Annotated in this window: 52 protein-coding genes (2 of these 52 only partly in view); 23 read left to right on the top strand and 29 right to left on the bottom strand. The window is 66.5% G+C overall.

All coding sequences use genetic code 11. The features are described from left to right. The 5 genes from O3I_RS41655 to eccCb form a co-directional block, all read left to right on the top strand. On the top strand, positions 1–927 hold the 3' portion of the coding sequence (locus O3I_RS41655) for an SCO2523 family variant P-loop protein (RefSeq protein WP_014989101.1). It extends 3 nt beyond the left edge of the window; only the last 927 of its 930 coding nucleotides appear in the window; its start codon lies beyond the left edge, outside the window; the stop codon is at positions 925–927. After that, the gene (locus tag O3I_RS41650; protein WP_237748217.1) at positions 909–1,958 is read left to right on the top strand and encodes an SCO2522 family protein; all 1,050 of its coding nucleotides are present in this window, start codon (positions 909–911) and stop codon (positions 1,956–1,958) included. Before O3I_RS41655 ends, O3I_RS41650 begins: the two co-directional genes overlap by 19 nt. 16 nt (positions 1,959–1,974) lie before the next feature. Further along, positions 1,975–2,946 (top strand): SCO2521 family protein, encoded by a 972-nt coding sequence (locus O3I_RS41645; protein ID WP_237748216.1) that lies wholly within the window; start codon positions 1,975–1,977, stop codon positions 2,944–2,946. A gap of 139 nt (positions 2,947–3,085) precedes the next feature. Then, positions 3,086–3,454, top strand: a complete 369-nt coding sequence (locus O3I_RS41640) for a hypothetical protein (RefSeq protein ID WP_014989098.1) — start codon at positions 3,086–3,088, stop codon at positions 3,452–3,454. After that, complete coding sequence (gene eccCb / locus O3I_RS41635; RefSeq protein WP_014989097.1) at positions 3,447–7,790, top strand: type VII secretion protein EccCb; 4,344 nt, start codon at positions 3,447–3,449, stop codon at positions 7,788–7,790. Before O3I_RS41640 ends, eccCb begins: the two co-directional genes overlap by 8 nt. A 53-nt stretch (positions 7,791–7,843) precedes the next feature. Here eccCb and O3I_RS41630 read toward each other — a convergent pair whose 3' ends face one another. From O3I_RS41630 to O3I_RS43280, 8 genes are all read right to left on the bottom strand, one after another. Then, entirely contained in the window at positions 7,844–9,187 is a 1,344-nt protein-coding gene (locus O3I_RS41630) for a family 1 glycosylhydrolase (RefSeq protein ID WP_014989096.1), read from the bottom strand. A 92-nt stretch (positions 9,188–9,279) separates the two neighbouring features. After that, entirely contained in the window at positions 9,280–9,810 is a 531-nt protein-coding gene (locus tag O3I_RS41625; protein WP_014989095.1) for a hypothetical protein, read from the bottom strand. A gap of 81 nt (positions 9,811–9,891) precedes the next feature. Then, on the bottom strand, positions 9,892–10,356 hold the full coding sequence (locus O3I_RS41620) for a hypothetical protein (protein WP_063632412.1): 465 nt from the start codon (positions 10,354–10,356) through the stop codon (positions 9,892–9,894). Positions 10,357–10,376: 20 nt separating this feature from the next. Further along, a complete protein-coding gene (locus O3I_RS41615) occupies positions 10,377–11,633 on the bottom strand; it encodes a hypothetical protein (protein ID WP_014989093.1) in 1,257 nt (418 codons plus the stop codon). A gap of 79 nt (positions 11,634–11,712) precedes the next feature. Beyond that, positions 11,713–12,327 carry a DUF3558 domain-containing protein gene (locus O3I_RS41610; RefSeq protein ID WP_014989092.1) on the bottom strand — a complete coding sequence of 205 codons (615 nt, stop codon included), beginning with the start codon at positions 12,325–12,327 and terminating at the stop codon, positions 11,713–11,715. Between the two features lie 278 nt (positions 12,328–12,605). Beyond that, positions 12,606–13,421 carry a class I SAM-dependent methyltransferase gene (locus tag O3I_RS41605; protein WP_014989091.1) on the bottom strand — a complete coding sequence of 272 codons (816 nt, stop codon included), beginning with the start codon at positions 13,419–13,421 and terminating at the stop codon, positions 12,606–12,608. Between the two features lie 10 nt (positions 13,422–13,431). Continuing rightward, positions 13,432–14,004 carry a GNAT family N-acetyltransferase gene (locus O3I_RS41600; RefSeq protein WP_014989090.1) on the bottom strand — a complete coding sequence of 191 codons (573 nt, stop codon included), beginning with the start codon at positions 14,002–14,004 and terminating at the stop codon, positions 13,432–13,434. Further along, positions 14,001–14,801: a helix-turn-helix transcriptional regulator gene (locus tag O3I_RS43280; RefSeq protein ID WP_014989089.1), complete on the bottom strand. Its 801-nt coding sequence runs from the start codon at positions 14,799–14,801 to the stop codon at positions 14,001–14,003. The genes O3I_RS41600 and O3I_RS43280 overlap by 4 nt, the downstream gene beginning before the upstream one ends. 195 nt (positions 14,802–14,996) lie before the next feature. On the opposite strand from O3I_RS43280, the gene O3I_RS41590 reads away from it, so the two are divergent. Continuing rightward, positions 14,997–15,506, top strand: coding sequence for a hypothetical protein (locus tag O3I_RS41590; RefSeq protein WP_014989088.1), 510 nt, complete (start codon positions 14,997–14,999; stop codon positions 15,504–15,506). Between the two features lie 45 nt (positions 15,507–15,551). On the opposite strand, the gene O3I_RS41585 is transcribed toward O3I_RS41590, so the two are convergent. Continuing rightward, positions 15,552–16,415 carry an alpha/beta fold hydrolase gene (locus tag O3I_RS41585; RefSeq protein ID WP_051067101.1) on the bottom strand — a complete coding sequence of 288 codons (864 nt, stop codon included), beginning with the start codon at positions 16,413–16,415 and terminating at the stop codon, positions 15,552–15,554. A gap of 75 nt (positions 16,416–16,490) precedes the next feature. Between O3I_RS41585 and O3I_RS41580 the strand changes: the two genes are divergently transcribed. Continuing rightward, positions 16,491–16,859: a winged helix-turn-helix transcriptional regulator gene (locus O3I_RS41580; protein ID WP_014989086.1), complete on the top strand. Its 369-nt coding sequence runs from the start codon at positions 16,491–16,493 to the stop codon at positions 16,857–16,859. Between the two features lie 116 nt (positions 16,860–16,975). Here the strand turns inward: O3I_RS41580 and O3I_RS41575 are convergent, their stop codons facing one another. Beyond that, on the bottom strand, positions 16,976–17,932 hold the full coding sequence (locus tag O3I_RS41575; RefSeq protein ID WP_041563203.1) for an esterase/lipase family protein: 957 nt from the start codon (positions 17,930–17,932) through the stop codon (positions 16,976–16,978). A gap of 292 nt (positions 17,933–18,224) precedes the next feature. Further along, positions 18,225–19,268 carry a serine/threonine-protein kinase gene (locus tag O3I_RS44395; protein ID WP_014989084.1) on the bottom strand — a complete coding sequence of 348 codons (1,044 nt, stop codon included), beginning with the start codon at positions 19,266–19,268 and terminating at the stop codon, positions 18,225–18,227. A 24-nt stretch (positions 19,269–19,292) separates the two neighbouring features. On the opposite strand from O3I_RS44395, the gene O3I_RS45275 reads away from it, so the two are divergent. Further along, the gene (locus tag O3I_RS45275; protein WP_141691837.1) at positions 19,293–19,745 is read left to right on the top strand and encodes a hypothetical protein; all 453 of its coding nucleotides are present in this window, start codon (positions 19,293–19,295) and stop codon (positions 19,743–19,745) included. 142 nt (positions 19,746–19,887) lie between these two features. Here O3I_RS45275 and O3I_RS43475 read toward each other — a convergent pair whose 3' ends face one another. After that, complete coding sequence (locus tag O3I_RS43475) at positions 19,888–20,658, bottom strand: ESX secretion-associated protein EspG (RefSeq protein ID WP_063632295.1); 771 nt, start codon at positions 20,656–20,658, stop codon at positions 19,888–19,890. A gap of 1,325 nt (positions 20,659–21,983) precedes the next feature. Between O3I_RS43475 and O3I_RS45270 the strand changes: the two genes are divergently transcribed. The 4 genes from O3I_RS45270 (at position 21,984) to O3I_RS41545 (ending at position 26,536) form a co-directional block, all read left to right on the top strand. After that, entirely contained in the window at positions 21,984–22,475 is a 492-nt protein-coding gene (locus tag O3I_RS45270) for a hypothetical protein (RefSeq protein WP_141691838.1), read from the top strand. 196 nt (positions 22,476–22,671) lie between these two features. Further along, complete coding sequence (locus O3I_RS41555; RefSeq protein ID WP_014989081.1) at positions 22,672–22,983, top strand: hypothetical protein; 312 nt, start codon at positions 22,672–22,674, stop codon at positions 22,981–22,983. Further along, complete coding sequence (locus O3I_RS41550; protein ID WP_014989080.1) at positions 22,983–25,451, top strand: hypothetical protein; 2,469 nt, start codon at positions 22,983–22,985, stop codon at positions 25,449–25,451. Before O3I_RS41555 ends, O3I_RS41550 begins: the two co-directional genes overlap by 1 nt. An 83-nt stretch (positions 25,452–25,534) precedes the next feature. Beyond that, on the top strand, positions 25,535–26,536 hold the full coding sequence (locus tag O3I_RS41545; protein WP_014989079.1) for a hypothetical protein: 1,002 nt from the start codon (positions 25,535–25,537) through the stop codon (positions 26,534–26,536). 39 nt (positions 26,537–26,575) lie between these two features. Here the strand turns inward: O3I_RS41545 and O3I_RS43270 are convergent, their stop codons facing one another. From O3I_RS43270 to rpsF, 7 genes are all read right to left on the bottom strand, one after another. Next, a complete protein-coding gene (locus O3I_RS43270) occupies positions 26,576–27,181 on the bottom strand; it encodes a DUF3558 domain-containing protein (protein WP_081594257.1) in 606 nt (201 codons plus the stop codon). After that, positions 27,178–27,558 carry a hypothetical protein gene (locus O3I_RS41535; RefSeq protein WP_014989077.1) on the bottom strand — a complete coding sequence of 127 codons (381 nt, stop codon included), beginning with the start codon at positions 27,556–27,558 and terminating at the stop codon, positions 27,178–27,180. Before O3I_RS41535 ends, O3I_RS43270 begins: the two co-directional genes overlap by 4 nt. A gap of 83 nt (positions 27,559–27,641) precedes the next feature. Then, positions 27,642–30,737, bottom strand: coding sequence for a replicative DNA helicase (locus tag O3I_RS41530; protein WP_014989076.1), 3,096 nt, complete (start codon positions 30,735–30,737; stop codon positions 27,642–27,644). 652 nt (positions 30,738–31,389) lie between these two features. Then, positions 31,390–31,842, bottom strand: coding sequence for a 50S ribosomal protein L9 (rplI, locus tag O3I_RS41525; RefSeq protein WP_014989075.1), 453 nt, complete (start codon positions 31,840–31,842; stop codon positions 31,390–31,392). Between the two features lie 17 nt (positions 31,843–31,859). Beyond that, positions 31,860–32,111: a 30S ribosomal protein S18 gene (rpsR, locus tag O3I_RS41520; RefSeq protein WP_014989074.1), complete on the bottom strand. Its 252-nt coding sequence runs from the start codon at positions 32,109–32,111 to the stop codon at positions 31,860–31,862. 58 nt (positions 32,112–32,169) lie between these two features. Beyond that, positions 32,170–32,715: a single-stranded DNA-binding protein gene (locus O3I_RS41515; protein WP_014989073.1), complete on the bottom strand. Its 546-nt coding sequence runs from the start codon at positions 32,713–32,715 to the stop codon at positions 32,170–32,172. A gap of 89 nt (positions 32,716–32,804) precedes the next feature. Continuing rightward, positions 32,805–33,092 (bottom strand): 30S ribosomal protein S6, encoded by a 288-nt coding sequence (gene rpsF, locus O3I_RS41510; protein ID WP_014989072.1) that lies wholly within the window; start codon positions 33,090–33,092, stop codon positions 32,805–32,807. 170 nt (positions 33,093–33,262) lie between these two features. Between rpsF and O3I_RS41505 the strand changes: the two genes are divergently transcribed. Further along, positions 33,263–34,660, top strand: a complete 1,398-nt coding sequence (locus O3I_RS41505; protein ID WP_051067100.1) for a glycosyltransferase family 87 protein — start codon at positions 33,263–33,265, stop codon at positions 34,658–34,660. Positions 34,661–34,884: 224 nt separating this feature from the next. Beyond that, positions 34,885–38,226, top strand: a complete 3,342-nt coding sequence (locus O3I_RS43265) for a BTAD domain-containing putative transcriptional regulator (RefSeq protein ID WP_237748439.1) — start codon at positions 34,885–34,887, stop codon at positions 38,224–38,226. Between the two features lie 36 nt (positions 38,227–38,262). Here the strand turns inward: O3I_RS43265 and O3I_RS41495 are convergent, their stop codons facing one another. Together O3I_RS41495 and O3I_RS41490 are read right to left on the bottom strand one after the other, a co-directional pair. Further along, the gene (locus tag O3I_RS41495; protein ID WP_014989069.1) at positions 38,263–38,979 is read right to left on the bottom strand and encodes an alpha/beta fold hydrolase; all 717 of its coding nucleotides are present in this window, start codon (positions 38,977–38,979) and stop codon (positions 38,263–38,265) included. Positions 38,980–39,091: 112 nt separating this feature from the next. Further along, on the bottom strand, positions 39,092–39,625 hold the full coding sequence (locus O3I_RS41490) for a CGNR zinc finger domain-containing protein (protein ID WP_014989068.1): 534 nt from the start codon (positions 39,623–39,625) through the stop codon (positions 39,092–39,094). A gap of 83 nt (positions 39,626–39,708) precedes the next feature. Here O3I_RS41490 and O3I_RS41485 point away from each other — a divergent pair, with 83 nt between their 5' ends. After that, complete coding sequence (locus O3I_RS41485) at positions 39,709–40,608, top strand: DMT family transporter (RefSeq protein ID WP_237748215.1); 900 nt, start codon at positions 39,709–39,711, stop codon at positions 40,606–40,608. 1 nt (position 40,609) lies between these two features. Here the strand turns inward: O3I_RS41485 and O3I_RS41480 are convergent, their stop codons facing one another. From O3I_RS41480 to O3I_RS41470, 3 genes are all read right to left on the bottom strand, one after another. Next, positions 40,610–41,233, bottom strand: a complete 624-nt coding sequence (locus O3I_RS41480; RefSeq protein ID WP_014989066.1) for a TerD family protein — start codon at positions 41,231–41,233, stop codon at positions 40,610–40,612. 92 nt (positions 41,234–41,325) lie between these two features. After that, on the bottom strand, positions 41,326–42,426 hold the full coding sequence (locus O3I_RS41475) for a DUF475 domain-containing protein (protein WP_014989065.1): 1,101 nt from the start codon (positions 42,424–42,426) through the stop codon (positions 41,326–41,328). Between the two features lie 209 nt (positions 42,427–42,635). Next, positions 42,636–43,211 carry a TerD family protein gene (locus O3I_RS41470; RefSeq protein ID WP_014989064.1) on the bottom strand — a complete coding sequence of 192 codons (576 nt, stop codon included), beginning with the start codon at positions 43,209–43,211 and terminating at the stop codon, positions 42,636–42,638. A gap of 145 nt (positions 43,212–43,356) precedes the next feature. Here O3I_RS41470 and O3I_RS41465 point away from each other — a divergent pair, with 145 nt between their 5' ends. The 4 genes from O3I_RS41465 to O3I_RS41450 are packed head-to-tail and all read left to right on the top strand — an operon-like array spanning position 43,357 to position 49,178. Then, a complete protein-coding gene (locus O3I_RS41465) occupies positions 43,357–44,574 on the top strand; it encodes a hypothetical protein (protein ID WP_014989063.1) in 1,218 nt (405 codons plus the stop codon). Between the two features lie 13 nt (positions 44,575–44,587). After that, on the top strand, positions 44,588–45,802 hold the full coding sequence (locus tag O3I_RS41460) for an HpcH/HpaI aldolase/citrate lyase family protein (protein ID WP_014989062.1): 1,215 nt from the start codon (positions 44,588–44,590) through the stop codon (positions 45,800–45,802). Continuing rightward, a complete protein-coding gene (locus tag O3I_RS41455) occupies positions 45,799–48,279 on the top strand; it encodes a phosphoribosyltransferase (protein ID WP_014989061.1) in 2,481 nt (826 codons plus the stop codon). The genes O3I_RS41460 and O3I_RS41455 overlap by 4 nt, the downstream gene beginning before the upstream one ends. Positions 48,280–48,329: 50 nt before the next feature. Further along, positions 48,330–49,178 (top strand): hypothetical protein, encoded by an 849-nt coding sequence (locus tag O3I_RS41450; protein WP_014989060.1) that lies wholly within the window; start codon positions 48,330–48,332, stop codon positions 49,176–49,178. Position 49,179: 1 nt separating this feature from the next. On the opposite strand, the gene O3I_RS41445 is transcribed toward O3I_RS41450, so the two are convergent. After that, a complete protein-coding gene (locus O3I_RS41445) occupies positions 49,180–49,632 on the bottom strand; it encodes a MerR family transcriptional regulator (RefSeq protein ID WP_014989059.1) in 453 nt (150 codons plus the stop codon). A gap of 46 nt (positions 49,633–49,678) precedes the next feature. Here O3I_RS41445 and O3I_RS41440 point away from each other — a divergent pair, with 46 nt between their 5' ends. After that, positions 49,679–50,476, top strand: coding sequence for an MBL fold metallo-hydrolase (locus O3I_RS41440; RefSeq protein WP_014989058.1), 798 nt, complete (start codon positions 49,679–49,681; stop codon positions 50,474–50,476). 47 nt (positions 50,477–50,523) lie between these two features. Next, positions 50,524–51,456 carry an NAD-dependent epimerase/dehydratase family protein gene (locus O3I_RS41435; protein ID WP_014989057.1) on the top strand — a complete coding sequence of 311 codons (933 nt, stop codon included), beginning with the start codon at positions 50,524–50,526 and terminating at the stop codon, positions 51,454–51,456. 162 nt (positions 51,457–51,618) lie between these two features. On the opposite strand, the gene O3I_RS46165 is transcribed toward O3I_RS41435, so the two are convergent. From O3I_RS46165 to O3I_RS41415, 4 genes are all read right to left on the bottom strand, one after another. Then, entirely contained in the window at positions 51,619–52,470 is an 852-nt protein-coding gene (locus O3I_RS46165; protein WP_014989056.1) for a hypothetical protein, read from the bottom strand. Between the two features lie 117 nt (positions 52,471–52,587). After that, positions 52,588–53,352, bottom strand: a complete 765-nt coding sequence (locus O3I_RS41425) for an AIM24 family protein (protein ID WP_014989055.1) — start codon at positions 53,350–53,352, stop codon at positions 52,588–52,590. Positions 53,353–53,354: 2 nt separating this feature from the next. Continuing rightward, positions 53,355–54,056, bottom strand: a complete 702-nt coding sequence (locus O3I_RS41420; protein ID WP_014989054.1) for an AIM24 family protein — start codon at positions 54,054–54,056, stop codon at positions 53,355–53,357. Positions 54,057–54,066: 10 nt separating this feature from the next. After that, positions 54,067–54,690 carry an AIM24 family protein gene (locus O3I_RS41415; RefSeq protein WP_014989053.1) on the bottom strand — a complete coding sequence of 208 codons (624 nt, stop codon included), beginning with the start codon at positions 54,688–54,690 and terminating at the stop codon, positions 54,067–54,069. 242 nt (positions 54,691–54,932) lie between these two features. Between O3I_RS41415 and O3I_RS41410 the strand changes: the two genes are divergently transcribed. Next, positions 54,933–56,345 carry a TerD family protein gene (locus tag O3I_RS41410; protein WP_014989052.1) on the top strand — a complete coding sequence of 471 codons (1,413 nt, stop codon included), beginning with the start codon at positions 54,933–54,935 and terminating at the stop codon, positions 56,343–56,345. A gap of 31 nt (positions 56,346–56,376) precedes the next feature. Continuing rightward, positions 56,377–57,671, top strand: the 5' portion of a protein-coding gene (locus O3I_RS41405) for a TerD family protein (protein WP_051066861.1). 334 nt of this gene lie beyond the right edge of the window; only the first 1,295 of its 1,629 coding nucleotides appear in the window; the start codon lies at positions 56,377–56,379; the stop codon falls past the right edge of the window.

Genomic DNA, 57,671 nt, shown 5'->3' with positions numbered 1-57,671 from the left:
AGCGATTCCGTCCTGGTTTTCTCGACCTCCGACAAGGGTGGCACCGGCCGCTCGGTGACCAGCTGTAATCTCGCCTATCGACTGAGCGCGAAGGACTACCGAGTCGCCTATCTCGATTTCGATTTCGGCTCGCCCACCTCGGGCGCGTTGTTCGAAATCGAGAAGATGGATCGCGGCGTGGTCGAGGGAAACGGCCTGCATCAGTATTTTACCGGCGCGGTGAACCCGCCGGTCCGCTACGATATTCGGTCGCAGACCAATCGCGAGAACCTGCGTGCCATAAGGCATCCGTACGAGCTGACGCTGTTCCCCGGCGATCGCGGCGGCGGTGAATTCGCGGCCACCGAGCAGGTAGTGAAGAAATGCATCGAATTGATGGTGATCTGCCAGCAAGAATTCGATGTGATATTCGTCGACCTCAGCTCGGGCCGGTCGGCGGCCCTGGAAATCGTGTTGCGCGCCACGGCGGCCGAGCCGCTGCAGGCGGTCGAGTCGCGCTGGCTGGTTTTCCACCGGTGGACGCGCCAGCATATTCTGGCCGCGAACGGGCTGGTGCACGGCCCGAACGGCCTGTTGGAGACGGGTACGAGTTGCGGGCACGACGCGGGCCGGCTGCTGGACTCGGTCCGTTACGTCCGCACCGCGGTGCCGGACACGAACGAGGGTGAAGGCGACAAGGACCGCGGGCCCCAGTGGGCCTGGTTACGCGAACAGAACAGGGCGCTGGAATATCTGGCGCAAAGAAATCAGCTCGGCGAGAGCGTCACGCTGGGTACCACCCCGGTGGAACCTATGCTCCAGTGGCGCGAGCAGCTGATCCTCGATTCCGACGTCGACCGTAATATCGCGAACAAAGGCACGGTCGAGGCTTTCGAGGAGCTGGCCGACGGCCTCATGAACGTCGCGACGTGGGAGAGGCTCTACTGACGATGAACGGTGTCACCGTCTACAGCGAGGCGACCGAGCAGGTTCCGGTGGCCGGCGTGAACTTCGCGCACCTCTCCATCGAAACCGGGCATTTCTATATGAAGAGCCTGGTGAACGGCGAGGACAAGATCCGCGCCCATTTCCGGCAGGTGGCCCGGCTGGTCGATCTGTACACCAGGGACGCCAAGGCCGAATACGGCGAATCCGCCCGGGTGAGTACGTGTTTCCTGATCGACGACTACTTCGGCGCGAATACCAAACCGAGTGAGATCCTGCCCAAGGTGCTCGGTATCGCCGCCGAATGCGACCTGCGCATCGACTATCTCGCGCGCGAGGCGGGTTGCTGGGAAACGCCGTTGTATGTCAACGGCCGCATGACCGGGCAGCAGATCGAGCTGGCCGAGATGATCGCGTCCTGGGTCGTCGCCGAGCCGTTGAAGCAGACGACGGGACGGCGCCCGCCGGATGTGGAATCCGGCTGGTTGTGCAACGGACGGCGTTCCTCCGACCACGATTCGGGGCAGGCGATGCAGGTGGCGGAATACCGCACGCCGGAGGAGTTCGCGTCCCGCGAGCACACCATCTTCCTGGACATCGAGCTGTGGAACACCCAGATCAACAAGGACGGGGAAGAGCACACCCGGTGGTCGTGCCCGTTCCTGGCCGCGGTCTGGCAACTCCTGCGTCTGGGCATGGTGCGTTACGAGGGCAAAGCGGTGGTCGAACCGCAGCCGCACGACGGGCCGTGGCCGGACCGCTGGTGGGAAATGCCCTCGGTGGTCAAGTTGAACCCGCAGGCGGCGGCGTTCGAGGCCTACCGCGCGCTGTCCATTCTGCCGCGGGAGTATGTGCGGATCGAGCACGCGGTGCAGACGATTCTGGACCACATCGTCATCGACCAGGAAGTCCTGGCGAAGGCCGTCGAACGCGCTGCGGGCGAACGGATCACGATTCCGCGCGAGGTCACCGGCCGGTTGTCCCACATGTTCGTCGACGAGGTCGCCAAGCTCCCGCGCGCGGTCGGAGCGTGAGGTGAACGAGGCCGTCGTGGCATCCGAGGATCCGCCGCTGGTCGTGCTCGGCGAGATCCACACCTGCCTGCTGCCGTCCCGGAACGTGCTGGACACGACCGCCGGGGTCGAGCTGCTGAGCGCGGTGCAACCCGGCATCGCGGTGACCGCGCGGGCGCGGCCGATGCCCCTGGTGGTGTCGCCGAACCGTTTCGAAGGTGTGGACTGCGATCTGATCCCCATGTCGGGCAAGCACATTCACGTGATCGGCACCGTCGCCTCGCGCACGGTGGTGATCGGCGGCCGGGTGTTGCAGGGCTCGTCGCACACCAGGGTGATGCGGGCGCAGGACCGGCAACCGTGGTCGTACTACCTGAGCAGGCCGGGCACCGTCGACGCGGTGAGCGCGCTCGGCGCACGACCGGCCGGCCGGATCGCGGACGGCCACCTGCACGCGCAGGACGCCGAGCAACTGGATCTGACCTCGGTCAGCCAGCGCATGTCCACCTTCACCCGGGTCGACCCGCGACTCGACCAGAAGGTGCCGTTCCGCGCGGGCAGCACGCGACTGCGCTGGTCCGTCGAGGTGTCGCCGGAGCCGGACTGCCTGCCCCGCTTCGCGTTTCATTTGGCGAGCGATTCGCTACGCACCGTGCGACTCACCCTGGGACCGCAGGATGCCGCTGTGGCACAGCGCTTCTGCGAGGATCTCGCTATTCACGACTGGCTGCTCACCACCATCGGCCAGGTAGCCGACCGCGGCGCCAGGGCCGACCACGAAACCGAGATGGTGCTGGAACAACTCGTGCCCCTGCTGGAACAGCTTGTGCCGCTCTGGATGCCGGGCGCGCACACGGCACCGCAGCTGCGGCGACTGTGGGAGGGCCTGGAAGCCGATCCCGGCTTCACCCGGCAGTGGACCGCGCGGGTCGGGCAGCTGCGCGACCGCATGACCACCGCGACGCTGCGCGCACTGCGTAATTCGAAGATCATCAGCCACGACTGGTGAGCACGCACGGCCGAACCACCGCCGCACCGGCGGCCCGGTTGTTATCCCATAGGTGCAAGACCGCAGCTCGTTTGCCGTCCCACGCACTAGAATGACGGTGTGCCGTGGGATGCGGCAGTCGAAAAGGGGAGGCATATCGATGGCCGACGTGTTGTTCATCGTCACCGTCGATCCGCGGGAGGAACAGCGGCTCGATCGGCTGGCCGACGAGCTGGCCGAGGAGCTGCGCGAGATCTCGGGCGTGGCGGTCGAGCCGGTGACCAAGGCCGGCAGTTCCGGCACGAAGTCCGGTACCGCGGTCGAGCTCGGTCAGTTGCTCGTGTCCGGAGGTGCGCTCAGCGCCGCGTCCTGGGCCGTTCGCGATATCGTCATCCGGTTTCTCGCGCGGAACCGGGCCGAATCCGTCACGGTCCGTAAGGGCAACCGTGGCGTCACGATCGTCCGGCCGACCGATGGGCAGGTCGACGGCGTCGTCGATCAGTTACGGAGTCTGTTAGGCGATGACTAGCCCCCGGGGCCGCCGGATCGCGCTGTTCGTCGCCAACGACACCTTTCATTCGACGGCGATCTCGCAGCTCTACGCACCGGTCTCGGACGCGCGCGAGCTGCGAAACCTCCTGCACGATCCCAGTATCGGCGCATTCCAGCCCGCGGAAATCCTGGTCAACGAGTCGAAAACCGAGATCGAGCGCAGCATCGAACGGTTGTTCCGCACGGCGCGCTCGGAAGATCTCGTGCTGTTCTACTACTCCGGCCACGGCTTTCGCACGAGTCGCAATCTGTATCTGGCCGCCTGCAACACGGATCCGACGCTGCCGAGCAGTTCCGCGGTGTCGTCGTCGTTCATCAAGGAGCTGATCCGCGAGTCGAGCGCCACGGCCAAGGTCATCCTCCTGGACTGCTGTTACAGCGGAGCCTTCCTCGGCAGCGATGTGATCAAGGCGGCCGGCGGCATCGATGACGGGGTCGGCCAGCATCTCGTCGCGGGCGACGGCATCTGCGTGATGACCGCCTGCACCGGCGTGCAGATCGCCGAGGACGGAATCCATTCCGCCACCGAGGATTCCGTGCCGCTGTCGATGTTCACCTCGGCCATCGTCAGCGGCATCACCACCGCGGGATTGGCGGGCAACGGCACCGGTCAGATCAGCACGCATGACCTGTGGACCTATGTCAGCGAGGAGGTGCGCCGCCGCACCGATCGCCAAACACCTAGTCACTACGGCTTCCTCAACGACGAGGTGTTCATCGCCCGCACCCGGCGCCGGACCCCCGGGGCCAGCGACAGCGGCGACCGGGTGCTGCTCGGCAGTCTGCTCGGCCGCCTGGAGCAGGTGGACGAGGACGCCGGGCTGCGCGCGGAGAACTGGTGGGGCACTTCGCGATTGGCCGTGCCGATCGGCAGGCAGCGCCGGCCCGACGGCACGGCGGGCGATATCGTGCAACTGGAGTTCGCCGGTGCGGACGACGGCCTGCTCATCGTCGGCCGGGCGGGTTCGGGCAAGAGCACGCTGCTGCGCACCCTGGTCGCCGCACTGGTGCTGACCCACTCCGCGGACGAAGCGCGGATCCATGTCCTGGAATCGAGTAATCGCCTGGGCTCCATGCGCGACCTGCCGCATGTCGCGGACGTGGTCGGTGACGACGAGCCCGAACAGGTGGACGCGTTGTTGCGGCGCATGCTCGAGCAGATCGGCAGCCGAAAGCGGCTGTACCGCAAGCACACCATCGACTCGCCCGCTAACCTGCGGGCGGTTCGCGCCGGCCTGACCGAGGGGCCGGTACCGGACCTGTTCCTGATCCTGGACCGCTGGGACGATTTCGCGGAGCTGCCTCGCGTGCCGGAGATGGTGCGGCGGATCGCCGATGCCGGCCCGGAGTTCGGCGTGCACGTGATCGCCACCGTCCGGGACTGGAACGACGTGCCGGACTGGATGGCCCGGCTACTGACCGTGCAGATCGAGCTGCGCCTGCACCGGCCCGGCGACTCCCGGATCGATCCGGAGCGCGCGCTGCGCCTGCCCGAGGGTCCGGGGTGGGCCCTGCACCAGCAGCAGCCTTTCCGGATCGCGGTGCCCGATATTCGCGAGCCACCCGCCGATCCCACGCTGGTCGACGACATGACCGATGGCGCAGCGGATCTGGTGGCCAGGCTGCGCGCCCGGCACACCGCGGCCGGTGCCGGGACCGGGCAGGCCGGCGCCGATATCGACGTCGATTTCGCCGCGCTGCACGGCATCGGGGACGTCACGGTGCCCGATCTCACCCGCTGGTGGCAGGATCGGCAGCCGCGGGAGATGTTGCGGATCCCGATCGGCGCGACGCGTCCCGGTGCGCCGGTGTTCATCGATCTGAAGCAGGTCGGCGACGGCGGCATGGGACCGCACGGGCTGGTGGTCGGCGCGACCGGCGCGGGCAAGTCCGAACTGCTGCGCACCATAGTGCTCGGATTGGCCCTGCATCATCCTCCGGACCGGGTGAACTTCCTGCTCGTCGATTTCAAGGGCGGCGCGACCTTCCAACCGCTGACCTGCCTGCCGCACTTGGCCGGTCATGTCCGCGATGTGGAACAGGATCTCTACCTGCGGGAACGGCTGCAGCAGGTGCTCGCGGGCGAGATCGAGCGACGCCAGCAGTTGCTGCAGGACGCCGGGCCGTACGCCACGATCGGCGAATACGAGCAAGCCCGCGCCACCGGCAAGGCGCTGCCGCCGCTGCCCGAACTCGTCATCGTGATCGAGGAGTTCGTGGAATTGCTCTCCGGGACTTCGACTTTCGTCGACGTCCTGGTGCGGATCGGCAGGCTGGGCCGTTCGCTCGGCATGCATCTGCTGCTCGGCACGCAACGCCCGGACGAGTGGCGGCTGCGTGCGCTGGACAGCTATCTGTCGTATCGCATTGCGCTGCGCACCTTTTCACCCGCCGAGTCGCGACTGGTGCTCGGCACCACCGATGCCTATCACCTGCCGCGGATCCCCGGATTCGGCTACCTGCGGATCGGTGCGGGTACCGTCACCCGTTTCCGGGCCGCGTACGCGTCCGGCCCGGGCCCGGCCACCGTGGGCGGCGGCGTCGACCGGCCGGTAGCGGAATCGCTGGCCGTCGCTCTCGGCCGCGACGGCCCGGTGGCGCATCAGATCTGGCCCGAGCCGCTGAGCGATTCGACGACGGTGGGCATGCTGCTGCGGCAGTGGAATACCACTCTGTCCGCTGATCTGCCCGGCGCGCTGCGGCTGCCGATCGGGGTCGTCGATGTACCGCGCAAACACCGCCGGGACGTGCTGGTCGCCGATCTGTCCAGTAGTTCGGGCCAGATGGCGATCGTCGGCGGGCCGCGCTCCGGCAAGTCGACGGCGCTGCGAACCCTGATCGTGGCCGCCGCGGCCACGCACACCCCGGAGCAGGTGCAGTTCTACTGCTTGGATCTGGGCGGCGTGCTGGCCGGGCTCGCCGACATCCCGCACGTGGGATCGGTTGCCGGACGCCGTGATTCGGACCGCGTCCGGCGCACCGTCGCCGAGATCGCGGCACTGGTCGGGCGCCGAGAACAGCGGTTCCGCGAGCTCGGGCTCACCTCGATGCACGAATTCCGTTCGCACAAAGCGCGCTTGGCCGAATTGCCGGCGGGCAAGCGCGCCGCGGATCCACTGTCCGCGGACGAGTACGGCGATGTCTTCCTGATCGTCGACGGACTCGATATCCTGCAGCAGGACTACCCGGCCCTGGAGCAGACGCTGGTCACCGTGGCGACGCAGGGACCGCCCTGCGGCATCCACCTCGTGGTCACGTTGCCGCCGTGGACCCGCTCCCGGCTCGCCATGCCGGAAACCATCGGCACCCTGATCGAGTTGCGGCTCGGTGATCCCGCCGACTCCCAGCTGGACCGGCAGGCCGCGGGCACGGTGCCGCCCGATCGCCCCGGGCGCGGGCTCTCGCCGGACAAGTTGCACATGCTCATCGCGCTGCCGCGGCTGGACGCGGATACCGATCCGCAGCACCTGCCGGGCGGTATCGCCGCGGCCGCCCGGCAATTGCGCACGATCTACGGTGCGCGCCGCGCGCCGGAGGTGCGCCTGCTGCCGCTCGATATCCCGCGCACCTACGTGCTGCGCTCGGCGCTGCACACCGGTATCGCACAGGATGCGACACACGTGGTGATCGGCCTCGGCGAACAGGAATTGTCGCCGCTCGCACTGGATTTCGAGGCGCAGCCGCACTTCATGGCCTTCGCCGACCAGGGCTACGGGAAAACCACCCTGCTGCACAACATTCTGCGCGGCATCGTGGAGAATTCCACGCCGGAGCAGGCACAGATCCTGCTGATCGACTACCGGCGGACGCTGCTGCGCGCGGTGGACGAGAATCGGCTGAGCGCCTATTGCGGCACTGCCGCAACGGTTCCGGACGCCGTCGACAAGCTGTGCCACCTCCTGGCGACCCGCATCCCGGGACCCGATATCGGTCCGCACCAATTGCACGATCGCACCTGGTGGACCGGCCCCGAATGCTATGTCGTCGTGGACGACCACGACCTGGTCGTCACCGACGGCGGCGACCCGCTGGAGCCGCTGCTGGAGTTCCTGTCGACCGCCTACGACGTCGGCCTGCACGTGGTGCTCACCCGCCGGGCGACCGGCCTGGCCCGTGCCCTGCACGGCAGCCTGCTCGGCCGGCTCCGTGAGGTGTCCGCCGCCACTTTGCTGATGAGCGCACCGGCCGACGAGGGAAACCTGTTCGGCGGCAACGTCCGCGCCGCCTGCCTGCCCCCGGGCCGCGGCATGCTCGTCACGAGATCCCGGGAACCCGAACCGATCCAGATCGCCCACCTGCCGCCACCGCGGTGAACCGGATCACTCGCCGGACAAACTCGCACGCAGCGTCTGCACGCACCGGGCGGTTACGGTGCCGCGACGGGTGTCAGGCAGCTGGCCGGCGGATCGACCAGAACACAGAGCGCCGGTGCGCGCGTCGGGCGGTAGTCACCGGGGACGCCGCCCGCGGCGACGATCTGGGTGTAGGTGCCGACCGCGTCGGTGGGGCGGCGGGTCAGGCCGGGATCGGTGCGCACGTCGACCGTGTAGAGGCCGAATCGTGGTGTGTAGCTGCCCCACTCGTAGTTGTCGGTGAGGCTCCAGTAGTTGTAGCCCATGACGTTCATGCCGTCGGCCTTCGCGCGCTGGATCCAGTACACGGTGTCGCGCAGGTGATCGCTGCGGGAGTAGCCGTCGGGCCGGGGGCCGCCGTTCTCGGTCGGCATGCCGTTCTCCACGATGTACAGCGGTTTACCCGGGAAGCGCTGCGAATAGTGGCGCAGCGCATAGTAGATCCCCTCGGTGCGCAGCGGCAGATCCCAGATGTTCATGCCCGGCGGGTTCGGCACGGCCGAGCCGAGCGCCCTGGTGACCGAACCCAGCACCGACTGCACCGGATCGAACCCGAAGTAGTAGTCGACGCCGACATAATCGAGCCGCGCCGCGACGCGGTCGATGAACGACCCGTTCACCTCGGCCTCCGAGCCCGCGACATAGCCGACGTTGCTGGTGACCTGGGCGCCGGGCTGCACCTGATGGATGTGGTCGTAGATGGCGTTGTGCGCCTGCGCGAGCCGATCCAGCATCTCGCCGGGATCGGCCTTGCCCCGGCGCACCTCGTGCGAGACATAGGCCGCCGGCTCGTTCACCGTGACCCACAGCGGATCACGATCGGCATAACGATCGACCACCGCGCGCATGTTCGCCAGCCAGTCCCCCACCATCCCGGGATTGCGCCAACCGCCGCGATCGACCGCCCACCCCGGATACACCCAGTGGTCGAGCGTGATCATCGGCCGCATGCCTGCCTGCGCGATCTTCGCGAGCACGGCGTCGTAGAAACGGAACGCGCCCTCGTCCCACACCCCTGGTGCCGGTTGCAGCCGGGCCCATTCGATTCCGATGCGGAACACCCGCACACCGAGATTCGCCGCCAGATCGATGTCGGACGCGTAGCGGTCGTAGAAGTCGACCGAATCGTTCAGCGCGTCGTAATCCGGATGGGACGGAATGTAGCGCGTCCAATTGCTGTCGGGCGCATGCCCTTCGGACTGGAACCCGGAACTTGCCACACCCCAGAGGAAATCACTGCCGAGCGGCGCCGCGACCGGCTGGATCGGCGGTGCCGCCGCGGCATTCGTACACAGCAGCATCGTCGATGCGGCGGCAGCGAGTACGGCCAGGACATACCTTCGAACCCGGAATCGCATCACCTCAGGGTAACTGGATGTGCACCGAGGTCCGCTGGATCAGGCGAATCCACAGGTGGACGAGGGTTGTTCGGGCGTGGCGGATCCGCCGCTCACCAGATGTCGGTCCACGCCGGACGTTTGGGGACGTCGAACAGGGCGTAGTTCTTGCGGACCAGCAGAGGCGCGGTAGAGCCGACGCTCAACCGCTCGGCCAGGGCGCGTGCCTTTGCCTCGCGGAATTGCGGGTAGAGGAACTGTTTTCGGACGCGGAGATCCCGTCCGGAATCCGGGTGGGTGAGCCGGGCTTCGACCTGCACCCGCCACAGATCCCAGTTGAGCGTGCCCGAACGGTACTTACGGCGTACCTCCGACTCGACCACCACCGCCGCGATCTCAACCCCTGCGCGCCGCAAATAGTTGCGGCGCAACCGCCATGCGGCGGACAGTACGAGCATCCATGCGCCGATGCCCGCGAACACGCTCACCGGCAGATACAGTGCCATGGCGAGTTGCGAATCGGTCCACCGGACTATCGCGGCACCCAGTTGCAACGCGCCCCCCATGAATGCCACGGCCGCGACGACGACGCCCAGCGTCCACACCAGCGACATCGGGCCGATCAACCTGTCGGACCGGCTCACATCACTCTCCTCGTACGACTCGGCGGTGCGTCGCCGACTGTAATGGCACCCCCGTGGTGCGCGGTCACGATATGCGCCGGCTCAGCTCCACGGCCGCCGCTCATCGGGATAGTCGTCGAAGTCGTCCGGCCAGTCGCTGGGACCGACCACGTTGTCGTCCGGGCGCGGCCGGCGGGTCGGCGTCCAGGTGGTAGCCGCGGGCGGGGCCGGTTCGGGCGGGGGCTCCGGGGACCACCGCCAGATGAACTCCGGCGAGCCCTTCATCTCGGCGACCTCCGGCGGCACCGGCCGGGCGAGGGTTTCGATATCGCTCCAACGACATTCACCACTCGCGACTCGTGCGGCGTACGCCTGCAGCGCCGCGGACGCGGTGTCCATCCCGGCGACCATCGAGATGAACTCCTCGGTCACCTCGGTGGCGCGCTCGAAAAGCTCGGCGGGGTCGATGCTGTCGAGGCGGATGGTGGCGGTGCGCAGGTTGTCGACCGCGTCCATGACCTGGCGGGCCAGCGCCTCTGCCATGGGGTCGAGATCGGGCTCGCGCATGCTGCCCCACTGCGGCCGGGTCACTGGGCGTTCGCCCACGGTGTAGCGCCGGTGTCGTAGGCCTGCGTCGGTCGGTTCGTGGTGTCGCCGTAGTTGGCTATCTGCCCGATATCTTTGGCGAGGGCCGCTTTACGGGTCGCGTCGTCGATCTTGTTGGTGACCGGTGCGATCGCCTCGTCCAGCTTCTGCTTCGCCTTGTCCTGCAATCGGCCCACCGGATCCTTGATGAAGTCGAGGAGCGTCTTGAAGGCGTCGGCCAGCTCCTTGATCTTGGTGACCACGTCTATCGCGGCTTTGACGAGAAACCCGATGTCGGCGACCAGCTTGGCGATCCGTGCGGCGCCGAGACCCGGGACCGCCGTGGACAAGATATTGGCGACCGATTTGAGCGCGCCCTTGATGTCGTCGAAATCGCAGTACTTGTTGAGCATCCCCCACATTTTCTCGAGGATGGATTTGATGCCGTCCCGGATCATGTCGGACACCGCGCCCGCGCAATCGCTGACGATCCGGCCGACCGGCCCTTCCCACTTCATCGCCGCGATCTGTTTGGTCGCCCAGGCGCTGAAGGCCACCGAGGCGGCGCCGTCCCAATTCGGTTTGTTGTCGGTGCTGCCATCGATCCGCTTCACACCGGATTCGAGATTCTTGCCGCAGGCCTCCAAGCCGTTACCCGCCGCCTTGTACACCTCACCGAGCCTGCGGATTTCGGACCAGTTTCCGGGAATCGGCGCCAAACAGGTGACCAGCGGGTCGTATTCGGTGCCCGCCGCCCGGGTGATGCTCTTGATGGACTCGTTCACATTGCCGAGCACCGGGAAGACTTCGGCGATGAGCCCGGCGAGTTCTTCTTTGTTCGCGGCGGGCGCTTCGTATTTGACGGACTCGGGCTTCGAATAGCTGGCCGCACCGGCGTATTGCGCGGTCACGCCGGTCTCTTCGGTGTTGTCGCCCACCGGAAGATTCGATTCGGTATTCGCGTTCAGCGCGGCGTAGTTCTGCTGATCCTGGCTGTGATACATCCAGGCGGCCTTGTTGAGCTCGGTGCCGGTGCCGAGGGTGGTGTTCGCGAGCACCGCGTGGCGCTGCGACATCCAGTCCGCGGCATCGTTGATCGGGGCGATCAGCGTGTCGATGATCGGCCCGTGCAGCCAATCGGCCGCCTTCCCTTCCTTCGCCACGAAACTGGACGCCAGCAGGGCGTCCCCCGCTATCGACGTGACGAGATTGCCCAGACCGGCAATCTCGCTGGGGTTCGCCGCGAATGTCTCGGCCATCCGTATTACTCCCTGACTGTGTACTTCACTCACATCGGCGGGTGAGGTGCGCTTCGGCACGGCCCGCCGAAAAGCGGCACTACTCGGTGTCGAGTGCTTCGCTGAAGGTTTCGGCGATCTGGCGGATCTGGTCACAGGGCGGCGGCACGGCGACCGGGCCCGGGGTGACGATCAGCCCGGCCGTGAAGGTCCCGTCAGCCGATTCGATCGACGCCCAGCAACCGTTGCCGACCTGCGGCGTCCGGTACAGCACTGCCGCCCGTCCGCGGATCGGATCCGCGTTGAATATCTCGTGCTCCGAGCTCGTCCGGATGTTGTCGAGGGTGAGGTCGCTGGACGTCACGGACAACCCGCCGGTGGGATACTTCTCGCCATCGACGAGTGCCTCTCGCCAGAATTGGCAGCCGATCGTGGTGAGCAGCGAGGACACGCCTTCGCTCACCGCGCGCTCGCGAGTCGCCGGGTCGAACCCGGCCCGGCTCACCAGATCGTCGCCCACGCGGGTACACGGGTCGAACCGCACCTGTTTCGCGCCGGTCTGCGTCGGTGCCGGCGGGAGACTCACCTGCACGGCAGGGGGTGCCGCACTCGACGTCGCGGTATGTCCCTCGTGCTCGGTGGCACCACCGGCGCAGGCGGACAGCACCGTAGCGCTCACCACCAGACAACCGGCGGCGCAGCTCTTGCTCATCATCGAAAGCCCTCCCCGGGTCAGCAACCCCTTGGCGATCAACGACGATACGATGCCGCCGCACCCTGGTCAAACGGCACTGCCAGGCCTGTTCCGCCCTGGCGTCCCGACTGCCAAATGCGGAAATCCAGGTTTAGATCATTGCTCGACGGGCAAGTGCACCGGGCAGCGACCACCGGGCTTCCGGGTGCCGCTGCTGTTGTGCCGATCAGAGCTGATCGGAATTCCCGTCAGCGTTGGTGACGTACTGCTGGGTGGCTGGTCCTGGCCGCGAGACGCAGTCAGAAGCGGAAGCGCACGATCCGAGTGGACCGGCGCATGCCCGGCAGCCGGTTCAGGAGTCGGTACAACCGGCGAATGTCCTTGGGCGCCTTGGTCATCAGCACCGTGGCGTCGTTCATCGGTGCCTCGTCGACGAATTCGAGTCGTGTTTGCCAGTCGGCGATCGCGGCCGGATCATCGAAACCGCAACGGAATTGGGTACCGTACTTGCGCAGCACCGGATGCCACCTCGAGGTGCGCCACGCCCACACCGCCACCGTGTCGAACTGGATCCCGCCGGCCGGGAAGGCGGCGACCACGGCGCCGAGCAGCTCGCGCAGTTCGGCTTCGGTGAGGTAGGGGACCAGTCCCTCGGCGATCAGCAGCACCGGGCGGCCGCGCGGGATCCGGTCCAGCCAGGCCAGGTCCGTCACGCTGGAGCCGATCAAGGTGTAGTGCTCGCGCGGCGGCAGCAGTCGTTGCCGCAGTGCGATGATCGCCGGATAGTCCAGGTCGTACCAGTCGACCGTGGCCGGCGGGTCGACCCGGTACACCCGGGCGTCGAGGCCGCACCCCAAGTGCAGCACCACCGCGTCGGGGTGCTCGGCGAGGAAAGCCCGAGCCCAATCGTCGTGGGTCTTCGCGCGCACCACCGCACTGAGCCCGATCTGACTCTTGCCGAATCGACCCTTGTCGTAATCGGGTTCGAGCCGCCGCATCACCTGCTCGGCATACGTGTCGCCGAGTATCGGATCCGGCAACAGATTGTCCAGGGCCTTGGCCCGCAGCACAGGGCTGAGGGTCTTCTGCACTCCGACCAGTTCGGTGTCCGGCACCTCACCAACGCTACTCCCGCCGCGAGCCCGCAAAAGCGTGCAGCGCCGCGCCGGCGAGCGTCTGCTGTGCGCCGAACGCCTCGAAAGTACTGACGGGCCGAAAGCCCAAGCGAGCAGCGAGTTTCAGCGAACGCTCGTTGGCGGTCTGGGTGACGATCAGGACCGGTTGGTCGGGCAGCTCGGCCGCGGCAGCACGCAATGCGCAGGTCGCTGCCTCGAATGCGTAGCCCGACCCCCACGCTTCGCGCCGCAGCAGGTAACCCAGTTCGAGTTCCTCGCCGTCCTCGGTGAGATGTCCGGGTTCCTCGGCAGACCGGCGAGTCAACTGCAGTGTGCCGAGCAGCAGATCCGTTTCCCGGTCCGCGATGATGTAAACGCCCGCAGCCGCAGCAACATTCGCGATCCCCACCGCGTCCAGGTACTGCTCCACATCGGCGCGCGGCCGGGGCCCGCCGAGGTAGGCCCGCACCGGCGGATCGGTTTGCAACTCGATGAGCCCCGCCCGGTCACCCTCGCGCGCTTTGCGCAACACGACACGCTCCGCGGTGATCTCCGAAACGGACAGTGTGGGCAGCTGGCTCATGCAAGCCATTCTGGCTCAGACGCCGACGCCGGTCTGCTCGGCAAAACGGGGACCAGGCCGAGGCGCTGGGCCGCGCGTAGGGCGGCGATGCGATCGTGTACGCCGATTTTCCGGTAGAGGTTCTCGGTATGTTTGGTAGCGGTCGCGGGGGCGATGCCGAGTCTGCTCGCGATCGCGCGGGTGGTCAGGCCCTCGCAGAGCAGACCCAGCACCGCCAGTTCCCGCGGGGTCAGCCGGTAATCCGCGGGGTCTGCTGGTCCGCGATGCCCGAAGGCCGCCGTCTCGTGGGCTTGCACCGCATCGAGCAATGACCGTGCGAGCGCGGCGTATTCGAGGTCGCGGTCGCTGAATCCGTGGCTGCTGCGACTCATGATGACGCCGCGGATTCGGCTGCGCCCCGCGGCCAGCGGCAGCGCCAGCTGCCGGTCGATACCGATCGCGTCCTTGCCCGCCCGGTACGCTTCGCCCTTCCACCAGCGGTCGTCGGCGACTTCGTCCATGGTCAACGGCGTCGTGTCGCCGGTCCGGGCGTAGTGCTGCAGCAGCGGATGAGATCGCATGTGCGCGTGGATGAGTGCGTCGAGTGGTGCTTCGTGCAGCCAGTCCGGCGCACCGGTGAGGGCGTGTCCGGTGCCTGCGTTCCAGTCGAGATCGATCAGTACCGCGAGATCGCACGGGAGGTCGGCGGTGAGCCGCTCCATGAGCAGCGGCCACACCTGCACCGGATCGCGTTCGGTGATGATCGCCAAGGCGAGATCGTGGATTTTCCGTGCGGTCGAGTCGGTCCCCCTCGTCACCGCTTCAGTATCTCCCGGACACGTTCCGCGAACAGGCCGAAGCGGAGAACACCATACGAAGTTGTTCGTATGGTCGGCGCGGCGCCCGGGATCCTACGGTTGTCGTGCGCGAAATATGCTGCCGGGTAATCACTTTCGATCATGAGAAGGCGCGGCGGTGGCGACGCGCCCAGGCATGTCGAAAGGAAGAAAGTAATGTCGAGCCGAATCTCCCACCGCACCGCACGCTGGGCCACCCTGCTCATGGCCGCGACCGCCGCGCTCGGTCTCACGGCAGCGGCCCCCGCCCAGGCCGGCAACCTCCCGATGATCTACCCGGGTTACGCCCAATTCTGGGAGACCCCAAGCTTCGACAACGACGGTGTCACATTGGGTCTCGGCGCGCACGAACTGTTGCGCGTCACCAGGGACTGCGTGTTCTTCTGCTGGAACGACTGGAACAACGTGCCGTCATCCCTGAACGTCGGGCCGAATACTTGGCTGACAGTGTGGGACGGTGAAGGCCGCACCGGCGATTGCATTGCCTTCTGGGGCGGCGAACCGGTCGAGTACGGCGCAGGCCGCGCCTGGGACGATCTCACTCGAATCAACGCGGGCCCCGCATCGGGCGACTGGTCCAAACGGATCAGTTACATCACGGTGATCACGGTGTCGGCCTACGAAGACGACCGTATGACGAATTGCCCAGAAGCCGTGTGGCGGTAGGGCGTTGAGTGCCGCCGTCGCGGGTCGGCGCGATGGTTTTCGATCCTAGCGTGCCAGAAAGTCGGTGAGCAGCGGGAGCAGTGCGGGAAGCCCGTCCACTGGAATGATGTGGCCGCAGTCGGGGATCACTGCCTCGGTCAGATCGTCGGTGCGGGACCGCAACTGCCGGGCGAGCGCGTCACCGACCGGATGCGCCCCGACGGCCAGCGTCGGCATCCGCAATCGGGTTGTGGCGGTGGATGTTTCGATCTGACGGCCGCTCTCGGCCAAGGCCCGGTAGTGCGCGAAGGCGGCGCGCAACGCGTCCGACCCGGTGTAGGCGGTGACGAATGCGGTGCGCAGGGGCGCGGGCACACCACGGCCGCGCGTGCCCGCGCTCAGAAACCAGTCGATATAGGAGCCCTCGTGCCCGATGAGCACCGACTCGGCCAGGTCCGGGACGGCGTGGAAGCCGAACCACCAGGGCGGTCCGTCGCGCAGGAAATCCTCGGCCCCGGGTAACCGGCCGAGTATCGCCTCCATGAGCACCAGGCGCCGGACCCGATCCGGGTGATGCATCGCGGTCAGGAACGCCGGGGCGGCACCGAGATCGAAACCGACTACATCCGCGCGGGTTTCGCCCAGGGCGTCCAGCACGGCAAGCGCATCCATGACCAGATTCCCGGCGTCGTAACCGGTGTCCGGCCGGGTCGTCGCACCCAAGCCGCGCAGGTCGGGCGCGATCACCCGATGCGTCCCCGCGAGTCCGTCCAGCACGCCCCGCCACACCTGCCAGGTGTGCGGAAACCCGTGCAGCAGCAGGACCGCGGGACCCGCTCCGGCGACCGCGACATTCATCGTGATCCCGTTCGCCGCGACCCTGTGCAACGCGATATCTGCGCTCATCTCCACCTCAAAGCTGGTAACCATCAGTGACCACATCACGGTAGGTAACCTGGTCGGATCGGCCAAGACGGCACTTTCGACTCAGGTGGTGAGCTTCAGGTGACTACCCGGCGCGGAGATCTGTTCGATCCCGCCTGTCCGACCCGGCAGCTGCTGGACCGGATCGGCTCCAAATGGGTCTCCATGGTCATCAAAATCCTCGCGGCCGCAGACCCGCCCGAGGTGCGCTTCGCCGAGCTGCGCCGCCGCATCCCCGGCATCTCCCAGAAAATGCTCTCGGTAACCCTCGCCCAACTGGTCCGCGACAACCTCGTCGCCCGCCGCGTAGACCCCACCGTCCCACCCCAGGTCCACTACCGCCTCACCGAACTGGGCATGTCCCTGGAAGTCCCCCTCGCAGCCCTCCGCGAATGGGCCGAACTAAACATGTCCGCCATCGACGAGGCTGGCGGGTCTCAGAATTCGTGACACCGCACGACGCTGTGACCTGCGGCTTCAAGATCAGCCATCAAGTGGCCGACAGGCAGAGTTGTGCCGACGTGATCGGCGAAACCGGCACGGCGGACGAACGCAGGGCGGTGCCATCAGAGGGGGACCGGTATGAATTCACACGGCACCGCCCGGGTATTCGCCGGATCGAGTGCGTTCAAGACATAGGCGGCGACGCGGCGGGTGCTCGCCAGCATGCCGTGCCCGGAATAGTCCTGCGAACATCCCTGCTGCACAACAATATTGGTCGCGTTGGTGGCCGGGACCAGACCTGATGTATAAGGAACCGCGAGTTGATCGTGCTCGGTCGCGATGTTGGTGTAGGTGATAGCCGGGCTGTACACACCGTCGGAGTTCAGCTCCCGCAGGAAGTCGGCGTTCCGGTACAACTGATTGCACTGCTTGCACGTCGCGTCCATGAGTGCATCGCGTGCAGCACCAGCGCCCATAGCTTGGACGAACGCGGCGATGTCGGCCCAACCGAGCCAGTTCGTGCCGAGCCAGAACGGTGCGAGCGAGACGATTTTGTCCACCTTCACTGCCCCGCCGAGGCGTTTTGCGTAGTAGTTGCTGACGATGGCCCCCGCCGAGTGACTGACAATGTCTACCCGCGCGGCACCGGTCGCCTCGAGCACCCGGTCGACAAACGCAGCGATGTCCGCACCGCTTTCCTCGACCGACCGTAGACCTCCGGTCGACGAAAACGGCCACGGCATATCTTTGTACGCGCCATAGGTCAGCGCATACACGCAGTACCCTTCGTTGGCCAGCAATGGGACGTAGACACCCCAATTGGACTGTGCGTTAAGAGCGTAACCGTGCACGAGCACTACCGGATTCGGATGTTCCGCGCTGGGACGACACGACCAATTGTTGGATCCGGGCAGCGAACCACCGGGGTTCGCCAACTCATATGGGACACCGGGGAAGGAGTTGTACTCGACCGGATACTGCTGGATCGGATCCTGTCGAGCCAACGCCGACCCAGTTGCTGTCACCCACAGGGCGACCAGCACGGCGATGATGACGAGGGAACGTGGAACACTTCGCATGAGACCCCCCCAATAGCGAACTGTCCCAAGAACCTACCTCGGGCGGTTCACCACAGCAGACAGAATCGACAAACCCACGGCGAAGCGTTCTTCTGGTCCGCCTCCTCGTACATCTGGCCTGCTCGCAGAGCCGAGACAGCCACAACGGCTGTAGGGTCTCAAACTCGGCTCCACCTAGTAGCGCTGTCACCAGCGCATCTTGATGTTGTCTCACACCGATTGCACTGCTTGCCGTCTCACGGAGCGTTGCACTTCCTAGGGCCGGTTCCGGATAACGAGTGCCTCAGTGGTTTCAGGATCGACGTCCATTTAAGCGAAGGTTGTTGAAGACCGCTCGAAGGCGTTTGGGCAGATCGGCCTCGGTGCTGCCGAAGCAGTGCTGTGTCACTCTGTTACCTGAGCCTTCGTATCGCGTCTCCACCGATACGCACGCCGACCCTGTACCTGCGATGATGCAGACGCGGAGGGCACTCGTCGGGCCTGCCACTGCCCAGCAGCGAAGGTGTCCGTCATGCGGTGGTTTAGGGATGAAGCGCCGGGACTGCGATGGCAACGCGAGGGCGCTGTCGAAGGACGCTGCAGTGGGGAAACGCTCAGCCGGATCTAACGCCATACCACGCTTGATCTTGTCTGCGAGGGCACTGCTTACATGTGGAGCCCTGTCACGAACAGGAATGTAACTTCCCTGGGCGATTGCGGCTTCGAGGTCTATCTGCTGACGGATACCGTCGAAAGGTAGTCCTCCGGCCACGAGGGCATAGAGTGTGCAGGCGGCCGAGTACACGTCGGATCTTATCGATGCTCGGCCGCCAGTGAATAGTTCGGGCGCCCAGACCCGCAGGTCTCCATGCGCTTCTGCCGTTCCTGCTTCATCCATGTGCGCTGCAACACCAAAATCGCCGAGCTTCGCATCTCCATTCAAAGCCAGAAATATATTCTGCGGCTTGACATCGCGATGCAGGAGCCCTCGTTTGTGACACAAGTCCAAGCCGCGAAGTGCCCGCCTCATCCAGTCCACGGCCAGTCCTGGCTCTACTCCTAGAGGTTGGGCCCGTTGATCTGTCGAGCAGGCCGCCAAGGCTGTGTCTAGATAAGTGATTCCTTGAAACACGTCTGCATTGTTGACCTCGAGAATGTGCTCGCTTCGCAGTGCAGTGAGGAGGCTGGCTTCATGCCAGGTGGCTCCGGGGTCGCCGTTGCGAATGAGCTTCAACGCGACCACCTGATTCAGATGGCTGTCCCTGGCCTTCCAGACCTGGCCGAAGCCGCCAGAGCCAAGCGGCTTCAGTAGCAGGTATCGGTTTGCTATCGAGTCGCCGGGTGTGCCTAGTATCACATGAAGAAGTGTAGATTTTGGAGGATGTTAGTACTCGGAATGCAGGTAACAACTCGGAATAAGAGAAGAAACGTTTTGGGGGTGATCCTCAACTCGGCCGATGACTCGGTAGTAGCAAAGATTGAGCACGTATCGGCACCTAGTCACAAGGAGGCGATGGAAGCCCGCGAAGCGCGAGATTCCATCGCAAGCGCGCTGCGTGCCCACGCGGTGTCCGCGGCAGTGCTCTTCGAGGCCGATTACCATCCACAGTTGAAGGTTACCGATGGGACCAAGAGTCGATTGAGGCTTGAAGGTGCATGCCTTGCTGCATGCCGCGAGGTGATCACTGTGGTCGAAGTGATGAACGGCCCAGAACTCGGTAAGGCGTGTGGTGGCAAGAAAGAAGATGCTCTCCATGCCGCGAAAAGCCTTGGAGTCGAAGTAAAGCTCGTGGAGGCTGCCGCAGCGGCGTTGGCCGCAAAGTCATTGATTTAAGAGTAGGGAACCGTCGTGCTCGTTTGACTTCGTGCCTGATCGGCCCTTTTCGATTCATGTGCGCGTTTCGTGTACTCGTTGCCGCCGTTACAGATTGCGCCAGCGGCCTGGGCAACCACAGTTGTTGTCTGCTCCGTCCCTGTTACGCCGATGCACAACTGGTGCCGAGTCCGGCCCGACTGTAGAGCTCGCTGGCTACGACCTCTGCGGACGCCGGAATGACGGTGGTATCCGACCCTACGTCGATCAGGTAGCGGCCGGCGGCCGGGTGGTTATCTGCGATGTCGATCCAGTTGAGGTAGACCGGGGGGTGCGGGCGTCGGCTGTGTCGGCGCTGTTCGATGCAGAGGTGGCCTTCAGCTGTGCGAGGTGCGCGGAGCAGGGCGCGGATGCGTTCTTCTGGCGGTAGGTCGCCGTCGTGGGACACGAACCACGTGGTGGGTGGTTGTTCGCCACGGACACGTGGGGTGTAGCCGGCCATCGGTCCTGCCCGCCCTGTGGTCGCGGTGTGCATGGTTGCGGCGATGTGTTTGCCCAGGTTCTGGGGTCGTGTGGCCACAAGGCGGAGTGCGCCGCCGAATTCTGCGGTGGCACCGTGCTTTTGGAACAGCACGGCGCCAGTGGTCCCGGTTGCCACAGCTAGAGAGCGGAGCTTTTTCGTTGAATCGTGGATCTTGCCCGTGCAGATGATGCGTAGATCTGGGTCGGCCAGGAGGTGAAGCGCCGCAGTCAGATCAGGGTCCGCGTTGCGGGGGTATCGGGAGCTGATTCCGTTGCGTAGTCGCGCGTATTCGTCTGCTGTGGAGGGGGTTTCGATGATGCTAATCGGGTAGGGGTATTCATCCCGTTCGGCTTCAGCCCATACCCATGCGAATTCGTCCGGAGTGAAGTCCCAGCGAGCTTGGGTTTTCACCGTGGGTTGCCTGAGTCTGGGGCGGGCGGGTTGTCCCAAGTGTCCATGATCGGTCCGGTCAGGGTGAAGCTGCGCGTTCTGGACTCGCCACGGCACTCTCGGTCATCTGGATCGGGCTGTAGTTGGGGCTGACCGCTCTCGGATACGGGATCGCTTGAGGGCGTATCGGATTGAGCGTCTATGCTTGTGGCCACCTCACCACCGGTCGCTGCACTCCCGCCGCCCGGTGCACCAGCCTCATCCGATGTCGTCGCACGATCAGCGGGCGCAGGCGGCGACGATGCGCTCGCCGACTGGAGTGGGTGATTGTGCTCAGGTAGGGAAAGCGAGCTTTCCGCGTGGGCGTTGGTGCTGACTGCGCCGGGCGCGCCTGCATTCTCGGCCGCGGTCGTCACCTGGTTGATCTGATACGGATAGTCGATCGCATCGCGGTCGGCAAATGAGTATTCGGAACCGATCGTTCCTGGTGGGGCTGGTGGAAGATCCGCCAGTTCGGACTGCTGACGTATTAGATAGTCAGGTATCCGACGGGTGTGGTCACCATCCTCTTGGCGACGTGCACCAACGCCTGGTCCAGGCCCCATCACGCCAGTGGGGCGGGCAGTTGATCCGGCGGAGCGCCCTCCCGCAGCTAGGGGCGAGGCGGCACCTGGCATGCCGGGTGCGCTGGGTCCTCCGGTTCTCGATTCGGTGTTCGGGCCTGGGCCCGGCCCCAGACCCGAACGGTCGGGTGTGGATCTGGGGCGATTCGATGGCACGGGTCCAGTCGTACTCGGAGAAGCCGCCGTTGTGCTGGCGGGCGTTGTGTTGGTCATGCCGGGCCCGGTTGGAGCGGGCGCGGAACCGTCTGGCTTGCCGAGCCCTGCTGGATTTGTTGACGCCGGTGCCGTTTGATTCGAGTTCGTCAGCTGCGTGCTAGCTGGTTGGGTCTGTTCTTGGGGTGTGTCCGCTGAGACGGCTGGGCCGTCCGGTGTCCCAGCTTCTTGGTTGGCGCGCGAAGGGCTCGCTGGGTTGCTTTTCGGGACAACAGGATTCGTGTCGTCGTTGGCGGCGGGCGGTGGGTTGAATGCGGGTACGTTCTCGCCTGATGGAGGGAAGACCGGCAGGTAAATGTTCTTGACCGCCGCGACCGCCTGATTGCGAGCTTGGGCCGCAGCTTCGCTGTCTGCTCGATCCTTCTCACCGCTGATCAGTCCGGGCAGGACCGACTCCGCAGGATTGTCTGGATCTGGGCTTGTAGCAACTGTAGGGGGTGGCACCGCGGCGGCCAGCGCTTGCGCCGAGTAGAACAAGGCGTCCAATCGCATTCCGACCGACTGTGCGACGTGACCCATGTCCTCGCCGGCCTTGGCGAACTTGTGGGACGCTGCGCGGGCGGCATCTGCGCCTGCGCTCTCCCATTTGCCTTGCATCGCGTGGTCGACGCCGAGCTTATTGAACTGGAACAGGTTCGTTACCCGCGTCGAGGACTGTGCCCACCCAGTGACCAAGTTCCACAACGCCTGCTGATCGAGCGCCTGGGCGGCATCCCAAATCTGTTGGTGTGTCATCGTTTCCGGTGGCGGGTCCGGAGTGGTCACGTACGAAGGGTCGACCTCAGTGCGGCCGAGCTGCTCATCGTTTTTACGGACCTGATGCTGGGAGTTGGCGGCCTTCTGCTGCGCCAGTTCGCCCGGCACTCCGAGCAGATCTTCAATGAACGCGTTACCGACCTTCGGGGGCGGCTGATTCTCGCCGCTCAACGTGGAACCCCGAGGCCGAGCATGCTGAGATTGGTCCGCAACGTCGTCCCCCTTCGTTCGCTGCTCGGAGCTTAACATTTCGAGGCAGCCGACATGGCCTGTCGCAGGGGTGGTCATTGTCCGGGAAGCTGGCATCTACGCAGGTAAGGGCGTTTTATGGTGGCTAGCTGTAGTCGCGGAGACGTTGTGCTGTTGGCGCAGATCCGAGGCGCCGGTTTAAGGTTCTGAGGCAGGACCGGCCGAGGAAACGCTCGAATCCAGGGGGATCCACGTGGGATTGTTGAAGGCTGACATCGACCAGATGAACTCATTGGCGACAGTCCTTGGCGACGTAGGTCAGAAGATCGACGACATCGAGATCCGCGCTGCTGTCGGCGACATCAAGGCCGCGCTTCCGGGCTGCCCGATCCCTGATGCCTGCGCAAAGGCTGGTGAATCAACCGAGTACGCCTGGCTCAAGGTCGCTGACCGCATCCGTTCGGTCGCGACCGCGGTCCAGAACACCGCCGCCGACATCAATGCCACGGATGAGTCGTTCAAGCGGCGGCTCGAGGCGATGTCGTTCCACGACAAGGACCGCTGATGCCGACCCGCAAAGAGGTAGAGGCATGGCGTACCTGGGCGCTATCGGACTGGGCGGGCCGCATCGAATCCGGCGACCAGGCGTATACGGCACAGCTCGAGCGGGCCATCAACCATTTCAAGAACCTCAACGGAGCGTGGGCGGGGAAGGCCTACGACGCTGCCTACGACCGCATCGGGGAAGACCAGGACGAGGGACGCAAACTGTCCTTCGAAGTACGCGAGTTCATCACCGCCCTTCGCAGTGCTGACGGCAGGCTGTCCGACGAACGCCGCGTCCTGCTCGGAAAGGTCGCCGAGGCAGAACAAGACCACACCGAAGGTGCCTCTTTCACGGTCTTGGATCAGTGGGCGATTCAAGTCCAGTACCCCGATCCCATGCCCGAGGACAAGCTGACAACGATCCAGAGTCGTGCCCGTGCGCTGCAAGACGCCATCAACACGGCTTACTACAGCTTGAGCAGTGCGATCTCCGACGTCATGACAGCGATCAACACCAACGGGGAAGAAGTCCGCACCCGCGGGGACCAACTCGGCAGCGGGGTCTTCGCCAAAGGCCCGGCGGACTGGACAACTCAGCGCGAGCTATCCGGAGAACTCGGCCGCGAAGACGGCGAGAACATCTCCGATGGCAAACTGTCCGACGCCGAAGCCGCTCGTATTGCTGCTCGCCTGGCACAGGCCAATCTCACTCCCGAGCAACTCCAGGCGTTGGCCAACGGCCAGGACATCACCGTCCCAGCCTCCACGATGGACTACCTATCCGGCTTATATGACAAATCCGGGCGTGACGGCCTCCTTGCGGTATCGGAGCAGCTGCGCGCCAACGGATCCCCGGAATCACAGCAACTACGCCAGTACCTCGCCAATGGCATGATGACCGTCTCCAACGAACACGTCGTGGCGAAGAACGCTCAAGGTGTCGCGACCGACCGTGGCAGTTGGAACAAACTCAACCCGGAAGTCCGCGAAATCATCGGCACCCGACCGAGATTCAGCACCGACGCACCGGACGCGAACACCCGCGACGTGCCGGACGACTATCGCGCGGACTGGACTTCCTCGCACGGCCGCAACGGCACCCTGGAGGAGTACCTCCCTGACATGGCGAACTTCGCCGACTTCGTCAACAGCGCCGACGAGGGATACCAGCCCGGTCAACGACTCGGAGTCGAACTCACTCGCCAATCTGCCCATCAGGCATGGCTTTTGGAGAACGGCGCCTACACCCACTACGAAGGTCGTTCCGAGGACACCGCCAAGTTCTACAGACTGACCGAGAACAGCGCCCAGGACCTGCTTGACGCCGGAAGCCGCAGCAAGGAAGCCAATCACGCCATTCTCACCGGCCAAGGTGGTGACGAGCTTTTCGGTAAGGGGGTGCCGGGACAGAGCTTCGACGGCTACCCACGCGACGATGTGATGAAGTCGCTCATGAAACACGACTGGCCCGACGACGGAAAGGTCGCTAGCCAACTGGTCTCCTGGATCGGCGACGACGCCACGTCGTCGAACCAGGATGTTTCAACCAGAGCGGGGCAAGCTGCTTCCGGCCTTGCGCAGTTCGTGTCGAGCCAATCCAAAGATCTGATGAACCTCGACGGCGCGGGCACGGCATCCGTTGGCGAAGTCAACCCGCGTGCCGTACAAGGTATTTCGACGGCGCTGAGTCCATACATAGCCAACTTGGCCGGCGTGCAGGAGCAGTATCTTCCGACGCACGGATTCACTCCGCCTGATTCAGAGGGCAGCCTGTCTCGGGATGCTGCCCAGAAGATTTTCGCGGTAGTCGACACTGACAAGCAGGCCGCAATCCAGTTCAACGGTGCCGCCCTCAGTACCTCGGGTGACCTCCAATCGGCATGGACACGATCTGTCCTCGAGGATCCCGCCAATCCGGTCCACGATTTGGCGGTGCGATCGGGCATCATCAACGGCCTGGTCGACCGCGGCTTGGATCTCGAAACTGCCGACCGGACCAAGGACGGCGTCATCCAGAAGGCGCACACTTTCGCCGACAAGGGTGAGGCTTACGACTCGTTCAAAACAGGGATATCGACTGGCATCAAGTACGTGCCGGTCGTCGGTACCTACGCCGGACCGCTGATAGACGCGACCAACACCGAGTTCAAGAACAACCTGATCGGAATCGCCACACCACCCGACCCAGCTACCCCGAACCTCGATACGCACAACAGCCTGGCCGGGGCCCGCCAGTACTACCAGGTAGCACAGGTGCTCCAGGCTCAGGACAGCGTGCTGGCCCACGACCCCCGCTACAACTACCTGTTCGACAACGACGGCAAGCTCAAGGACTACGACGTCGTCGTTCGTGAACGACACGGTGATCAGGTGGGGGTCTACACAGCGTTGACCAACATCCTGAACAACTACCAAGGCGGCGTGCTACAAGATCCCCTGCAGGTGATGCAGCAAAGAGTTACGGAAGGCAGGAACCTCGTCCGGTGACGCGCATTCGATTCCTTCTTCTCCCTGTACTCCTGGCAGCTGTCGTGTCCGGGTGTGGCAACTCGGAACGTGGTTCAGCTGCGTTGACCGCGGCCGAACGGCTGGTCGACCAATCATCGACCAATGGAGCGGTCGACAAGGGCACGGTCCAAGACGCATTGAAAGGGGTCGGTCTGCCGCAAGGGGTGACGTCCGACGACTTGCTGGACCAGCTGATGAGTCATCGCTGGAACGACAAAGATTCGACAGTCGGCGGACTGTTTGCCTGGATCGGCTCGGACGCCGCCTCGTCCGACGTCGCGACTTCGACCCGCGCGGGCGAATCCGCAACGATGCTTGCCCGATACGTTGCCGATCACACTTCAAAATTGCTTAATGTCGACGGTTCCCGAACCAATGCGGTAGGCGACGCCAATCCTGAGCTCGTACAGGGTCTCGCGGTGGCTTTTGCTCCTTACCTGCGTGACCTTGCTGGTGCCAGCCCGGAATTCGTCACTTCGAGAGGGTTCACCGCGCCCGATCCTCTCGGGAACGTCCAGCGACCCAAGGCGCAGAACATCTTTGCTGTAATCGACTCTGGTGCGACATCAGCACTCGACCTGAACAGGCAAGCAGTCGAGACCATAGCTGAGCTGCAATCCGACTGGACCCGATCGTGGCTGGCGGATCCACAGAACCCAGAACTCCAACTTGCGTTTTACGCAGGAACCCTCAAAGGGCTCGTGACTCGAGGACTCGATACCGAAGCTGCGGACCGAGCCAACGACCAGTCGAAGGATCCGAAGGAAGTCGCCCTCCGAGTAGCGGTCAGCAACGATCTCGACCCTGCCCACACCATCTACGAGATCGCACGTACGGTGCAAGACGCCGACGGCCCGCTAGCGCATGACCCTCGATACGACAGCCTTTTCAAGCCGGACGGACACCTCGAGGACTACCGCGCGCTGGTTGATTCGAGGAGTACGAGCACTCTGTATAGCGATCTACTCAACATCGTGAACACCTACCGCGGCGGTGCGATGAAGAACGCCGTCCAGGACCTCGAGGCATACATGCGTCAAGCCGCCGAGGCTGTACTGCGCTGAGACGACCCGGCAGCGAGTTGGGGATTGCCAAAGTGATGCTTATACGCGCGGCAAGCTCGGCTCGATGGACTCAGCCGTACTCCGGATCAAATCGCAGGGCCGGTCCGCAGCCCGCGCCTTGTTGACGTCGAGTTGCAATTGGAGCACTCCGTCAGTGGCCTTCATGGCCAAGAAGCACGTTGTATTGGTTGAGTCGCCCGGGAGCTGATATGTCACAGCCTCGCGGCTGGCTACCGACGTAGTTGTTGCGGAGCTCGCGTATCGATTTTTGTACTCGTCTAGCGTCAGGTTCGACGACGACGTGACCAAAGATCCCATCAGCAGTCCCTGCTCTTTGCGAGTGAACTCGCATCCAAGTGCGGAGTAGCCATCTGCGATGAAATCCTTGCGCTTACGAGTCCGCGGATCGTATCCAGCTCGCTCGATCGTCACATCATCGAGCTTGAAGCAGGGATCGAAGGTCACATCCTGACGGCCCTGGTTTCGCTGGGCAGGAGCAGGCGGCACCGAAACGGCAAGCTTCAGCTGAGTTGGTGACGGCGCGGCGGAGCTTTCCGCTGGACCGCCCTCCGACGTTCCGCCATCACACGCCGCGACCAGCAGGGCAGCGATGCCGCAGCATACGGCGGCAACAGCACGCTTCATGCCGTCAGTCCATCGGACTCGCCGACGAACCGCAACGCGGCAGCGTTCTTCTGGTCCGCTTCCTCGTACATCTGTCCTGCACGCAGGTACGCCTCCTGCAGTCGAATCGCTCCTTCGATGAACTGCGTCAGCACATCGAACAGCTGATTGGCCTTGTTCGAGAACCCGGTTGCAAGCTGCTGGGCTGAACCGAAGCCTCCGAAACCAGCGAGGTTGAGGATGCTCTTGATGTTTTGCTGCTCAGCCACCAGCCCGTCGATGAGAAGGTCGTAGGCCCGAACCACTTCGCGAACGGCTTCTTTGTCGAACTCCAGTTCTCCGGCCCCCGCCGCCTGGTTGAACGCTTGGATCTCCGCCCTGCCATAGTCGACCTGCATTCTGAACCCCCTCTCGAGCGACTTTCTGCAGGCTAACAGCTTTCCTCGGTGTACCGCAGAGCCGAGACAGCCACAACGGCGATCTAGCCGCGGGCCATGTCCACGAAGCGGCTGAGGTGCAGTTGGTGGGCGACGGTGATGGTGGCGGTCGGGCCGTTTCGGTGTTTGCCGAGGATGAGGTCGGCTTCGCCGCCGCGCGGGTCGTCGCGCTCGAACGCGTCGGGGCGGTGCAGGAGAATAACCATGTCGGCGTCCTGCTCGAGGCTGTTGTGGACCGAAATGCCTTGGGCCACAAAGTTATGGGTGCCGGGTACGGTGCCGTCGTAGACGTCTTGTTCGCCGAGACTGGTGATCTCGACGATTTTGTCCCAGAAGACATCGTTGGTGGCGAGCATTTCGATATCGGCGTCGTCGAGGACGACGGCGACCCGGGCCAGCCGAGAACGACTCGGGGACCGCTTCCACATCGTGGATCCGCAGAACCGGGATCCCATGGCCGCCGAGAATTCTCGATGGGTCATCTGTTTGGTGGCGAGCAGGCTACGAACCTGGTTCCAGACTTCCTTGGGCACGGTGTCGACATTCGTATTGCGTGCCAAGGGCGCCAAATGGACCAACGCCGCCTCGGCCGACTGCCCGCGGACGCCGTGGACACCGACATCGCGCAGGAAGACGGTCTGGTTGTCGGATCCGTCGATGGTCAGATGCCAGCAGTCCCGATAGCCGGCTTTGCGGATCTGCTTGATCCGGCCGTGGACACCGACTCGAAGCAACAGTTGCGCGACGTCGTCGATCAAACGGCGGCTGGTCGACGAATAGTAGACACGGGCCTGTCGGCCGGTGTCGTCCCAGCGCACCGAACCGTCGGTCGCCCACAGATGGCGCAGGAACAAGGCCACCTGATCGTTGGGGAGCTCGAAAACCGGCTTGGGGATGAACTTTTCGTAGCTGCGCAGGCCGAAAAGGCCGAGCTCGTCGAGCCATGCGGCAATCGGGTTCCGTTTGCCGTGGGTGAGGCGTTCGGGAGCGCGCAGGCGCAGCGTGGACACGCGCGCGGCCGGATACTCGTCACGCACTGCGGTGACGCCGAAGTGCGTGGCGGCCGCGGTGACCGCGTCGAGGTTCGCTTCGTCGATGCTGGCGTAGCGAAGCGGCTGGCGCTTGACGCACGAACCATCACCGATCATGTGCGCCAGCAGAATGATCTCGGCGTCCGGCATCCGTGTGGTGTGCACCGGCTCCGGTACGTGACGTGGGGTGGCAAGGCGGTCGCCGACGGCGAGCTTCTCCAGAGCGATCCAGCCGTCGACGGTCAGGAAGGGATGGTTACCGGTCGCGTCGACCACCCGCCCCGAGGCGAGGCGCAGCCGGAACACTTCCTTGCGTCCGCTGGGGAAGACTTTCACCATCGGACGCGCCACCATGCGCATCCGCTCGTCCAGGGACCACACCAGCGGCTGCTCACCGCTGGCCAGCAGTTCCCCGAGTGTGCTTTCGGTTCCGTTGTCCGCGCGCAGAATGCGGGTGGATGCGGGCAGGCAGCCGGACTCGCGGAGATCGGACACCATGGGGCGTTTGTCGGTGCGCTGTTCGGGACCGCGGTTCAGCTGACTGATCGCGACCACGGGGACTTCGAGTTCTTTGGCGAGCAGCTTCAGGTTTCGCGAGAAGTCCGAGACTTCCTGCTGGCGGGATTCGACCTTTTTACCGGAGGTCATCAGCTGGAGGTAGTCCACCACCACGAGTTTCAGGTCGTGGCGTTGTTTGAGCCGCCGCGCCTTGGCCCGGATCTCCATCATGGTCAGGTTCGGTGAATCGTCGACGAACAGCGGCGCTTCGCTGATCTCGCTCATCCGCCGCGCGAGTTTGGTCCAGTCGTCGTCACTCATCCGCCCCGCGCGCATATCACCGAGCTTGATCTTCGCCTCCGCCGACAGCAGACGCATCACGATCTCGGTCCGGCTCATCTCCAGCGAGAAAATAACGCTCGGCAACCCATGCTTGATCGAGCAACTCCGCATGAAATCCATGCCGAGGGTGGAATTGTGCGTCGGCACCATGGTCTGCCCGGCGAGGTAGAGATGGTCCACGTTGTCGACCTCGACGCACCGAACCGGGACGGTGTCGATCTTGCGGACATCGACGATGTGCCGAGCCTCGGCACGCGCAGTGCCCGGCACCATGTGGTTCACATCATTGTTCGCCGTGCGGATGCTGTGGACGATATCTGCGGTCGTTCGAACAGCGGGCTGCGGTCCGTGCGTGCGGGCCACCGTGAGCCACTGATGCTCCTCATCTGCGACGAGGACTGTCCCGTCGGAGAATTCGACCTCGTAGCACGGGCGGTCGGTGAGGATGTCGGTGGCGGCTACTACGCGGGTGGGGTGGCCTGCGGCGTCGAGGAGTTCGTCGCCGACGCGGACCTCGCCCATGGTGGTCCAGCCGGTGGGGGTCGGGAGCGGGGTGTCGAGGGCGAGGGCTTTGCCCACGCCCGGGCGGGCGGCGACGATGATCATCTGGCCGGGGTGCAGGCCGTTGGTGAGTTCGTCCAGTTCGGTGAAGCCGGTGGGGACGCCGAGGGAGATGCCGCCGCGGCTGGCGATGGAGTCGATCTCGTCCATCGTGGGCTGCAGGAGTTCTTCGAGCGGGAGGAAGTCTTCGGTGGTGCGGCGTTCGGTGACCTCGTAGACCTCGGCCTGGGCGCGGTCGACGACCTCGGCGATGTCCTGGCCGTCGGCGCCGGCGTAGCCGTACTGGACGATGCGGGTGCCTGCCTCGACGAGGCGGCGCAGGATGGCCTTCTCGGCGACGATCTCGGCGTAGAAGCTGGCGTTGGCGGCGGTGGGCACGGTCTGGGTGAGCGTGACCAGGTAGGGCGGGCCGCCGATGCGCTTGAGTTCGCCGCGGCGGTCCAGGCCGGCCGCGACGGTCACCGGGTCGGCGGGTTCACCGCGACCGTACAGGTCGAGGATGGTGTCGTAGACGGCTTGATGCGCGGGACGGTAGAAGTCGCCGGGCCGCATGACCTCGATGACGTCGGCGATGGCGTCCTTGCTCAGCAGCATCCCGCCGAGCACGGACTGTTCGGCCGCCATGTCGTGCGGTGGTTGCCTGCCGAAGTCCTCGCCGGGGGGTTCGGGCGGGAAGTCCGCGTGTCCGCGGTCGTCGACGACTGCCATCCGGCTCGACCGTCCTTTCTCCACCTGGGCTCACCATATTGATGATTCGGTCCACTGTCCGGCTCCCACGCGGAGGTGGCAGCGCAGCGGGCCGGCGCCGCTGCGTCGGCGAATGCCGCCGCGGGTGCCAGCTACCGTCTTGATATCCACTGATTCCGGACATGGGGGACTGTTTGTACGGGCTGTAGCGACGAACCTAGGCGTCCAACAAGCGGCCATCAAACCAGAATGTGCACACACCTGTGGATAAGTTGGGGACTGTTCACCCAACGATGTGTACCCCCTGTGGACAACTTGGGGAAAACCCAGGTCATCGCGGGGGAAGCCGCAGATAGACCCGGATTTCCCGGCTTATCCACGTGTGGATGAACAAAGTCGCGGCGTGTCGGGGAAGTTGAACGGCCGGGCGTGTTGAGGTAACGGCCAGGGTGGCCGATATGAGCTGAATCACATTGCCACCGGTCGGTTTCTCCGGTCATCCACAGGGGATCTGCTCGGCACCGCGATGACCAGCGATGATCGGCCGAGAATGTTCCGTCTGGCAGGACTGCGAGGAGAGCTAATAATTAGCTACCGCTAGAAGTGGCCGACGTCGCACAGCGAAGACCACCCCCGCGCCGAACGCGGGAGTGGTCTTCGGGACTTGCTCGAATCAGCTGGCAGCGACCTGCAGGTCGAACTTGGCCACCACGTCGGGGTGCAGGTGCACCACGACGACGTGCTTGCCGACCGTCTTGATGTGCGACTTCGGCAGCTCGATGCTGCGCTTGTCGACCACGGGACCGCCGGCCGACTTGATGGCCGAGGCGACGTCGGACTGGGTCACCGAGCCGAACAGCTTGCCGGTGCCGGCCGTCTTCACCGACAGCGAGACCGACTCCAGGCCCTCGATGGCCTGCTTCAGCTCGTTGGCGTGATCGAGGTCGCGCACCCGGCGGGCATCCTGCGCCCGGCGAATGCCCGCGACCTGCTTCTCGGCGCCACGGCTGGCCACGATGGCCAGGCCGCGGGGCAGCAGGAAATTGCGGCCGTAGCCGTCCTTGACCTCAACGGTGTCGCCGGGCGCACCGAGGTTGTCCACGTCTGCAGTCAGAATCAACTTCATTTGCGTGCCTCCCTTACTCAGCGAGCCGTCGACACGTAAGGCAGCAGAGCGACCTCACGCGAGTTCTTGACGGCAACCGCGATATCACGCTGGTGCTGCACGCAGTTGCCGGTGACGCGGCGGGCGCGGATCTTGCCGCGATCGCTGACGTACTTACGCAGCAGCGCCGTGTCCTTGTAGTCGATGTTGACGATTCCGGACTTGGCTTCTTTGCAGAACGCGCAAGCCTTCTTCTTGAGCACCTTTTCGCGCGCGGGCGCTTTAGGCATGGTCTTTTACTCCGTTATCAGTGATGGTCCACGCGGGGTGGACCTATGAAAGCCGTTGTCAGAACGGCGGTTCGTCATCCATGCGGCCGCCCCCGAAGGAGCCTGCCGCGGGCGCACTGCCCCAAGGGTCGTCCTCGGCACCGCCGGAACGCCCACCGCCACCACCTGAGTTGGCCGGCGCGAAGTTGCCTCCGCCGCCGGAACCACTGCCGCCGCCGAAGCCGCCGCCACCGCCGCCGCGGCTGGTCTTGTTGACCTTCGCGGTGGCGTAGCGCAGCGAGGGACCGACCTCGTCGACCTCGAGCTCGACGACCGTGCGCTTCTCACCCTCGCGGGTTTCGTAGGAGCGCTGCTTGAGCCGGCCGCTCACGATGACTCGGGAACCGCGGGTCAGGCTTTCGGCGACATTTTCGGCAGCTTCGCGCCAGATGTTGCAGCGCAGGAAGAGCGCCTCGCCGTCTTTCCATTCGTTCGAATTACGGTCGAACACGCGGGGTGTCGACGCGACGGTGAAGTTCGCCACCGCCGCTCCCGCGGGCGTGAATCGAAGCTCGGGGTCGGCCGTCAAGTTTCCGATGACGGTGATGACCGTGTCGCCTGCCATGTGGTTCCTCCTGCTCGGGTACGCAGTCCGCGTCTCGCTGTTGCGCTAGAGCCTAGAGACAGGCCCCGACGCAATCGAGGGTTGCGGGCCTACTTGTCGTGGCGCAGAACCTTGGTGCGCAGCACCGACTCGTTCAGGCCGAGCTGGCGGTCGAGTTCGCTCACGGTCGCGGGCTCCGCGGTCAGATCGACCACCGCGTAGATGCCCTCGGCCTGCTTGGCGATCTCGTAGGCGAGCCGGCGCCGGCCCCAGATATCGACCTTGTCGACCTTGCCGCCCTCGGTACGAACCACGTTGAGCATCGTCTCGAGAGACGGACCAACGGTGCGCTCGTCCAGACTGGGATCGAGGATAACCATCACTTCGTAATGACGCACGGACCAATCACCTCCTGTGGACTAGGAAACGGCCACGGGCTCTCCGTGGCAGGAGGGTCGTTGCGTCAGCAACCCGACAAGGCTACATGAACAGCCCTTTCGCACTGAAATCGATCTCGTCGGCGAGGGAACGCGGGCACAGCGGTATCGATCCACTTAGGGTGGTGCTCATGCCGACCGGACTCGCCGTCAGCGACCTGATCGCGCGCCGGGTGCGCCGGCGCGCGGTGTTGGCGGCGTTCGTGCTCGTGCTGTGCGGGCTCACGCTGGCGCTCGCGTACGCGAACAAGGCGCGGTGCGCGGGCGCGCCGTTCCAGGCGGACGGGCGCAGTGCGGTCTTCGAGACCCGCAAGGATGCCGAGGTCTGTTATTCGGACATCCAGTTCCTCTGGCTCGGCCGCGATATCAACGAGCACGTCTTTCCCTATATCAACGGCGGTATCACCGGCGACGGCGCCCTGGTCGGCGGCGCGGTGGAATATCCGGTGCTCAGCGGCACCGTGATCTGGCTCGGTGCGATCGGCGCGCACAACGATGCCGACTTCCTGCGGCATTCGGCGCTGCTGCTCGCGCCGTTCGCGTTGCTGACCGCGTGGATGCTGGCCCGGCTCGCCGGGCGGGCGGCACTGCTCTGGGCGGCCGGACCGCCGCTGGTGCTCTATGCCTTCCACAACTGGGAACTGCCGGTGGTCTGCACCGCGGTCGCCGCGGTCTACGTGATGGCGACGCTGACCCGGTACTCGTTGCGCACCAGGGGAATTCTGGCCGCGATCCTGCTCGGACTCGGCTTCTGTTTCAAGCTCTATCCGGGGATTTTCGTGCTGCCGCTGATGGCGTACGTGCTGACCGGCGGGGTCGAACGAGCCCGCGACGATCCGGGCATGCGAACGCGCGGTCTGGACGTGCGCGGTGCGCTGCTGACCGCCGCCGCGGCTGTCGCCACCGTGGTCGTGGTGAACCTGCCGTTCGCCGTCGCCGGATACGAGGGCTGGCGGGCGTCGATCACCTTCCAGCAGTTGCGGCAGGCCGACATCACCACGAATTCCATTTGGTACTGGGGACTTCGGCCGTTGTTCGAGCACGACACCGCCGGCGAGGCGGTGTTCCAGGAGGTCGTGTCGTTCGCGTCGCCGACGCTGGTGCTCGCGGCGTTCGCGCTGGCGATGTGGCTGGGCTGGAAGCGGTATCTCGGGACGGGCATGTTCCCGTGGGTCGCGGTGAGCGGCGCGATGCTGTGCGCGTTCCTGCTGTTCCACAAGGTGCATTCGCCGCAGTACACACTGTGGCTGGTGCCGTTCCTGGTGCTGCTCGAGGTGCCGTGGTCGCTGATCGGGGCGTACCTGGTGGCCGACGCGGCCGTCGGCGTCGGCGTGTTCCGATACTTCTATGCGCTGGGTTCCGGTCGTCCCTACGAGACGATGGAGAAGGTCGTCCAGTTCGGGGTGTGGGGCCGGGCCGTACTGCTGGTCGCGTTGTTCTTCCTTTTCCTGCGCGCGGTGCCTCGGGGCTTCCGTCCGGTTCAGCCGCCGGTGCCGCGGTTCGCGCCCGGTGAATTGATCCCGGCCTGAGCGTTCGGGCGCGGTCGGCGGGTTGCACTGCGAAGTGCGTCACCGGTCGGCTTGCTGCACAACGCGGCGTTGACCACCTGTCGATTGCCTGCAGCTTGCCAAATACCCAGCTCGGACGATGCACGCCTGCTCCATGACGGTCGCGGCCCGGTAGCGCGGGCGCTGCGCACCCGCGGACCACCACCAAGTGAAACGGTGCTGGCCCGCTTACTCTGGTCGGGTTGGTGGTGGAGCGGGACGGTGAAGTACGGATGGACCAGGTGGACACGGGCGCGCACCCGCCATCCGTCGTTCGATTGACGCTGCTCAACGGAGTCGAAGCGCACCGCGGGGACCAAGTCCTGCCGCTGGGCCCGCCGCAGCGCCGGGCGGTGTTGAGTGTGCTGGCTTTCCGGCGCCGGCAATGGGTTTCGGCGGACAGCCTGCTCGCGGCGCTGTACGACGGTGTACCGCCGGCCAGCGGCGTCGGCGTGATCCAGACCTATGTGTCCGCGCTGCGTCGCGTGCTCGAGCCCGATCGTCCGCCGCGCACCCCGCCGACTGTGCTGCTGTCCGGCCACGGTGGCTACCAGCTGCGGATCGATGACGAACAGCTCGACCTCGGCGTTTTCGACCGACTGGTCGGGGAGGCGAGCCGGGCGCGCGAAGCGGGCGACCTGGTAGGCGCCGAAGATCGCTACACGCGCGCACTCGCGCTCTACGCCGGTGAACCGCTGACCGGGCTGCCCGGCCCCTTCGCGCAGCGGCAGCGGGTGGCGCTCGCCGAGCGGCGGCTCGCCGTGGTGGAGGACAGCCTGGATATCGCTGTGGCACTGGGGCGTTCGGACGAGGTGATCGATCGGCTGCGCGTGCTCACCGCCGAACATCCGTTGCGCGAGCGCCCGCGCGCCGTGCTGATGCGGGCACTGTATGCGCGCGGCAGCCAGTCCGAAGCACTGGATGTCTACCGGGAAACCCGCAACCTGCTGGTGGATCAACTCGGCGTCGAACCGGGCCCGGAACTACGCCAGCTGCACGAGCAAATCCTTTCCGGCACAAGAACATCCGAATTCTCTCGGCCACCGGGGGCGGTCGAGTCCAACTCGCCGCGCACCGGCACGGCAGAGCACTTCGGCATCGTCGCCACCCTGTGGCCGGCACCCGCGGCACCCGTGGTGTTCGAGCGGGCGAGGGAGTTGGCGCAGATCGGGGCGTGGGTCGAGCGGGCGGCGGCGGGCAGCGGTGGGCTGCTGGTGATTTCGGGGCTGCCCGGGTTCGGGAAGTCGCAGTTGCTCGACGAGGTGGCGCGGCGATTCGCCGGGGTGCGGCGGATCGATCTGACGCCGCCGTGGGATGTCGCGCCGCCGTTGGGGTTGATCGCCGAGCTGGCGGAGACCGCGCTCGAGCCCGCCGTGACCGACGCTCATGCGGCAGAAGTGCTGTGCGCCAGTCTGGTCGAAGCTTCCGGTGCGGTGACACCGCTGGTCGTCGCGGTGGACGGCGCCGACCTGATGGACGAGCGGTCCGCGCGCGTGCTGGCCGCGGCGGCACCCCGGTTGCGCCGCATGCCGGTGCTGTTGGTTCTCGCACTGGACGAACGTGCCTGGGAACCCGCGGTGCTCGCGCTGCACGGGCGGCTGGAACCGCCGGCTGTCGCGATTCTGCGACTGAGTGGGTTGAGCGTCCCCGCGATCGAGGGCCTGTACGAACAGCGCACCGGCATGCTCTGCCCACCGGGGCTGGCCGCCGATATCCAGCGGGCGACGGCGGGCATTCCGCTGCTGGCGGGCGCGCTGATCGCGGATCTGCTGGCCATGCGCGACCCCGGCCGGATCCCGGAATTCCTGCCCGAAGGCTGTTATTCGCGCTCGATCAGCCGACTGCTCGGTCGTTACGCGCCGCGCGGTGTGGTCATGCTGCGTGCGCTCGCCGTGTTGCAGGAGGTCGGGCCGAGCCTCGAGATCCTCGCCGCCGCGTGCGCCGAACCGGTGAGCGAGGTGCGGCATCGCTGCGAATTACTCGCCGCCACCGGCGTTCTCGCGGCGGTATCGCCGCCGGTATTCCAGCATCCGTTGATCGGCAACACGATTCGCTGGCTGTGCCGGCGCGAGGACGCCGACCGGTTCCGGATCGCCGCGGCCGAACAGGCGCGCAGCGCCGGGTATTCGGCCAGGCAGGTCGCCGCCATCCTGCACGATCTGGTCGGCGCGAAGTACGCGCGCTGGACCGTGGTGCTGCTCGACGCCGCGGAGGAATGCCTGCGCCAGGGGCTGATTCCGGACGCGGTACGGCAATTGGCGGCCGCGTTGCGGATCACCGCGCCCGCCGGGCGCGACGACATCCTGGTGCGCCTCGGCCAGTTGGAGCTGTGGACCAATCCGGCGGCGGCGCGCGCACACCTGGAGGAGGCGTTGCACAGCCAGCGCGAACGCGGCGTCGCGCCGAGCGCGCTCATCCCGCTGACCTGGACCATGTCGACCCGCTGGCATGCGGCGGCCGCGATGACGTTGCTCGACGAGGTGCTGGCGGAGACCGAACAGCGAGACCCTGTGGCGGCACAGGATATTCGCGCCGCCGCCTGGGCGGTCGCCGGGTTGACCGCCGCGAGCTGGCGGGGATTCGTCGCGGGGCTGCGCGCGGCGGGAGCGGCCGATCAGATCAGTACGGCGGTGCTCACCTGGGATGACGCTTTCGGTGTCCGGTACTCCGCGCGCGAAACGCTGGCCCGGTTCCCCGCCGAGGCGGATCCGGCCCGGGGCTGGGCGGCGTTGCCGCAGCAACTGGTCGGGCTGCTCGCGCACCTGTCGATGTGGTCGGGCGATCTGGCGCTGGCGAAACAGCTCAGCGCGCAACCCCGGGAGCACCACTTCGGCACCATCGATGTCTATCGCCTGATCCTGCACTCGGAGGTACTGCTGCGCTGCGGCGAGTACCGCCCGGCGCTGCGGGTACTCGCGCCGACCGTCGGGGTGCTCGACGACGAATCCATCCGTCCGCCACTGGCGTTGGTCGCCCAATACGCGCACGCGCTGCTGGGTCTCGGCCGGCTCGACGAGGCGCAGCGCTGGCTAGACAGCGTCGCCGAGCAGGCGAATCCGGAGACCTGGGAGTGGACGGTCGTCCTCCACGTCAAGGGCATGCTCTGTGCGGCACAAGGGGATTCGCGCCAAGCGGTGGCGCACTACCTGGATTGCGGCCGCCGGGTCGGCGCGGTGGGCATCAGTAATCCGGCGCATATTCCGTGGCGCAGTTCCGCTGCACTGGAACTGGTCGGGCTCGGCGAGCAGGCCCGGGCCGCGGAGCTCGCGGCCGCGGAGTACGAACTCGCGCAACGGTGGAACACTCCCGGGACGCTCGGCCGGGCGCTGCGCGCGATGGCCGCGGCGGCCCCCGGTGGCGTCGACGCGGACCTGCTGAGCCGGGCGGTCGAGCAGCTGCGCCGCTACGACTCACCGGTCGAGTTGGTCCCGGCGCTGCTCGAACTCGCCGCGACCCGGCCCGAAGCTGCTACCGAACTGTATCGGGAGGCGCGGGCTCTGGCTGAAAGCATGGGCACGACAAGGTATCTCGCCTTGATCGACACCTGAGCCCGCGTCCGCCGCCGACTGACCGGCGGGTCCGGCTCACCCGGCGGCGGCCCGCACGATGAGATCGGCGATCGCGTCCGGTTGGGTGATCATCGAGGCGTGGCTGGTCGCCAGCGACACGATGTGATCCTCGGTGGCCACCTGATAGGCCATCTTGGTCTCGAGGTCGGGGTGGATCATCTGGTCCAGCTCGGAGATCTGGTACCAGGTGTTGTGCCGCAGCGTCTGCCACGCGGGTGTCGCGGTGCCCGAACCGGCAAGGGACAGAACCGAAGTCGGCTTCTGGGTGGCGGCGAGCACGGCGGCCTCGCGCGGGTCGGCGTCGGCCGCGAAGTCGGCGTGGTAGCGGTCGCGGGCGATGATCAGGTCCGGCGTCTCGGCCGATCCGATGTTCACCAGGTCGGCGCCGCTGGCCAGGTCCTGGCCGAATTCCTGGTTGAGCTGGAACGCGGACTGCCCGGCGTCCGGGGTGAAGGCGGCGATGAACACCAGCCCGCTGACATCCGAGCGACCCGCACCCGCTTGGCTGATCACGGCGCCGCCGTAGGAATGGCCGACCAGCAGCGTCGGCCCGGTCAGGGTGTCCAGGTCACGGGTGACCGTGGCGACGTCCGCGGCGAAGCCGCGCAGCGGCAGCTGGCTGGCGAGCACGGTGCGCAGACCCCGGTCGTGCAGGCGCTCGATCACCTTGCTCCAGGCGGAGCCGTCGGCCCAGGCGCCGTGCACGAGCAGCACGTTCGGGGTGGTGGTCATTCGGTTTCCTCCAGTTCACATCGGATCGCCGCGCCCGGCAGGCGCGACGGCTCCAGCATCCAGAGCCGAATCAACGTGAGCTGAACACTTACCGAATGCGCTGCTCAGGGCTTCATTCCGGGGCCTGCCGCGCACGGAAGGCGGCGCTCTTGGCGCGGTTGCCGCAAATGGTCATATCGCACCAGCGGCGGGTGCCGCCGCGGGAGGCGTCCACGTAGAGGCGGGTGCACGCGTCGCGGCCGCATTCCTTCACCGTGGCCGGGCTACCGAGCAGCTCGATCGCGGCACGGGCGATCGCGGCGAGTGCGGTCGCGGGCGGGCCGGACCGGCGCAGTGTGCCGTCGGGTCGCAGGCTGAGCATGGGGATTTCGCCTTTGGCGAGCTCGTTGACGAGCCGGCGGTCCGGGTCGGCGAAGGTTTCGCCGTGCGCTTTGGCCACGGCCATCCGGTACGCGGCCTCGCGCAACCGCACGGCCTGCTCGAAGGTGGCGGCGTCGCAGTCGGATACCCGGTCGAGCAGTTCGGCGGCGCGGAACCAGTCGGCAAGGTCGGCCGGGGTACGGAGGCTGTCGTCGAATGTGGTGCTGCGGGCCTTGACCGTGCCCGCGAAGTCCAGGGCGAGGTTGCCGCTGACGAAGGTGAACACCCTCTCATGGTAACCACCTTGACAGGTTATTCAGCGAGCTGTCACGGTAGTAACCATCCAAGGTGGTTAGCTCGGGAGGGTACGTGCGAACTCGATTCCTGTCGGTGGCGGTGCAACCGTTGTTCGTCGTGCTGTGGAGCAGCGCCTTCATCGCCGGAATCATCGGGGTCGGCGCGGCGCCGCCGATGACGGTGCTGTTCGCTCGCTTCGCTGTCGCGGGCCTGCTGCTCGCGGCGTATGCCGTTGCGGTACATGCCACCTGGCCGCGCGGCAGGCAATTGCGCCACGTCGCCGTCGCCGGGCTGCTCATGCAGGCGGTGCAGTTCGGCGCCTTCTACACCGCGATGAACGAGCACGTGCCCGCCGCGGTCATCGCGCTGGTCCAGGGGTTGAATCCGGTGGTCATCGCGCTGTTCGCCGGGGTGCTCGGCGAAAGTGTCTCGGCGCGGCAATGGTTCGGCTTCGGGATCGGCGGGGCCGGCGTCGGGCTGGCCGTCTTCGACCAATCGAGCTTCTCGCTGATCGGCCTGCTGCTGTGCGTGCTCGGCCTGCTCGGCCTGAGCATCGGCACGGTGTATCAGAAGCGATTCGTCCCCGAGGTCGATCCGCGGGCGTCGACGGCGGTGCACGTGCTCGTGAGCGCGCCGATCGCCGGTGTGCTGGCCATGCTGACCGGTCAGCTCGAGGTGTGGGATGTGCCCGCCTTCGCCGGAGCGCTCACCTGGATGGTGCTGGTCAACTCGATGGCCGCGTTCCTGCTGCTGAACGCGATGCTGCGGTACTGGGACGCCACCAGGGTCGGCCGGTTGTTCTTCGCCACGCCCGCGGTCACCGCGGTGCTCGCCTGGGTACTGATCGATCAGCCGGTGCGGCCGTTGACCTTTGCCGGCCTGGGCGTCGGGCTGCTCGGCTTGGTGTTCGCGTCGCGCAAACCCGCCGCGGCGCGGTCACCGGTGCCGCGCCCCGTGCTCGTGGCGCGCTGAGCTACTTGCTGGCTCGATGCCAGTTCATGCCCCAGCGGTAGGCCTCGTCGATCTGCTGCTGGGCGCCGTTGATGTAGTGCACCTCGCGATGCACGGTGATGCCGTTGCCCTGGTTCTGCAGCAGGGCGATCGCGCACGAGCGGGCGCCGTCGACGGGGGAGTCGAGCCGGACCTCGATCTGCGGACCGGAGGTCGGGTACAGGGTCACCACGCCGTCGGCGGCCGCCCAATTCGGTACGCCCTCGTAGATGAACGCGAAGATCAGGATGCGCCGAAACAGTTCGGGACGAGCGAGATTGATGTGCATGTTCTCGCCGCCGGCGGCGGTGCCGCTGCGGTCGTCACCGTCGAGCTGGATGTAGGGCTCGGCGTCGAGCGAGCCGAAGTTGCCGCCGACCGCCTGCACCACGCCCTTGTTGCCATTGGCCAATTCGTAGAGGCAGCCGAGGTCGAGGTCGACGGGCTTGGACCGGCGGAAGAAACCCTTCGAGCCGGCCGACCAGTTCAGGTTCACCCGCATGGCGCCTTGCTGCTCACCGGGTTTGGTGAGGTTGATGCTGGGTGTGGCCTTGGACAGGGTCACCTTGGACAGGTTGACCCCACCGGCGTTGCTGTCGGTCGCCATGGCGCGATCCCCCTCGGAAGAAATGGGAACGGCAGCGGTCCTCCCACAGGAGGGGCCGCTGCCGCACGAGTCTTTCGGCTGCCTGCCGAAAATCAGCCTACCGGGGTCGGCTCTCGTTCGCTGTCGACTTCTTTGTCGTTCTCCCGCCGGTTGCGCAGCACGCTGCTGACGAATGCCGCACCGATGAACGCGATACCGACCATGCCGGTGATGAGTTCGTTGATGTGCACACCGATGGAGACGAACAGGATGACCGCCAGCGCGCCGATCGCCCAGTGCGCACCGTGCTCCAGGTACACGTACTCGGCCAGCGTGCCCTTGCGCACCAGGTAGACGGTGATCGAGCGGACGAACATGGCGCCGATCAGGCCGAGGCCGAGCGCGATGATGATCGGATCGGAGGTGATGGCGAACGCGCCGATCACGCCGTCGAAGGAGAACGACGCGTCGAGCACCTCGAGGTAGAGGAACAGGAAGAACCCGGCCTTACCGGTGGCCTTGACCAGCTCCGACGGTCCGTCGCCGGTGTGCTCCTCGGTGTGGAACATCGAGCCGAGCCCGTCCACCACGATGTAGGTGACCATGCCGAGCAGGCCGGCGAGCAGCACCGTGGACCGGTCGTCCTCGGCCGCGACCAGTTCCGCGGTGAGGATCAGGCCGATGCTCGCGACGACCACCGAGAGCATGTCGAGCTTGCCGAGCTGGGCGAGCGGGCGCTCCAGCCAGGACAGCCAGGTGACGTCGCGCTTCTCGAAGATGAAGTTCAGGAACAGCAGCAGCAGGAACATGCCACCGAACGAGGCGATCTGCGGATGCGCGTCGGTGAGCAGGGTTTCGTAGCTGGGATCGCCGTTCGGGAAGTAGGCCGCGTCGCCCGCGGGCGGGTTCAGCGCCAGATCCAGGGCCTTCACCGGATCCAGGCCCGCGGTGATCCACACGATCGCCAGCGGGAAGACCAGGCGCATGCCGAACACGGCGATCAGCACGCCGATGGTGAGGAAGATCCGTTGCCAGAACGCGCTCATCCGCTCGAGCACTGTCGCGTTGATGACAGCGTTGTCGAAGGAGAGCGACACTTCGAGGATGCCGAGGATGGCGGCGAGTGCCAGGGCCGTGGGTCCGCCGTACAGGAACGCCACGACGAGCGACAGCACCGTCACGATGATGGACATGCCGAAAATTCGCAGGACCACGCGGGGACCTTTCGTTTGCGTCGGCCGGACGTCTGCCGTCCGATCGCTTTATCTGATGTAGCCGAGATGGCGCCGCCGGTACCAGCGTGGCCGGAGAACCCTCGCTTGTCCAACGGTGCTGCGCCCGTCAGCGTTCCCGACAAATCGGACAAGCCTGAGCGCACGACGAGGGGGCCCGTCGCCGGGCCCCCTGCAACCGCGGATTATTCCTAGACGTTCACGCCGTAATCACGGGCGATGCCCGCGAGGCCGGAGGCGTAGCCCTGGCCGATGGCGCGGAACTTCCACTCCGCCCCGTTACGGTACAGCTCGCCGAACACCATGGCGGTCTCGGTCGAGGCGTCCTCGGTGAGGTCGTAGCGGGCGAGTTCGTTGTTGTTGCTGCGGTCGACGACGCGGATGTACGCGTTGCGGACCTGACCGAACGACTGCTGCCGGGTCTCGGCGTCGTAGATCGAGACCGGGAAGAAGATGCTTTCGATGGTCGGCGGGGTGTTCGCCAGGTCGACGTTGATGACCTCGTCGTCGCCCTCGCCCTCACCGGTGGTGTTGTCACCGGCGTGCTCGATCGCGCCCTCGGGGGACTTCAGGTTGTTGAAGAACACGAAGTGCTGGTCGGAGAGCACCTTCTTGTCCGCGCCGGTCGCGATCGCGCTCGCGTCCAGGTCGAAGTCGGTACCGGTGGTGGTCCGCACATCCCACCCTAGGCCGACTGCGACGGCGGTGAGGTTAGGCGCCGCCTTGGTCAGCGAGACATTGCCGCCCTTGGACAAACTGACACCCATGCGGGATTCCCTTTCAATAGTCCGTCATTGGTTCCCAGCATGTCCGAATCGCCGGGTACGCCTTACGACAGTAGTAGGTTTCCGCGAACTTGCGTAGGAACCCGCAGAACCCCCGGTGAACAGAGGAGATCTCTAAGATCGGGGCGTGGTAGGCCGTAGGCGCGGATGGTTCCGCTCAGCCGGGAACAGCGAATGGATCGAGCAGGCGCGGCAGTCGCTGGCGTCGGCGTTCCTCGACATGGACAGACGGCAGAGCGCGGCCGAGGCGGCGGTGCACGCGTCCGAGCAGGTGTTCCCGGAGCGGCGCCTGGCCGCGCGCTGGGAGCCGGTGCGCAGCCGCTGCTACGACGCGTCGGGCGCGTATCTGGCCCTGACCGAGCAGCTCGAGCAGGTCGAACGCGATGCGACCCCGATGCCACAGGGGCAGGCGCAGGCCGACACCGTGACCAGGCAGCTGGTCGAGGCGGCCCGTGCGGTCGACGAGTTCTATCGCGCCAACCAGGCCCAGCTCGAGCAGGCGGTCGCGGTGCTCGGCACGGTGCCGCAGCTGGCCCAGCAGGTGAAGATCAGCGCGGCGGGCGTGCGCGGGCAGGCGGCCGAATCCGAGTTCGCGAACTATCCCTCGGTACGGCAACGCGCCCAAGCCGTGGATGAGGCCCTTGTCACACTCGAAGCCGCAGGTCCGGGGGCTCCGGCGGGCACGGTGCGGGATGCCGCGAACCGGCTGGAGGCGACCACCAAGGCATTGGCAGAAGCGTTGGCGCAGGCCCCCTCTCGGGCCGCCGCGGCGAAAACCGCGGTCGCCTCGGTGACCACCCGGCTGGCCGCCGCCCGGACCAGGGCCGAGGGGCTCGGCCCGGCCTATTCGGCCCTGCTGCGCGAATTCAATGCTGCGAGTTCGGCAGACTTGGCTGACAATGAGCGGGAAAGCCAGCGAGCCATCGAGGCCGCGGACGATGCCCTGGCCCGGGCGCGTGCGGCAGCGGCGGAGAACAACCCGGAGATTGCACTTGATCTGACCACGTCCGCCCGCGGGTATCTCACGGAGGCCGAGCAGCAGGTCGACGCCGTCACGAAACGGCTGACTTTGCTGCGGGAAGTCCGGTCCGACCCGCAAGAGAAGGCCAAGGCCGTACGATTTCGGCTGCGGGACGCGCAAATGCTCGCGGTGAGTCGCGAGCTCGTCCCGGAATGGGGTTCTGTGCTCGACGCGCAGGCCGTACGGATCGATCGAATCAGCGAGAGCCTGTCGGGGCGGCACCCCGATTACTGGGCGTATGTGACGGAGCTGGATACCGTCATGGATTTCATAGCCGGGGTGGTAGATCGAATGAGAAAACAAGCAGGACCACGACGAGAATGAGGATGGACCAACGATGACCGCAGGCATCGCCGTCCAGCGGGAAGTTTCCCTGCGGAAGCGAATGCCGCTGCGCCACTTTCGGCAGCTGCACGGTCCGGACGCACGGAGTCTTTTCCACCGGGAGCCCGAGCCGTTCGGCGACGACCACACCGATCGGGAATTACTGGCGGTCGCGCTCGGCGCGACCCTCTACGCGCCGGCGACCCGGCCGGACCTCGCGCTGACCATCAGCAAACGCGCCGAACGCGGTGTGTGCTCGATGGTGATCGATCTCGAGGACGCGGTCGCCGATCACGAGGTCGAACTGGCCAAGTCGCAGACGGTTCGCACCCTGGATGCGCTGGCGCACAACGGGGATTCGAATCCGCTGCTGTTCGTCCGGGTGCGCGACGCGGACACCATCACCGAGATCGTCGAGCAGCTGGACGCCGGCGCCTCGGTGCTGACCGGATTCGTCTTCCCGAAGTTCGACAGCACGACGGGTCCGCGTTATCTGGAGGCGTTGAGCGCCGCGGTGCGGCGACTGGATCGGCCGATCTACGGGATGCCGGTGCTCGAATCGGCGGGCCTGGTGCACCGGCAGACCCGGGATCAGGAGCTGACCCGGATCGCGGAACTGCTCGGCGCGCATCGCGATCGGGTGCTGGCCGTGCGGGTCGGCGCCACCGATATGTGCTCGACCTTCGGCATCCGGCGTGACCGCGACCTGACCATCTACGACGTGCGGGTGGTCGCCGACGTCATCGGCGACATCGTGAACTATCTGGGCCGCGCGGACGGCACCGGCTTCGTCATCACCGGCCCGGTCTGGGAGTACTTCGCCGACCACGAGCGCATGTTCCGGCCGCTGCTGCGCACCGCGCCGTTCGAGGAATCCGACGCGGTGCCGTTCCGGCAGTACCTGGTCAGCCGGGACCTGGACGGCCTGCTGCGGGAGATCACGCTGGACCGGGCCAACGGCATCCAGGGCAAGACGGTGATCCATCCGTCGCATGTGGCGGCGGTGCACGCCCTGTCGGTGGTGACGCACGAGGAGTACTCCGACGCGCTGGACATCTTGCAGGTCGATGTCGGCGGGGTCGCGGCCTCGGGCTACCGGAACAAGATGAACGAGATGCGGCCGCATCGCAGCTGGGCCCGGCAGACCTTGCTGCGCGCCAGGGTGTTCGGCGTGGCCAACAAGGGAGTGTCGTTCGTGGATCTGCTGACCGCGTTGGTGAAGGTATGAGTGGCGCCTCCCTCGAAATTATCGAAACTCCCTGGGCTACAAAGAATCTCGGCATCCAGCTGGAACACGCGGAATCGTTCGGCACCGCCCCGGTCGGGGTGCTGCCCGCGGCGTTGGACATCGCTGCGCTGATCCAGCCCGGGCTGCGGCGGGGCAACAAGCGCCGCGCACACCTGCTCGTCTCCACCGTGCTCGGGAAACATCTGCCCACCGATCCCCGCGTGGTGCTCGAGGGCGGTAACCGGCTGGGCGATCTCGTGCGGGAACTGCTCGATGGGCGGGACGCGCTGGTGCTCGGCTTCGCCGAAACCGCAACGGGACTGGGCCACTGTGTCGCGGCGCGGATCGGGGCCGTCGGTTATCTGCATTCGACCCGGCGTGATGTCGCCGAAGCCGACACACTCACCGGTTTCGAAGAAGGACATTCGCACGCCACTTCGCATCAACTGCAGCCGGTGCCCGCCGATATTTTTGTCAACGACCTGCCCTTGGTTCTGGTCGACGACGAAATATCCACGGGCGCTACGGCACTCGACGCGATTCGGGCACTGCACGCCTTTTCGCCGCGTTCGCACTATGTGCTCGCCTCGCTGGTGGATATGCGAGTCGAGGCCGACCGTGCCGCGTTCGAGAAAGCGGCCGCCGATATCGGCGTGCGGATCGACACCGTATGCCTGGCCTCGGGACAGACCGTGCTGCCCGCGGGACTGGTGGACGCGGTCGCCGAACTTCCCGAAGCCACGCTCAATCCGATTGCCGCACAGCGCGGCTCGTTCACCCGGCTCGAATTGCCCTGGCCCGCCGCGGTGCCCGAGGGCGGTCGGCACGGCGTGCTGCGCGCCGACCTCGCTGCCTTCGACGCGGCCCTCGCGACAGCCACGGACCGGTTGCGTGCTCGGCTCGGTGCGCAGTTCCCGGAGCGGCCGGTCATCGTGCTCGGGCACGAGGAGCTGATGTATCTGCCGCTGCGACTGGCTGCGGAACTCGCCGACGCGGGCACGCCGGTGCGATACCAAACGACCACCCGTTCGCCCGCGTATGTGCTGGACGAACCGGGGTATCCGCTCCGGCGCGGATTCCGGTTCACCGCACCGGAATCCGACCGGGAAGCGCCGCGGTATCTGTACAACGCGCAGTGGGACGACGGCAGCGACGCCGATCCGGTGCTGCTGGTCGTCATCGATCCGCCCGCCGATACCGACGAGCTGGTCGCCGACGGTGGTCTGGTGGATGTGCTGACCGCCTCCGGCGCCGACGTCGTGGTCGCGGTGCTGCCCGGCGCGGACCCGCGGGCGCTGGATGCGGCGCGGGCCGAGTTGCGTACCGGCACGGCGGCCGCCGCGGCCGGACTCCCGACGCCGCTGTACGGCCCGGAATTCGGTTCGTACCCGGCCGACGAGGTGTGCTGGCTGCTGAAGGATCTCTCCGCCGTCGACCTGGAAGCCGATGTCGTGGAACGGGAACGGCGGATTCAGGCCGGGGTGGCGCACTACGCGGAATCGCTGCCGATCGAATACCAGCCCGACGCCACCTATCGCGCGCTGTTCGACGAGGTGCTCGCCGACAGCGCCGAGCGACTGGCGCTCGCGGTCGCGACGGTCGCGGAACTGGTGGTGGCCGAACGCGGCGACGATATCGTGCTGGTCTCGCTCGCCCGGGCGGGGACGCCCATCGGCATCCTGATGCGGCGCTGGCTGCGTTCCGGGCGGGCCGCCGGCCTGCCGTCCCTGGACGTGCCGCACTATGCCGTCTCGATCGTGCGCGGTCGCGGTATCGACGCGGTGGCGCTGGATTATCTTGCGGCGCACCATGATCCGTCCTCCATCGTGTTCGTGGACGGTTGGACCGGCAAGGGTGCGATCACGCACGAGCTGACCGAGGCGCTCGACGCCTACCACGCGGCGGGTGGCGCGCGCTTCAACGACGAACTCGCCGTGCTCGCCGACCCCGGCCACTGTGTGCGCACCTACGGCACCCGGGACGATTTCCTCATCGCCTCCGCCTGCCTCAATTCGACGGTCTCCGGCCTGATCTCGCGCACCGTACTGAACGACGAGCTGATCGGGCCCAGCGAGTTCCACGGCGCCAAGTTCTATCGCGAACTGGCCGGCGACGACGTGTCGAACCGGTTGCTGGACACCGTGGCGGCCGCGTTCGACGCGGTCCGCGACCGGGTGCCCGGCGCGGTCGCCGCGGTCCGCGCCGGCGCGCGCACGCCCACCTGGACCGGGTGGGCGTCGGTCGAGCAGGTGCGGGCCGAATACGGCATCGCCAGCGTCAATTTCGTGAAGCCGGGGGTGGGCGAGACCACCCGGGTGCTGCTGCGCCGGCTGCCGTGGCGGGTGCTGGTGCGCGAGGCCGACGCACCCGAACACGCGCACATCCGGTTGCTGGCCGCCGCGCGCGGGGTGCCGGTCGAGGTGGTGCCCGGCCTGGCGTACTCGTGCATGGGGCTGATCAAGGACGTGCAGTCGTGACCGAGCAGCTCAGATGATGATGGAACCGACTGGATAATGGAGCTGGGTGCATGATGGAGTTGGGTCGACTACGAAGACACACGCTGGTCGCCACCGACCTGGACCGGACGATGATCTACTCGCGCAACGCGTTCAACGCGCACCCCGAGGTGCCGACGGTGTGCGTGGAACACCTAGAGGGCGCCCCGCTGTCGTTCATGACGACCGCCGCCGCCCTGCGCATGCAGACCCTCACCCAGCCGGCCGCGGTCGTGCCGACCACCACCCGCACCATCAAACAGTTCAATCGCATCCAATTGCCCGGCGCGCCTTGGCGTTACGCCATCACCAGCAACGGCGGCAACATTCTGGTCGACGGCGTGCCCGATCTGCGCTGGCGCATCGATATCGACGCCAAAGTGCGCGCGGGCGGTGCGACCCTGTCCGAGATCACCACCGAACTCCGCGCCCGCATCGGCGATTCGTGGGTGTCGAAGTTCCGCGTCGCCGACGATCTGTTCTGCTACCTGGTGGTCCGCCCGAAGGAAGTGCCTGAGGGCTTCCTCGCGGAGTGGGACGAATGGTGCCGCCCCCGGGGCTGGTCCGCCTCGCAGCAGGGTCGCAAGATCTACACGATGCCGCACGTGGTCTGCAAGAGTCACGCGGTCGCCGAGGTGCGCCGCAGGCTGCTCGAGTCGGGCGAATTGGCCACCGAGTCGAGGACTTTCGCCGCCGGTGACGGTGCGCTGGATGCCGAGATGCTGCGCGCGGCCGACTACGCCATCCGCCCGAGGCACGGCGAACTCGAACATCTCAACTGGACCCATCCGAATCTCACGATCACCCGGGCCACCGGCATCCTCGCGGGTGAGGAGATCATCAACTGGTTCATCAAAGGCTCACCGCAGCAGCAGGACTGAGTCAGGCCGCCCCGGAACGGCGTCGTGCTGTGCTCGATGACTTCCGCGTCCGGGCGGGGCGTGGGGCCGGATTCGCCAGGGTGCGTTTGAATTCCGGGCAGTCCACCAGCACCTCGTGCGTGCAGGTGGCGGCGTGGCGCAGACCGTCGCGCATGCGGAGGAGCCGGGCGATGTCGTCCTCCAGATCGCGGGCCTTCTGCGCCATGTTCGCCCGGATATCGGTATCGCCGGGGGTGGCGCGGGTGAATCGGGTGATCTCGGCGAGGGTGAAGCCCGCCTCGCGTGCGCAGATGATCATCGCGAGGCGGCCGAGCACGTCCGGATGGTAGGTCCGGCGCAGGCCGTTGCGCCCCGTGGACTCGATCAGGCCGCGTTGCTCGTAGAACCGCAGCGCGGAGGGCGCGAGGCCGCAGCGGTCTGCCACCTCGGCGATGTCCAGCAGATTATCGGCCATGGTTCTCCTTGACTTGAAGCGCGCTTCAAGTTGAACACTACTCGTCATGAAGATTCACCACCTGAATTGCGGATCCCTGCGGCAGATCGACGCGACGTACGCGGGACCGCAGGCCGCACCCGCGGTCAACCACTGCCTGCTGGTCGAAACCGATTCGGACGGACTGGTTCTCGTCGAGACCGGGCTCGGCCTCGACAACGTCCGCGACCCGGAAGGCACGCTCGGCGCGGACTGGGTGGCCATGGCCCAGCCGCTGCTCGACCCGGCAGAGACCGCGATCCGGCAGGTCGCCCGCCTCGGCTACGCGCCCGCCGACGTCCAGCACATCATCCTCACCCACCTCGACGTGGACCACTGCGGTGGTCTGCCCGACTTTCCGCAGGCGAAGGTGCACGTGCTCGCCGCCGAGCTGGCGGCGGCACAGGCGGAAGGACCGAATTTCCGGTACCGCGAAGCACATTGGGCGCACGGACCCGATTGGGTCACCTATCACCCGGATGGCGACGATGACTGGTTCGGTTTTCGCGCAACGCCGTTGACGGGTTTGCCGTCGGATTTCAAGCTCGTCCCGCTCGGCGGGCACACGGCCGGGCACACCGGAGTGGCTGTGCGCGAGGGCGATCGGTGGCTGCTGCATTGCGGCGACGCCTACTACTATCACCGCGAGTTGACCCAGCCCTATCACCCGCACCCGGTAATGGACGTGGTGCAGACCAGCTCGGAGGTGCATCACGACCTGCGCGTCGGCACCCGGGCGCGGTTGCGCGAACTCGTCCGCGACCACGGGGACGAGGTCTCGGTGTTCAGCGCCCACGACCCGTGGGAGTTCAGCGGTTACCACTGACCGCCGCCGTCTCGACCTGGCACCATCCAGTGGTCGAGAGGAGAAGTGTGCGGGTTCTGGTGACGGGGGCGAACGGCTACCTGGGCGGGGCGGTGGTCGCCGCGTTGCGGACCGGTGGGCACGAGGTGGTCGGGATGGTCCGGCGCGAGCGCGCGGGTGTGCCGCTGGGGGTGGCGGGTGTGCCGCCGGCGGTGCCGGTGCGCCCCGCCGACCTGCGCGACACCGCTGCGCTCGTCGCGGCCGTCCGGGACATGGACGTCGTCTGCCATCTGGCCGGGCGCACCCGGGTTCGCGAATCGTTCGCCGACCCGCTCGGCTACTTCGAGGTCAACGTGGGCGGCACCGTCGCGCTGCTGCGGGCGATGGCCGAGTGCGGGGCGCGAAAGCTGGTATTCGCCTCCACCGCTGCAATTTACGGGGCTCCTGAGGTACAGCCGATGTCCGAAGATCTGCCGGACCGCCCGTCCCATCCCTACGCGGCGAGCAAACACGCCGCCGAATCGGTGATCGCCGCCCAGGCTGCCACCGGTGCCCTCGACGCGATCATCCTGCGCCTGTTCAACATCGCGGGCGGCGACGATCGCGACCCCACCAGGATCATCCCGCGCATCCTCGCCACCGCGGCGGGGGAGACTCCGGTGCTGACCGTCAACGGTGACGGTTCCGCCGTCCGCGACTACGTCCATATTCACGACGCCGCAAGGGCTTTCGCGGCAGCGGTCGAGCGGGACGCACCGGCACCCTGCCAGACATACAACATCGGCAGCGAAACCGGCACCAGCGTCGGCGAATTGATCGCCGCGGCGCACGAGGAGACCGGTCGGCCCATCCCCGTCGAACACCGATCGGCCCAACCGGAGCCACCCCGCTTGGTCAGCGACAGCACCCGGGCCCACCGCGAACTCGGCTGGACCCCAACCCACTCCGCAATCCCGACCATCCTCCGCGACGCCTGGTCCGCGCGCCCCACCCCACCCTGAGCCACACCCCCGGCCACCCGCACCTCCCTCTGGTGGCACGGACCTCCTCTGCTCGCACGGACCCCCGGACGGCACGCACCTCGTCTGACTCCGCGCACCCGTTCTGGCCAGCCGCTGCGGGTGCGAAAAGTCAGGCGGGGTGCGGGAGTTCGGCACTGCTGCTCAACGGCGGCGGGTGCGTAGCCAGTCGACGCCGTCGCGGAAAGTGGGGGAGTGGTCGAGGCGGGGTGCTGGCCCGGTCGGGCGGTCCTGCCGAACGGCGTCCGGTCTGGACTGGTGGTTCTCCTGCTCGGGGTACGGCGGGAAACGGTCGGGTCGGGTGTCGTCTGACCTCCGCGGGCGGTCCTGTCGAATGTCGTCCGGTCCGGACTGGTGGTTCCCCGGCTCGGACGGGTGGCGGTATTGCGGGATGCGCTCAGACCACTGCTGCTGGTGGGAGCGACTTTCGCGCGGTTGGGCCGAGCCCGGGTGTCCGAGGTTGCGGAGGAAACGGTCGAGGGCCGGTGAGTTGCCTTGTGCGCCAGCGCTGTCGGACCACCCGTCGGTGGGCTTGGCGGGGGCGAAGGGGACGCCGGTGGCCAGCGCGCGCAGGCCGAGGGTGAGCATCTCGCCGAGCATGCCGACGCCGATCGACAGCGTGATCGGCCGGGCCTCCGGATGCATGCCCATGACGCTGCCGAGCGCGCTGACCCCGAAGCCCGCGACGGTCGAGACACCCCATACGGCAAGGGTTTTGACCGTATACCGCTGCCACAGGTAGCCGTCGCGTTCGAACAGGACGGTGGTGGTACCGCGCACCGCGCCGAACGCGATGCCGATCACCGCCCCGAGCACCAGCCACCCGATATCGGTGCCGTCGAGCCCGTCGACGTGGACGACGCTGTAGCCGCCGATGCCGACCAGGATCAACGGCGTGAGGAAGGTGTCCCGCGCGTCCACCGGCTCCCCGGCGAACCGCTTCACGATCAGCACGAGCACGCCGACGAAGACGGCGATCAGCAACCCGACGCTCATGGTGGCCTCCCGGCAATAGTCCTGCCGGAAAACTAATCGGGCGCGGCGGCCCCCCGGATCCTCCGAACGAACGACCCGGCGGAGGATCCGCCCTCCTCCGGGCCGCCGGCCGGTCGATCAGTAGTGCTGCTGGTTGCCGAGCTGCTGCATGATGGTGGCTTGCAGCCGCTGCAGACCGGGCGGCGTGATACCGCTCTGGATCTGTCCCTCGATGGTGCGGACCAGCATTTCGTCGCTGAGCACCTTCTCGCTGGACTGGATCAGCACTGTGCCCGCGCCGGTGAAATCGAACTGGCGCTCTTCACCGGAATTGACGCCGAACCGGGCCGCACCCGCGGCGAGGAAGCTGCCGATCCAGCGCTGATCGTAGTGATGGCTGGGCGACGGGCAGTCGGCCCAGCCGACCAGGGATTCCGGGTCGACCCGCAGCGGCGGTTCGGCGAACATGACCGGCCCGTTGGAGGAGGCGAGGAACTTGCCGGTGCCGATCAACGTGAGGAAGCCGGGCACGATGGACTGGTTCAGCGACAGGCCGGGCTCGAACGCCAGCAGGTTGGCGGCGCGGATGGTGAGGTTGCCGTTGTCCTCGAGGTCATAGGAATTGATGTCGTAGCCGCGGTCGCCGATGATCAGCTTGCCGTGGCCCTCGGCGACGACGTAGTCGCCGGTGAACAGCGGCGCGGAGAACTGCTGCGACACCATGTGCAGCAGCCCGCCCTGCAGGCCGTGGGTGAGCGTCTGGAATCGCATGTCGCCGTAGTAGGCGATCATCGCGCCCTTGCGCATGAACCAGGGCTTGTTCAGGTCGATGCAGTACGCGTAGCTGTTGCCCGGAATGTTGTCGCTGTCCCCGAGATTCATCGGGTTCAAGATGTCAGCCATGGTCACAACTTCTCTTCGGAGGCCTGCACGTACACCACACCCTGTCCGACGCAATGCAACTGCATCGCCTCGCCCGCACCGCGGCCGACCGCGTCGCGCCAGCTGAGTGCCGTCTTCAGCTCGGTTTGCACGTTGCCGTACGCGGCGACGAAGGCCTGCGGATCGACCACGATCGGATTCGGGCCGCCCACTTGTAATTCCAGGAAGCCGCCGTGGGCCAGCAGCACCGCCGAGCCCTGACCGGAGAGCTGGGTGGTGAACATGCCCTGCCCGGTGAGCGCACCGGAGGCGGCGCCGCGCAACGCGCCCATGAGTCCGCCGCCACCACCACCGCCCCCGCCCGAACTCATCACGGAGACAATCGAACTCTGCAACCCGGCGGTGTTCGCCAGCAGCCGCGAGGCCTCGACCCGCAGCGTCGCACCCGGCTGCATGTGCACCACGTGGACTTCCAGCCCGGCGTAGCCGTAGTGCACCTCGCCGGTGCCCTGGGCGAGCATGGTGCGTTCGTGCTCGCCGGCCATCATGCGGCCCGCCATGCGCATCAGCCCACCGCCGCCGCCCATGCCCTGACCGCCCGGAATCTGGTGCGGCGCAAAGGAAACGTCGCCGGTGTAGAACAGCATCGCGCCGGTGCGAGCGACCACGCCGCCCGACATCCCGACGTTGACCTTGACGACCTTGCCGTTGACTTTCTCGAACATGTACTCGCCCTTACCGTTCCGCCGGCTGGATCAACACCACGCCCTGGCCGTCCCAGCGCAGCGAGAACGTCTCGCCGGCACCCTGGCCGACCGCGGTCCGCCACGAAATATCGGTGATGAACGACTGATTGAGGTTGCCGCGCGCCGCGACGAACGCGTCGGGGTCGACCACCAGGGGATACTGCGGCGACACCTCGAGGTGGATCAGCGGGCCGCCCGCCGACAACAGGGCGACCTGACCCTGACCGGACACCGTGGTGGTGAACAGGCCGGCGCCGGTCGACGCGCCCCGCAGGCCGGCGAAGCGCACATCGGTGCGCAGGTTGCCGGCGAATGCGAGCAGCTGCTGCGATTCCACCTGGAGGGTCTCGTTGTTCAGGTTCACCACGGTCACGTGCTGGCCGTTGACCGCGAAGAACACCCGGCCGTTGCCGGAGCACTCCATCAGCGAGAGTTTTTCGCCGGTGGCCCGGCGCTTGAGTCCGGCGATCACGCCGTCGCCGCCGCCGAAACCGGCCGCTTTGAACTGCACGTTGCCCTCGTAGGCGACCATCGAGCCGGATATCGCGCGGAGGCTGGTTCCGGCGAGGTGCGCCTCGATCACCTTCTTGGATTGTTCGAAAAGTTGCGCCATGTGGGTGTCTGCCCTGCTGTTCTTGTCAGTGAATATGGGGTAATCGCGCCACATTCCGCCCGCGTTTCGTCACCTTGATAGGCGCAGCGCGACGGATTCTATCCACAGATCCGGTCCGTCCGGGGTGAATGCAGGCCGTATGCCCGCAGAACTGACGGGGCCGGGGCGGCGTTTACCTGAACCGTGTCCCGCACGTTTCTCGTAGAGTGGCATCGAACGCACCGACAAGCGAAGGGTCGAACTTGTCCGCAACACTCGCCAAGGGCCAAAACGGTCCGTTGGCCACGAACGACGTGGTGGTGTCCATCCAGCTCACGGCGCCGGCGGATCTGTCCGCGCTGCTGGTCACCGAAACGGGCAAGGTCCGCTCCGACGCGGACTTCGTCTTCTTCAACCAGCCGAGCGGCCCCGGGGTGAACCTGCAGCCCGCGCCGGCCGGACAGCCCGCCTCGCTCGCGGTGTCGTTGAACTCGGTGCCGCCGGAGATCGATCAGATCCGCGCGGTGATCACGCTGGACGACGCGAACAGCAACTTCGGCCGGTTCCCCGCGCCGACCGCGATCGTGTCGGACACGGCCGGTAATCGGTTGTACGAGTACCAGATCGACGGATTGAGCAGCGAGTCGATCGTGATCGCGCTCGAGCTCTACCGCAGGCAGGGCAGCTGGAAGGTGCGTGCCGTCGGCCAGGGCTACGCCGGCGGTTTCGCCGCGCTGGTCACCGACCACGGCGTGACGGTCGACGATTCGCCGGCGCAGCCCGCCGCCCAGGCCGCCCCGCCGCCCCCTCCGCCGCCGCCCGCGTACCCGACGCAGCCGCCGCCCCCGCAGCAGCAGCCGAATTACCCGCCGCCCACCACGCCCGCGTACCCGACGCAGCAGGACCCGCAGTTCGCGCAGGGCGGCTACCCGCCGCCCGGCCCGGGTTACCCGCCGCCGGGACCCGGCTACCCGCCGCCCGGCCCGGGCGGTCAGTATCCGCCGCCGGGCCAGCCCCAGGGCTTCCAGCAGCCGGGGCAACCGGTCGCACCGCCCCCGCAGCAGCCCCCGGCCGAGGTCAGCCTCAGCAAGGACCGCCCGGTCAGCCTGACCAAGGGGCAGCGGGTCACCCTGCGCAAGGAGGGCGGCACCGCCCTGACCTTCGTCAAGATGGGCCTCGGCTGGGATCCGGTGAAGAGCCGCGGCATGTTCGGCAACCGCACCGTGGACGTCGACCTCGACGCGTCGGTGGTGTTGTTCGCCGACATGAACCCGGTGGACGTCGCCTACTACGGGCAGCTGACCTCCAAGGACGGCTCGATCCGGCACCAGGGCGACAACCTCACCGGTGAGGGCGAGGGCGACGACGAGGTGATCCTGGTCGACCTCACCCGCATCCCGGCGCACGTGAGCACGCTGGTGTTCATCGTGACCTCGTACAAGGGCCACACCTTCGAGCAGATCCAGAATGCGTTCTGCCGCTTGGTCGACGGCTCCAACAACGCCGAATTGGCCAGGTACACCATGGCCGGCGGGATGCCGTTCACCGCGATGGCGATGGCCAAGGTCTTCCGGGTCGGCAACGACTGGAAGATGCAGGCGCTCGGTGAGGGCTTCGCCGCGAAGCATCCGGGCGAGGCGATGCCGCACCTCGGCCGGTTCCTGCAGCACGGTTGAGTTCGGCAGCGCGGACAGCAAGGCAGACAACGTGATTCAACTCAAAGCCGGTCAGAATATGCCGCTGACCGGCGATATCGTCCGGTTCGGCGCGCACGCCGAAGCGGCACTGGATGTTTCGGCGCTGGTGGTGGCCGAGAACCTGAAGGTGTTCTCCTCGGACGATTTCGTCTTCTACAACCAGCCCGCCACCGCGGGCGTGGCGCTGACCGACGCCGAGGTGACCGTCACGCTCGCCGAGGTCCGCGCCGACGCCAAGGCGGTGCTGCTGGTGGTCAGCGCCGACCCCGCGGTTCCCGCGGGGCCGGGCGGGCTCGGCACGGTGACCGCGACGCTGTCCGAGAACGGTTCGGCGGCAGCGGAATTCGTGGTGGCCCCGGCCGCCGGTGAGGCGGCGCTGATCTGCCTGGAGGTGTACCGGCGCGGGCCCGAGTGGCGGCTGCGCGCGGTCGGTCAGGGTTATGCGGGCGGGCTCGCGGTGCTGCTGACCGCGCACGGCGTCGACGTCGAGGACGAGCCCACCGACCCGGCCGCCCCGACCGGTTCGGCCGCGCAGACCGGCGGCGTGCCCCAGCCGGCGGACGTGTCCCGCTCCGGCCCGGTCACGCACACCATGGCCGGGCCGATGGCGAGCGAGGCCCGTTCGGTCACCGCCATGCCGACGGAGGTCGGACACGGCCTGGAACGGCTGTGGATGATCTTCGAGGACGCCGCTCGTTCGGCGGCGGCGCTGGTCTCCGCGCGGGACTACGCGGCCAAACGGCTCGATCACGAATTGTCCGCCGCCGTCTCCGATCCCGCGACCAGGAACACTCCGGCCGCCGACGCGGCACGCCGCGCCGCCCAGCAGCGCAACGACGAATTGATCGCCACCGCAGAGCGTAATCATCAGCGCGACAGCGAACAGCTCCTCCGCGAGCTCGCCGATGCCGACCTGATGTTGCCGCCCGCGCTGGCGTCCTGGGACGCACCGGCGTGGGACAAGCCGGTGGCGCCCAGCGACGGCATCCGGCTCGGCGAGCTGTACGCGCAAGAACGCGGTGCGCTGCGGGTGCCGTATTGCGTTCCGGTGCCGCTGAATAGGCCGCTGTGGATCGATACCGAGTCGTCGCGGGCGGTCGCGCCGGTGGTCGGTGCGCTGCTCGCCCGGCTGCTCACCGCGGCGCCGGGCCGGCGCACCGTGGTCGACATCATCGATCTGACCGGAGCTTTCACCAGCTTCACCGAACCGCTCGCACCGGTGCTGAACGGCCCGCCGATCACCGACCACACGGAGATCTCCGCGCGGCTACAGGAACTGGCCCAGTCCGCCGAACTGGCCGAACT

It is taken from the genome of Nocardia brasiliensis ATCC 700358 (assembly GCF_000250675.2).
Classification (GTDB): Bacteria; Actinomycetota; Actinomycetes; order Mycobacteriales; family Mycobacteriaceae; genus Nocardia; species Nocardia brasiliensis_B.
The sequence above is the reverse complement of the archived record's forward strand: the minus strand, read 5'-3'. Positions and strand labels throughout refer to the sequence as shown.

Coding starts and splice junctions, on each gene's coding strand:
- O3I_RS45275 (WP_141691837.1), top strand. CDS start 19,293: ATGTTAGTACTCGGAATGCAGGTAACAACTCGGAATAAGAGAAGAAAC.
- O3I_RS43270 (WP_081594257.1), bottom strand. CDS start 27,181: ATGAAGCGTGCTGTTGCCGCCGTATGCTGCGGCATCGCTGCCCTGCTG.
- O3I_RS41550 (WP_014989080.1), top strand. CDS start 22,983: ATGCCGACCCGCAAAGAGGTAGAGGCATGGCGTACCTGGGCGCTATCG.
- O3I_RS41630 (WP_014989096.1), bottom strand. CDS start 9,187: ATGCGATTCCGGGTTCGAAGGTATGTCCTGGCCGTACTCGCTGCCGCC.
- O3I_RS41495 (WP_014989069.1), bottom strand. CDS start 38,979: ATGACCACCACCCCGAACGTGCTGCTCGTGCACGGCGCCTGGGCCGAC.
- O3I_RS41450 (WP_014989060.1), top strand. CDS start 48,330: ATGATGGAGTTGGGTCGACTACGAAGACACACGCTGGTCGCCACCGAC.
- O3I_RS46165 (WP_014989056.1), bottom strand. CDS start 52,470: ATGAGCGTCGGGTTGCTGATCGCCGTCTTCGTCGGCGTGCTCGTGCTG.
- O3I_RS41470 (WP_014989064.1), bottom strand. CDS start 43,211: ATGGGTGTCAGTTTGTCCAAGGGCGGCAATGTCTCGCTGACCAAGGCG.
- rpsR (WP_014989074.1), bottom strand. CDS start 32,111: ATGCCTAAAGCGCCCGCGCGCGAAAAGGTGCTCAAGAAGAAGGCTTGC.
- O3I_RS41505 (WP_051067100.1), top strand. CDS start 33,263: ATGCCGACCGGACTCGCCGTCAGCGACCTGATCGCGCGCCGGGTGCGC.
- O3I_RS41420 (WP_014989054.1), bottom strand. CDS start 54,056: ATGTTCGAGAAAGTCAACGGCAAGGTCGTCAAGGTCAACGTCGGGATG.
- O3I_RS41640 (WP_014989098.1), top strand. CDS start 3,086: ATGGCCGACGTGTTGTTCATCGTCACCGTCGATCCGCGGGAGGAACAG.
- O3I_RS41590 (WP_014989088.1), top strand. CDS start 14,997: ATGTCGAGCCGAATCTCCCACCGCACCGCACGCTGGGCCACCCTGCTC.
- O3I_RS41615 (WP_014989093.1), bottom strand. CDS start 11,633: ATGGCCGAGACATTCGCGGCGAACCCCAGCGAGATTGCCGGTCTGGGC.
- O3I_RS41440 (WP_014989058.1), top strand. CDS start 49,679: ATGAAGATTCACCACCTGAATTGCGGATCCCTGCGGCAGATCGACGCG.
- O3I_RS41620 (WP_063632412.1), bottom strand. CDS start 10,356: ATGCGCGAGCCCGATCTCGACCCCATGGCAGAGGCGCTGGCCCGCCAG.
- O3I_RS41515 (WP_014989073.1), bottom strand. CDS start 32,715: ATGGCAGGCGACACGGTCATCACCGTCATCGGAAACTTGACGGCCGAC.
- O3I_RS41610 (WP_014989092.1), bottom strand. CDS start 12,327: ATGATGAGCAAGAGCTGCGCCGCCGGTTGTCTGGTGGTGAGCGCTACG.
- O3I_RS41600 (WP_014989090.1), bottom strand. CDS start 14,004: ATGAGCCAGCTGCCCACACTGTCCGTTTCGGAGATCACCGCGGAGCGT.
- rplI (WP_014989075.1), bottom strand. CDS start 31,842: ATGAAGTTGATTCTGACTGCAGACGTGGACAACCTCGGTGCGCCCGGC.
- O3I_RS41535 (WP_014989077.1), bottom strand. CDS start 27,558: ATGCAGGTCGACTATGGCAGGGCGGAGATCCAAGCGTTCAACCAGGCG.
- O3I_RS41415 (WP_014989053.1), bottom strand. CDS start 54,690: ATGGCGCAACTTTTCGAACAATCCAAGAAGGTGATCGAGGCGCACCTC.
- O3I_RS41445 (WP_014989059.1), bottom strand. CDS start 49,632: ATGGCCGATAATCTGCTGGACATCGCCGAGGTGGCAGACCGCTGCGGC.
- O3I_RS41460 (WP_014989062.1), top strand. CDS start 44,588: ATGACCGCAGGCATCGCCGTCCAGCGGGAAGTTTCCCTGCGGAAGCGA.
- O3I_RS41530 (WP_014989076.1), bottom strand. CDS start 30,737: ATGGCAGTCGTCGACGACCGCGGACACGCGGACTTCCCGCCCGAACCC.
- eccCb (WP_014989097.1), top strand. CDS start 3,447: ATGACTAGCCCCCGGGGCCGCCGGATCGCGCTGTTCGTCGCCAACGAC.
- O3I_RS41455 (WP_014989061.1), top strand. CDS start 45,799: ATGAGTGGCGCCTCCCTCGAAATTATCGAAACTCCCTGGGCTACAAAG.
- O3I_RS41425 (WP_014989055.1), bottom strand. CDS start 53,352: ATGGCTGACATCTTGAACCCGATGAATCTCGGGGACAGCGACAACATT.
- O3I_RS41480 (WP_014989066.1), bottom strand. CDS start 41,233: ATGGCGACCGACAGCAACGCCGGTGGGGTCAACCTGTCCAAGGTGACC.
- O3I_RS41585 (WP_051067101.1), bottom strand. CDS start 16,415: ATGGTTACCAGCTTTGAGGTGGAGATGAGCGCAGATATCGCGTTGCAC.
- O3I_RS41575 (WP_041563203.1), bottom strand. CDS start 17,932: ATGCGAAGTGTTCCACGTTCCCTCGTCATCATCGCCGTGCTGGTCGCC.